The sequence below is a fragment of the Streptomyces aculeolatus genome (assembly GCF_020400605.1).
Classification (GTDB): Bacteria; Actinomycetota; Actinomycetes; order Streptomycetales; family Streptomycetaceae; genus Streptomyces; species Streptomyces aculeolatus.
Window position 1 is genome coordinate 1 of record NZ_JAINRD010000009.1, and the last position, 57,671, is coordinate 57,671.

At 74.5% G+C, this 57,671-nt stretch carries 44 protein-coding genes (1 of these 44 running past the window's edge); 23 read left to right on the forward strand and 21 right to left on the reverse strand.

Translation table 11 applies throughout. The features are described 5' to 3' along the window. Positions 1–111: 111 nt before the first annotated feature. Both LG396_RS17050 and LG396_RS17055 read right to left on the reverse strand, forming a co-directional pair. Positions 112–1,893, reverse strand: coding sequence for an ABC transporter ATP-binding protein (locus tag LG396_RS17050; protein WP_018836255.1), 1,782 nt, complete (start codon positions 1,891–1,893; stop codon positions 112–114). Next, the gene (locus tag LG396_RS17055) at positions 1,890–3,833 is read right to left on the reverse strand and encodes an ABC transporter transmembrane domain-containing protein (protein ID WP_225795393.1); all 1,944 of its coding nucleotides are present in this window, start codon (positions 3,831–3,833) and stop codon (positions 1,890–1,892) included. Before LG396_RS17055 ends, LG396_RS17050 begins: the two co-directional genes overlap by 4 nt. Before the next feature lie 160 nt (positions 3,834–3,993). On the opposite strand from LG396_RS17055, the gene LG396_RS17060 reads away from it, so the two are divergent. Beyond that, a complete protein-coding gene (locus LG396_RS17060; RefSeq protein ID WP_225795394.1) occupies positions 3,994–4,749 on the forward strand; it encodes a L,D-transpeptidase family protein in 756 nt (251 codons plus the stop codon). A gap of 70 nt (positions 4,750–4,819) precedes the next feature. Here LG396_RS17060 and LG396_RS17065 read toward each other — a convergent pair whose 3' ends face one another. The 3 genes from LG396_RS17065 to LG396_RS17075 all read right to left on the reverse strand — a co-directional run bounded on the left by LG396_RS17065 (position 4,820) and on the right by LG396_RS17075 (position 9,795). Then, positions 4,820–6,253: a Gfo/Idh/MocA family protein gene (locus LG396_RS17065; protein WP_225795395.1), complete on the reverse strand. Its 1,434-nt coding sequence runs from the start codon at positions 6,251–6,253 to the stop codon at positions 4,820–4,822. Positions 6,254–6,366: 113 nt separating this feature from the next. Continuing rightward, a complete protein-coding gene (locus LG396_RS17070) occupies positions 6,367–9,327 on the reverse strand; it encodes an FAD-binding and (Fe-S)-binding domain-containing protein (protein WP_225795396.1) in 2,961 nt (986 codons plus the stop codon). Between the two features lie 12 nt (positions 9,328–9,339). Then, positions 9,340–9,795 (reverse strand): MarR family winged helix-turn-helix transcriptional regulator, encoded by a 456-nt coding sequence (locus LG396_RS17075; RefSeq protein WP_018842973.1) that lies wholly within the window; start codon positions 9,793–9,795, stop codon positions 9,340–9,342. 89 nt (positions 9,796–9,884) lie between these two features. Here LG396_RS17075 and LG396_RS17080 point away from each other — a divergent pair, with 89 nt between their 5' ends. From LG396_RS17080 to LG396_RS17090, 3 genes are all read left to right on the forward strand, one after another. After that, complete coding sequence (locus LG396_RS17080; protein WP_225795397.1) at positions 9,885–11,747, forward strand: ABC transporter ATP-binding protein; 1,863 nt, start codon at positions 9,885–9,887, stop codon at positions 11,745–11,747. Positions 11,748–11,804: 57 nt separating this feature from the next. Then, positions 11,805–12,320 carry an O-acetyl-ADP-ribose deacetylase gene (locus tag LG396_RS17085; protein WP_225795398.1) on the forward strand — a complete coding sequence of 172 codons (516 nt, stop codon included), beginning with the start codon at positions 11,805–11,807 and terminating at the stop codon, positions 12,318–12,320. A 63-nt stretch (positions 12,321–12,383) separates the two neighbouring features. Continuing rightward, positions 12,384–13,136 (forward strand): YqjF family protein, encoded by a 753-nt coding sequence (locus LG396_RS17090; protein WP_225795399.1) that lies wholly within the window; start codon positions 12,384–12,386, stop codon positions 13,134–13,136. A gap of 34 nt (positions 13,137–13,170) precedes the next feature. Here the strand turns inward: LG396_RS17090 and LG396_RS17095 are convergent, their stop codons facing one another. Together LG396_RS17095 and LG396_RS17100 are read right to left on the reverse strand one after the other, a co-directional pair. Further along, complete coding sequence (locus LG396_RS17095; RefSeq protein WP_225795400.1) at positions 13,171–13,917, reverse strand: S1 family peptidase; 747 nt, start codon at positions 13,915–13,917, stop codon at positions 13,171–13,173. 261 nt (positions 13,918–14,178) lie between these two features. After that, a complete protein-coding gene (locus tag LG396_RS17100) occupies positions 14,179–15,153 on the reverse strand; it encodes a helix-turn-helix domain-containing protein (RefSeq protein ID WP_018836265.1) in 975 nt (324 codons plus the stop codon). A gap of 89 nt (positions 15,154–15,242) precedes the next feature. Between LG396_RS17100 and LG396_RS17105 the strand changes: the two genes are divergently transcribed. Both LG396_RS17105 and LG396_RS17110 read left to right on the forward strand, forming a co-directional pair. Beyond that, positions 15,243–18,674 carry a S8 family peptidase gene (locus LG396_RS17105; protein ID WP_225795401.1) on the forward strand — a complete coding sequence of 1,144 codons (3,432 nt, stop codon included), beginning with the start codon at positions 15,243–15,245 and terminating at the stop codon, positions 18,672–18,674. Positions 18,675–18,791: 117 nt separating this feature from the next. After that, positions 18,792–19,658: an alpha/beta hydrolase gene (locus LG396_RS17110; RefSeq protein ID WP_100298208.1), complete on the forward strand. Its 867-nt coding sequence runs from the start codon at positions 18,792–18,794 to the stop codon at positions 19,656–19,658. Here the strand turns inward: LG396_RS17110 and LG396_RS17115 are convergent. Then, positions 19,632–20,282: a TetR/AcrR family transcriptional regulator gene (locus LG396_RS17115; RefSeq protein WP_225795402.1), complete on the reverse strand. Its 651-nt coding sequence runs from the start codon at positions 20,280–20,282 to the stop codon at positions 19,632–19,634. The two genes, LG396_RS17110 and LG396_RS17115, sit on opposite strands and share 27 nt — an antisense overlap. A 174-nt stretch (positions 20,283–20,456) precedes the next feature. Between LG396_RS17115 and LG396_RS17120 the strand changes: the two genes are divergently transcribed. Further along, a complete protein-coding gene (locus tag LG396_RS17120; RefSeq protein WP_225795403.1) occupies positions 20,457–21,110 on the forward strand; it encodes a hypothetical protein in 654 nt (217 codons plus the stop codon). A gap of 17 nt (positions 21,111–21,127) precedes the next feature. On the opposite strand, the gene LG396_RS17125 is transcribed toward LG396_RS17120, so the two are convergent. From LG396_RS17125 to LG396_RS17135, 3 genes are all read right to left on the reverse strand, one after another. Further along, the gene (locus LG396_RS17125) at positions 21,128–21,940 is read right to left on the reverse strand and encodes an APH(3') family aminoglycoside O-phosphotransferase (protein WP_225795404.1); all 813 of its coding nucleotides are present in this window, start codon (positions 21,938–21,940) and stop codon (positions 21,128–21,130) included. Then, positions 21,937–22,290 carry a VOC family protein gene (locus tag LG396_RS17130; protein ID WP_100298205.1) on the reverse strand — a complete coding sequence of 118 codons (354 nt, stop codon included), beginning with the start codon at positions 22,288–22,290 and terminating at the stop codon, positions 21,937–21,939. The genes LG396_RS17125 and LG396_RS17130 overlap by 4 nt, the downstream gene beginning before the upstream one ends. Before the next feature lie 63 nt (positions 22,291–22,353). Then, the gene (locus tag LG396_RS17135; protein ID WP_225795405.1) at positions 22,354–23,655 is read right to left on the reverse strand and encodes an exo-beta-N-acetylmuramidase NamZ family protein; all 1,302 of its coding nucleotides are present in this window, start codon (positions 23,653–23,655) and stop codon (positions 22,354–22,356) included. 200 nt (positions 23,656–23,855) lie between these two features. On the opposite strand from LG396_RS17135, the gene LG396_RS17140 reads away from it, so the two are divergent. Both LG396_RS17140 and LG396_RS17145 read left to right on the forward strand, forming a co-directional pair. Beyond that, on the forward strand, positions 23,856–26,363 hold the full coding sequence (locus LG396_RS17140) for a DUF3376 domain-containing protein (protein ID WP_225795406.1): 2,508 nt from the start codon (positions 23,856–23,858) through the stop codon (positions 26,361–26,363). A gap of 293 nt (positions 26,364–26,656) precedes the next feature. After that, complete coding sequence (locus LG396_RS17145) at positions 26,657–27,007, forward strand: hypothetical protein (RefSeq protein WP_225795407.1); 351 nt, start codon at positions 26,657–26,659, stop codon at positions 27,005–27,007. A 44-nt stretch (positions 27,008–27,051) separates the two neighbouring features. Here LG396_RS17145 and LG396_RS17150 read toward each other — a convergent pair whose 3' ends face one another. The 7 genes from LG396_RS17150 to LG396_RS17180 form a co-directional block, all read right to left on the reverse strand. Then, positions 27,052–27,687, reverse strand: a complete 636-nt coding sequence (locus tag LG396_RS17150; RefSeq protein WP_225795408.1) for a LutC/YkgG family protein — start codon at positions 27,685–27,687, stop codon at positions 27,052–27,054. A gap of 67 nt (positions 27,688–27,754) precedes the next feature. After that, entirely contained in the window at positions 27,755–29,218 is a 1,464-nt protein-coding gene (locus tag LG396_RS17155; RefSeq protein WP_225795409.1) for a lactate utilization protein B, read from the reverse strand. 50 nt (positions 29,219–29,268) lie between these two features. Beyond that, positions 29,269–29,985, reverse strand: coding sequence for a (Fe-S)-binding protein (locus tag LG396_RS17160; RefSeq protein ID WP_225795410.1), 717 nt, complete (start codon positions 29,983–29,985; stop codon positions 29,269–29,271). Continuing rightward, positions 29,964–31,520 carry a rhamnulokinase gene (locus LG396_RS17165; protein WP_225795411.1) on the reverse strand — a complete coding sequence of 519 codons (1,557 nt, stop codon included), beginning with the start codon at positions 31,518–31,520 and terminating at the stop codon, positions 29,964–29,966. The genes LG396_RS17160 and LG396_RS17165 overlap by 22 nt, the downstream gene beginning before the upstream one ends. Then, positions 31,517–33,577 (reverse strand): bifunctional aldolase/short-chain dehydrogenase, encoded by a 2,061-nt coding sequence (locus LG396_RS17170; protein ID WP_225795412.1) that lies wholly within the window; start codon positions 33,575–33,577, stop codon positions 31,517–31,519. Before LG396_RS17170 ends, LG396_RS17165 begins: the two co-directional genes overlap by 4 nt. Beyond that, positions 33,565–34,722 carry an L-rhamnose isomerase gene (gene rhaI, locus LG396_RS17175; RefSeq protein WP_026276235.1) on the reverse strand — a complete coding sequence of 386 codons (1,158 nt, stop codon included), beginning with the start codon at positions 34,720–34,722 and terminating at the stop codon, positions 33,565–33,567. Before rhaI ends, LG396_RS17170 begins: the two co-directional genes overlap by 13 nt. A 45-nt stretch (positions 34,723–34,767) precedes the next feature. Continuing rightward, positions 34,768–37,953 carry an alpha-L-rhamnosidase gene (locus LG396_RS17180; RefSeq protein WP_225795413.1) on the reverse strand — a complete coding sequence of 1,062 codons (3,186 nt, stop codon included), beginning with the start codon at positions 37,951–37,953 and terminating at the stop codon, positions 34,768–34,770. 209 nt (positions 37,954–38,162) lie between these two features. Here LG396_RS17180 and LG396_RS17185 point away from each other — a divergent pair, with 209 nt between their 5' ends. From LG396_RS17185 to LG396_RS17220, 8 genes are all read left to right on the forward strand, one after another. Then, a complete protein-coding gene (locus LG396_RS17185) occupies positions 38,163–39,674 on the forward strand; it encodes a sugar ABC transporter ATP-binding protein (RefSeq protein WP_037729981.1) in 1,512 nt (503 codons plus the stop codon). Beyond that, positions 39,671–40,711, forward strand: a complete 1,041-nt coding sequence (locus LG396_RS17190) for an ABC transporter permease (RefSeq protein ID WP_225795414.1) — start codon at positions 39,671–39,673, stop codon at positions 40,709–40,711. Before LG396_RS17185 ends, LG396_RS17190 begins: the two co-directional genes overlap by 4 nt. Then, the gene (locus tag LG396_RS17195) at positions 40,708–41,691 is read left to right on the forward strand and encodes an ABC transporter permease (RefSeq protein WP_018836283.1); all 984 of its coding nucleotides are present in this window, start codon (positions 40,708–40,710) and stop codon (positions 41,689–41,691) included. Before LG396_RS17190 ends, LG396_RS17195 begins: the two co-directional genes overlap by 4 nt. Positions 41,692–41,767: 76 nt before the next feature. Continuing rightward, a complete protein-coding gene (rhaS, locus tag LG396_RS17200; protein ID WP_018836284.1) occupies positions 41,768–42,841 on the forward strand; it encodes a rhamnose ABC transporter substrate-binding protein in 1,074 nt (357 codons plus the stop codon). Then, entirely contained in the window at positions 42,841–43,176 is a 336-nt protein-coding gene (locus LG396_RS17205; protein ID WP_018836285.1) for an L-rhamnose mutarotase, read from the forward strand. The genes rhaS and LG396_RS17205 overlap by 1 nt, the downstream gene beginning before the upstream one ends. Before the next feature lie 10 nt (positions 43,177–43,186). Next, positions 43,187–44,653, forward strand: coding sequence for a BNR repeat-containing protein (locus LG396_RS17210; RefSeq protein ID WP_225795415.1), 1,467 nt, complete (start codon positions 43,187–43,189; stop codon positions 44,651–44,653). 22 nt (positions 44,654–44,675) lie between these two features. Beyond that, entirely contained in the window at positions 44,676–46,121 is a 1,446-nt protein-coding gene (locus LG396_RS17215) for an L-fucose/L-arabinose isomerase family protein (protein WP_225795416.1), read from the forward strand. A 76-nt stretch (positions 46,122–46,197) separates the two neighbouring features. Then, on the forward strand, positions 46,198–47,211 hold the full coding sequence (locus LG396_RS17220) for a LacI family DNA-binding transcriptional regulator (protein ID WP_225795548.1): 1,014 nt from the start codon (positions 46,198–46,200) through the stop codon (positions 47,209–47,211). Here the strand turns inward: LG396_RS17220 and LG396_RS17225 are convergent. After that, complete coding sequence (locus LG396_RS17225) at positions 47,195–48,307, reverse strand: FAD-dependent oxidoreductase (protein WP_225795417.1); 1,113 nt, start codon at positions 48,305–48,307, stop codon at positions 47,195–47,197. The genes LG396_RS17220 and LG396_RS17225 overlap by 17 nt on opposite strands. 55 nt (positions 48,308–48,362) lie before the next feature. Between LG396_RS17225 and LG396_RS17230 the strand changes: the two genes are divergently transcribed. The 5 genes from LG396_RS17230 (at position 48,363) to LG396_RS17255 (ending at position 55,147) form a co-directional block, all read left to right on the forward strand. Next, positions 48,363–48,785 (forward strand): secondary thiamine-phosphate synthase enzyme YjbQ, encoded by a 423-nt coding sequence (locus LG396_RS17230; RefSeq protein WP_037741717.1) that lies wholly within the window; start codon positions 48,363–48,365, stop codon positions 48,783–48,785. Between the two features lie 152 nt (positions 48,786–48,937). After that, complete coding sequence (locus tag LG396_RS17235; protein ID WP_225795418.1) at positions 48,938–49,990, forward strand: endonuclease/exonuclease/phosphatase family protein; 1,053 nt, start codon at positions 48,938–48,940, stop codon at positions 49,988–49,990. 227 nt (positions 49,991–50,217) lie between these two features. Continuing rightward, positions 50,218–52,449 carry a PEP/pyruvate-binding domain-containing protein gene (locus LG396_RS17245; RefSeq protein WP_263979250.1) on the forward strand — a complete coding sequence of 744 codons (2,232 nt, stop codon included), beginning with the start codon at positions 50,218–50,220 and terminating at the stop codon, positions 52,447–52,449. Next, positions 52,446–53,330 (forward strand): hypothetical protein, encoded by an 885-nt coding sequence (locus LG396_RS17250; RefSeq protein WP_225795419.1) that lies wholly within the window; start codon positions 52,446–52,448, stop codon positions 53,328–53,330. The genes LG396_RS17245 and LG396_RS17250 overlap by 4 nt, the downstream gene beginning before the upstream one ends. Before the next feature lie 308 nt (positions 53,331–53,638). Beyond that, complete coding sequence (locus LG396_RS17255) at positions 53,639–55,147, forward strand: DUF6851 domain-containing protein (RefSeq protein ID WP_225795550.1); 1,509 nt, start codon at positions 53,639–53,641, stop codon at positions 55,145–55,147. Between the two features lie 85 nt (positions 55,148–55,232). Here the strand turns inward: LG396_RS17255 and LG396_RS17260 are convergent, their stop codons facing one another. Together LG396_RS17260 and LG396_RS17265 are read right to left on the reverse strand one after the other, a co-directional pair. After that, complete coding sequence (locus LG396_RS17260) at positions 55,233–55,919, reverse strand: HAD family hydrolase (RefSeq protein ID WP_018852528.1); 687 nt, start codon at positions 55,917–55,919, stop codon at positions 55,233–55,235. Positions 55,920–55,981: 62 nt separating this feature from the next. Continuing rightward, the gene (locus LG396_RS17265) at positions 55,982–56,965 is read right to left on the reverse strand and encodes a right-handed parallel beta-helix repeat-containing protein (RefSeq protein WP_225795420.1); all 984 of its coding nucleotides are present in this window, start codon (positions 56,963–56,965) and stop codon (positions 55,982–55,984) included. Between the two features lie 214 nt (positions 56,966–57,179). On the opposite strand from LG396_RS17265, the gene LG396_RS17270 reads away from it, so the two are divergent. Further along, on the forward strand, positions 57,180–57,671 hold the beginning of the coding sequence (locus tag LG396_RS17270) for a lactonase family protein (protein WP_225795421.1). The gene runs 546 nt beyond the window's last position; only the first 492 of its 1,038 coding nucleotides appear in the window; its start codon is at positions 57,180–57,182; the stop codon falls past the right edge of the window.

The window sequence follows — 57,671 nt, forward strand, 5'->3', positions numbered from 1 at the left end:
TTTCCCCGCCGGGGTTGGTGGGGGTGGGGGGGGCGGGCCCCCCCCGGGGGGGGGCGGGGGGCCCCCCGGGGGGGGGGCCCCCCGGCGGGGGCCGGCCCCGCCGCGGACCCGTCAGCCGTGCCAGGACCGCCACAGCGCGGCGTACGCGCCGTCCGCCGCGACCAGTTCGTCGTGGCTGCCCAGCTCGCTGATGCGGCCGTCCTCGACCACCGCGATCACGTCCGCGTCGTGCGCGGTGTGCAGCCGGTGGGCGATCGCCACGACCGTGCGCCCGTCCAGCACCTTCGCCAGCGACCGCTCCAGGTGCCGCGCCGCCCTCGGGTCGAGCAGCGACGTCGCCTCGTCGAGGACCAGCGTGTGCGGGTCGGCGAGCACCAGCCGGGCCAGCGCGATCTGCTGCGCCTGCGCCGGGGTGAGCGCCGCGCCGCCCGAGCCGACCTCCGTGTCCAGGCCGTCGTCCAGCGCCCGCGCCCACTCGCCCGCGTCGACCGCGCCCAGCGCCGCCCACAGCTCCGCGTCGCCCGCCTCGGTACGTGCCAGCCGCAGGTTGTCGCGCAGGGAGCCGACGAACACGTGGTGCTCCTGGTTGACCAGTGCCACGTGCTCGCGTACCCGCTCGGCCGGCATCAGGGCCAGCTCCGCGCCGCCGAGCCGGATCTCGCCGCGCCGCGGCGAGTAGATGCCGGCCAGCAGCCGCCCCAGCGTCGACTTGCCCGCGCCGGAGGGACCGACCAGCGCCAGCCGGCTGCCCGGCTCCAACCGCAGCGAGACGCCGTGCAGCACGTCGGCCCCGGCGAGGTAGCCGAAGCGGACCTCGTCGGCGTGGACGTCCCGGCCGCCAGGCCGCACGGCCGCGTCGCCGGGCTCCTCCTCGATGTCCCGCACGCCGACCAGCCGGGCCAGCGACACCTGGGCCACCTGCAGCTCGTCGTACCAGCGCAGGATCATGCCCACCGGCTCGGTGAGCATCTGCGCCAGCAGCGCGCCCGTCGTCAGCTCGCCGACGCTCATCCAGCCCTGGAAGACGAACGCGCCGCCGAGCAGCAGCACCGAGCCGACGACCACGACGTGCGTGGCGTTGAAGACGGGGAAGAACATGCAGCGCAGGTAGAGCGTGTAACGCTCCCACGCCACCCACTCCTTGACCCGCCGGTCCGACAGCGCGATGCGGCGCGGGCCCAGCCGGTGTGCCTCCACCGTCCGGCCGGCGTCCACCGTCTCGGAGAGCGCGGCGGCCACGGCGGCGTACCCCGCGGCCTCCGAGCGGTAGGCACTCGGCGCCCGCCTGAAGTACCAGCGGCAGCCCGCGAGCAGCACCGGCGCGGCCAGCACCACCGCCACCGCCAGCGGCGGCGCCATCACCACCATGCCGCCCAGCACCAGCGCGACCCACACCACCGCGATCGTCAGCTGCGGCACGGCCTCGCGCATCGCGTTCGCCAGCCGGTCGATGTCGGTGGTGATACGGGACAGCAGGTCGCCGGTCCCCGCCCGCTCCAGCACGCCAGGAGGCAGGCCCACGGACCGTACGAGGAAGTCCTCGCGCAGGTCCGCGAGCATCCGCTCGCCGAGCATCGCGCCGCGCAGCCGCACCAGCCGGACGAAGACCGCCTGGAGCGCCAGCGCGATCGAGAACAGCACCACCGCGCGCGTCAGCTGCAGGTCCTCGACGCCCGCCGACAGGTCCTCGACCAGGCCGCCCAGCAGGTACGGACCGGCCATCGAGGCGATGACGGCGATCGCGTTCACGCCGATCAGCAGCAGGAACGCGGTGCGGTGCCGGCGCAGCAGCTCCGCCACGTAGCCGCGGACGGTCGCCGGCGCGCCCACCGGCAGGGTGGTCGCGGTGCGCGGCGCGGCCGGGTCGTACTCCGGCGGTCGCACGCCGATCATGCGGTCTCCTCCATCATCTGCGGCACGCCGCCCTCGTCGCGTACGCCTTCGTCGCCTGCGGCCTCGTCCCCTACGGCCCGGCCGTCGCCGGCGCCGCCGCCCGGCTCGGCGCCCGCGTCCCGGACGCCGCCGGCCTCCTGCTTCTCGTCCTCCGTCTCCCGGGTGACCACGGCGCGGTACGCGGGGTCGCCGTGGAGCAGCTCGCGGTGCGGGCCCTCGGCGGCCACCGCGCCGTCCTGCACGAACACGACCGTGTCGGCCCGGTCCAGCAGCAGCGGGCTGGAGGTGAACACCACCGTCGTGCGGCCCGCGCGGATCTCCCGCAGGCTCTCGGCGATGCGCGCCTCGGTGTGCGAGTCGACCGCCGAGGTCGGCTCGTCGAGCACCAGCACCTCCGGGTCGGCCACCAGCGAGCGGGCCAGCGCCAGGCGCTGGCGCTGGCCGCCGGAGAGCGACCGGCCCCGCTCGGTGATCGGCGCGCCCATCGGCGCCCCGTCGCCGTCCGGCGCCTCCGCGGCCGCCTGGGCGAGCGCTGTCAGCACGTCGCCGCACTGGGCGGCGGCCAGCGCGGCGGCGGGCTTCACCGATCCGGGCGCCGGTACGTCCAGCAGGTCGGCCAGCGTCCCGGACAGCAGCATCGGGTCCTTGTCCTGCACCAGCACCGCCGCCCGTGCGGCCACCAGGGGTACGCCGTCCAGCTCCACGCCGCCCAGCCGCACGGACGGCAGGTCGGCCGGCTCCGCCGGGTGCCCGCCGAGCCGGTCGGCGAGCCGCCCGGCGGCGTCGGGGTCGCCGCACACCACGGCGGTCAGCCGCCCGGTCGCGGCGCGCAGCCCCGTTGCCGGGTCGTGCAACTCGCCCTCCAGCCATCCGTGTTCGCCGCTGCCGCCGTCACCGCCGGCGCGGGGGCCGTTGCCGTTGCCGGTGTCGCCACCGCCCGCGGTGGCGCGGGTGAGCGCGAGCACGCGGGCGGCGCGCTTGGCGGACGGCCGGGAGAAGGAGTACGCCATCGCCAGCTCGGCGAAGTGGTGCATCGGGAAGAGCAGGAAGGTCACGGCCCCGTAGACCGTGACCAGCTCGCCGACAGTGATCGACCCGCTGCGTGCGAGCCCCACCCCGTGCCCGACGACGATCACCAGCAGCACCCCCGGCAGCGCCACCTGCACGGCGTGGATCAGCGCCCACATCCGCGCGCTGCGCACCGCCGCCGTCCGCACCTTCTGCGACGCCTCCCGGTAGCGGTCGAGGAACAGCTCCTCGCCGCCGATGCCGCGCAGCACCCGCAGCCCCGCCACGGTGTCCGCGGCCAGCTCCGTCGCCCGACCGGCCTTGGTCCGCTGGTCGTCGGCGCGGCGGGTGGCGTACGGCAGCAGGGGCAGCGGCGCGAGCGCCAGGACCGGCAGCGCGATCGCGACGACGATGCCCAGCTCCGGCGCGTAGACGACGAGGCCCGCGGTGACGGCGAGCGCGGTGACCAGCGCGGCGGTGAACCGCGAGAAGGACTCGACGAACCAGCCGATCTTCTCCACGTCGCCCGTGCTCACCGCGACCACCTCGCCGGCCGCCACCCGTCTGGTGAGCACCGAGCCCAGCTCGGCCGCCTTGCGGGCGAGCAGCTGCTGCACCCGCGAGGCGGCGGTGATCCAGTTGGTGACCGCCGCGCGGTGCAGCATGCTGTCGCCGAGCGCGATGAGCGCGCCGAACGCGATCAGCAGCGCGCCGGCCACCGCCAGCTTCCCGCCGTCGCGGTCCACGACCGCCTGCACGGCGGTGCCCACGGCCAGCGGCATCGCGCCGAGCGGCAGCATCCACACCAGGCCCCACAGCAGCGCGGCGACCTGCCCGCCGAGCTGCATGCGGCCGAGCCAGACGAGGAAGTGGCGGCCGGATCGGACGTCGGGTTCGCCGGGGTCCGTATGCGGCAGGTCGCGCAACTGCATGGCATCCCAAAAAGGTCGTCTCGGGTGTGGGTGAGCCGTGCAAGGCTGGCGGTTTGCGGGCGGGTTTTCAACCGGTTTTCACCGCGCGTGCGTGCCATCGCGCCACGGTCGCGGGGGGCCGCCCGGCGGGCCGCAGGGCGCGGCGTGTGACGATGGGTGTATGCGTGCGTACGGGACGAGCGGGCGGCTGCCGCGCCGGACGGCCGCCGCGGCGGTGGGGCTGATTCTGCTGGCGGGCTGCGGCGGTTCGGGCGACGGCGGCGGCACGGGCGGTGCGGGCGGCACGGGCAAGGGCGCGGACGGCGGCGGCGCGAGCGCGTCGCCGAGCACCCCGCCCGGCGACATCCCCGGCGTCGGCGCCCGGTGGAACGCGAAGGTGCCCGAGGACGCCCGCCAGGCCGTCGCCGTCTACGGCAGGGGCCCCGACTCCGCCGACGCCACCGTCGTCCTCTACGAGAAGCGCGGCGGCGACTGGCAGCGCCGGGAGAGCTGGCCCGGGCACAACGGCAAGAAGGGCTGGACCCCCGACCACCGCGAGGGCGACAAGCGCAGCCCCGTCGGGGTGTTCACGCTCTCCGACGCCGGCGGCGTCCTCGCCGACCCGGGCGCGAAGCTGCCGTACCTCCAGAGCCCGGCGTTCGCGGCGCCGCAGTACTGGCCGAAGACGCACTGGAACGACTTCGACCTCGTCATCGCCATCGACTACAACCGCGTCCGCGGCACCTCGCCGCTCGATCCCACCCGGCCGCAGGGGCAGGAGAAGGGCGGGTCGATCTGGTTCCACATGGACCACGGCAGCGGCACGTCCGGCTGCGTCAGCATCTCCAAGTCCGGGATGACCGAGCTGCTGCGGACGCTCGACCCGCGGAAGGACCCGGTCGCCGTGATGGGCGACCGGGCCTCCCTCGCCGGCTAGGGGGTCTGTGCCCTAGCGGCGCCGTGGCCGGGCTGACCGGCGCCGTGCGCCGGTCAGCGGGCGCCCGCGGTCACGCCTCGTCGGGCTTCTCCGAGTCCACCCCGGGGCGCTCGTCCTTCCACCCGCCGCGGGTGAAGTCCGGGATCTGCTGCGGCTTGCCGCCCGCCTTGATCGACAGGTGGCTCAGCGGCACGGGCGCCGTCCAGGTCACGGCGTCGTAGACGTCGAAGTCCGGGACCAGGCCGAGGCGCATGCACTGCATGAGCCGGAAGATCATGATGTAGTCCATGCCGCCGTGGCCGCCGGGCGGGTCGGAGTGCTCCTTCCACAGCCAGTGGTCGTACTCCGCGAAGTCCGCGAAGTCGTGCCACCGGTCGTCGGTGTGCATCGGCTCCAGGTAGATGCGCGGCTCGTAGTCCTCGAAGACGCCCTTCGTGCCGCCGAGGGAGTTGATCCGGCTGTACGGGTGCGGGGTGGAGACGTCGTGCTCCAGCCGGATGACGCGGCCCTTGGCGGTCTGCAGCATGCTGAAGGTGCGGTCGCTGCCGATGTACGTCTCCTTCCAGCTCGGGTCGCCGGAGGGCATGTGCTCCTCGCGGTACTCGGCCAGACCCAGGGCCGGCGTGCCGAAGCTGGAGATGTGGGTGACGCGGTCGCCGCGGTTGACGTCCATGTAGTTGGCCGTCGGGCCGAAGCCGTGGTTGGGGTAGAGGTCGCCGCGCAGCCGGGTGTGCCACAGCCGGCGCCAGGGGCCCTCGTAGTAGTCGGGGTCGAACATCAGCCCGCGCAGGTCGTGGTTGTACGCGCCGGCGGCGTGCAGCAGGTTGCCGAAGAGCCCGGCGTGCGCCATGCGCAGCACGCGCATCTCGTTCTTGCCGTAGGCGCAGTTCTCCAGCTGCATGCAGTGCCGGCGGGTGCGCTCGGACAGGTCGACGAGGTCCCACAGCTCCTTCACGGTCATCGCGATGGGGCACTCGACGCCGACGTGCTTGCCGTTGAGCATGGCCGTCTTCGCCATCTCGAAGTGCCAGTCCCAGGGCGTGGCGACGTAGACGAAGTCGATGTCGCCGCGCTCGCAGAGCTGCTCGAAGTCGTGGTCGCCCTTGGTGTACGTGGCGGGCGCCGGCTGGCCCGCGTCGACGACCTTCTTCGCGGCCCGCTCGACCTTGTCCACGACCGGGTCGCACAGCGCGGTCACCTGCACGCCCGGCTGCGCCAGGAACAGGTCGATCATGCTGCCGCCGCGGTTGCCCAGGCCCACGATCCCGACCCGTACGGTGCTGTGGGTCTCGAACGGCACGCCGATCATCGTCCTGCCGCGCCGCGGCGGCGCGGCGGCTTCCGCGGCCGCGGCCTCCCCGGCCTCCGCCGCCTGCGCCTGGGAGGCGCCGAACGCCCCCAGGCCGAGCCCTGCACCGGCGATGCCCGCCGTGCGCAGCACCGAGCGGCGGGAGTAGCCGTCGTCCGAATCGCCGGGTCTCGGGGTGGCGTTCTCCTCGCGCATGCGTCCTCCGGATGGTGTGCGGTAGGTTCGCCGCCACCCTCGCCGGACCCGGGCGCGCCGACAAGAGGTCTGCACCACTGAGGCGTTGGACTTACCGTCCGGGCCGGATGGACTTATCCGCGGCGGCCCCGCAGGCCCGCCGGGCGGGTGGCGCGCTCCAGCTCCAGCAGTACGGAGCGGTACGAGCGGCCGGTCGCCCGGTCCATCCCGATCTCGCACATCCGGTTCGCCGACAGGTGCGCATCGTAGTCGCGGGCGGTGACCTCGGCGGCCTCGCGCGCGGTCGCGGAGGCGGTCAGTTCCTTGTGCAGCATGCCGCGGTCGCCGGCGAAGGCGCAGCAGGCCGCGTCGTCCGGCACGACGACCTCCTCGGCGACGGCCTCGGCCAGCGCGGTGAGCCGGCCGGTGTTGCCCAGGTGGCGCATCGAGCAGGTCGGGTGGACCACCGCGGAGGACGTCCGCCGCTCGATCGTCAGCCGGGGCAGCAGCTCGTCGGCGGCCCAGTCGAGCGAGTCCAGGACGGTGAGCTGCGCGTGCAGTTTGCGGCTCGCCTCCGTCAGGTACGGCACCACCTCGTGCGCGAGGCCCAGCGTGCAGGACGAGGCGTCGACGACGACCGGCAGCCGGGCGCCGTCCGTCCACCGCCAGGCGGCCTCGACGATGCGGTTGGCCATCAGCCGGGTGCCGTCGTCGTAGCCCTTGGAGTGCCAGATGGTCGAGCAGCAGGTGCCGGTGACGTCGTCGGGGATCCACACGGGCCGCCCGGCGCGCGCCGAGACGGCGACGAGCGCCTCGGCCAGGTTCGGGCCGCGCGCGTCGTCGGGGCCGCCGAAGATGCGGTTGACGCACGCCGGGAAGTAGACGGCGGCGGCGCCCTCGCGGACGGTGCCGGGGAGCCGGCGCGCGGCCGGCCCCGGGATCTCCGGCAGCCACTCGGGCACGAGGTCGGGGCGCACGGCCCGGCGCGCGAGCCGGGTCGCGGCGCCCGGCACCCGGTCGCCGAGCCGGTGCGCCACGGCGACGGCCAGCCGCGCGGCGCGTTCCACCTGGCGGAAGCGGCGCGCGGTGCCGGCGGCGGCGCGCTCCTCGCGGGCGGAGTGCCGCGCGTGCCGGAAGTCCTTCATCATCTGCCCGGTGTCGATGCCGACGGGGCAGTCCAGGCTGCACGTCGAGTCGCCCGCGCAGGTGTCGACGGCGTCGTACCCGTACGCCGCCAGGAGGCTGCCGGTGACCGGCGCGTCCGGCGGCTGGCGCAGCATCTCCCGGCGCAGCACGATGCGCTGGCGCGGGGTGGTGGTCAGGTCGCGGCTGGGGCAGGTGGGTTCGCAGAAGCCGCACTCGATGCACGGGTCGGCGATGTCCTCGATCCGCGGGATGGTCTTGAGCCCGCGCAGGTGCGCCTTCGGGTCGCGGTCGAGCAGGACCCGGGGGGCGAGGATGCCGCGCGGATCGACCAGCTCCTTGATGCGCCACATCAGCTCGGTGGCGCGCTCGCCCCACTCCAGCGCGAGGAACGGGGCGATGTTGCGGCCGGTGGCGTGCTCGGCCTTGAGCGAGCCGTCGAAGCGCTCGACGGTCAGCCGGCAGAAGTCGTCCATGAACGCCGCGTACCGCTCGACGTCGGCGGGCTCCGCGGCGTCGAAGGCGAGCAGGAAGTGCAGGTTGCCGTGGGCGGCGTGGCCGGCGACGGCGGCGTCGAAGCCGTGCCGCGCCTGGAGTTCGAGCAGCGCCTCGCAGGCCTCGGCGAGCCTGCCGGGCGGGACGGCGAAGTCCTCGGTGATGAGGGTCGTACCGGCCGGGCGGGAGCCGCCGACGGCGGTGACGAACGCCTTGCGGGCCTTCCAGTAGCCGGAGATACGGCCGGGGTCGCGGGTGAACGCGTTGCCCTCGGCGGCGACGGAACCGACCGGTGCCACGAGGTCGAGCCCCGCCAGCACCCCGGCCGCCGCCTCCTCGTACGCCTCCCGCGCCGCCTCGTCCGGCGCCCGGAACTCCACCAGCAGCGCCGCCGTCTCCTTCGGCAGCTCCGCCCAGTCGGCGGGCACGCCGGCGACGCTGACCGACGCGCGCAGCGTGTTGCCGTCCATCAGCTCCACGGCCAGCGCCCCGGCGGCGCCCCACGCCGGCACCGCCGCCGCGGCGGCCTGGAGGGTGGGGAAGAACAGCAGCGCGGTGGAGGTGTGCCGGTCCAGCGGCAGGGTGTCGAAGACGGTGTCGGCGATGAAGCCGAGCGTGCCCTCGGAGCCGACCATCAGCCCGCGCAGGATCGCCACGGGGGTGGCGCCGTCGAGGAAGGCGTCCAGCCGGTAGCCGTTGGTGTTCTTGATCTCGTACTTGGCGCGGATCCGGGCCGTCAGCTCCGCGTCCGCCTCGATCTCCGCCTTGAGCGCGAGCAGCCCGCGGCACAGCTCCGGCTCGGCCGCGGCCAGCCGCTCGTCGGCGTCGGGCGCGGCGGTGTCCACGACGGTGCCGGAGGGCAGCACGAAGGTCAGCGAGGCCAGCGTGCGGTAGGAGTTGCGCGTGGTGCCCGCCGTCATGCCCGAGGCGTTGTTGGCGACGACGCCGCCGAGGGTGCAGGCGATGGCGCTGGCCGGGTCGGGGCCGAGGACGCGGCCGTGCCGGGCGAGGGTGGCGTTGGCCCGTACGACGGTGGTGCCCGGGCCTACGCGGGCGCGCGTCGCGGCGTCGTCGAGCACCTCGACGCGCGCCCAGTGCCTGCGGACGTCGACGAGGATGTCCTCGCCCTGCGCCTGGCCGTTGAGCGACGTGCCCGCCGCCCGGAAGACGAGCTGGCGGCCGTGCTCGTGGGCGAACCGGAAGAGCGCCGAGACGTCCGCGACCGTCTCGGCGACGGCCACGGCCCGCGGCACGAACCGGTACGGGCTGGCGTCCGAGGCGTACCGCACCAGGTCCGAGGCGCCCGTCAGCACCTTCTCCGCCCCCAGCAGCGCCGTCAGCCCGCCGCGCAGCGGCTCGGGCGTGCCCGCCGCGAGGTCGTCGGCGACCCGGTCCGGCGCGGGCGCCGCCCCGCGGCCGGGGCGCAGGGCCGAGGGCTTGGGCTGGAGCAGCGGCATGGAACGGACTCCTCAGCAGGGGTGGCCGTGCGGGTCGACCAGGGGGGCGATGAGCCCCAGCAGTTTTTCACGCTGCTTTTCGGACAGCGGCTCCAGCACGTCCGCGGCGGCGGCGAGCCGGGCCCGGTGCAGCTCGGCGAGCGCCGCACGCCCGGCCTCGGTGGTCTCGATACGGATCACGCGCCGGTTGGCCGGGTCGGGCACGCGCCGGACCAGGCCGCCCGCCTCCAGCGCGTCCACGTGCGTGGTGACCGCGCGGGGCACGACGCCCAGGCGCTCGGCGAGGTCCGCCATCCGCGGCGGCTCCTCGTGGCGCTCCAGGGTGCGCAGCAGCCGCGACTGGGCGGGCGTGATGCCCAGCGGCTTGAAGTGGTGCTTCTGCGCGTAGTGGATCCGGCGGGTGAGCAGCAGGAGCTGCTCCGCCAGCTGGCCGGTCACGTCTGCGGGGGGCGGGGGCGTCTGGGACACGCCCCGAGGGTATCAGGAGCATATTCATTGTGCATATAGGTAACAATGAGCTATCCTCCCTTGAGTCGTCACACTCTTCTAGGAGGCCCATGCCCCGCGATCCACTCGACGGGTGGACACCCCCGCCCACCGATCCTGAGCAGCCCGCCCAGGTGCGCCGGATCCTCGCGCTCTTCCGCCCGTACCGCGGCCGCCTCGCCGTGGTCGGGCTGCTGGTGGCCGCGTCCTCGCTGGTCTCGGTCGCCTCGCCGTTCCTGCTCCGCGAGGTCGTCGACACCGCCCTGCCCGAGGGCCGCACCGGGCTGCTCAGCCTGCTCGCGCTCGGCATGGTCGGCGTCGCCGTGCTCGGCGGCGTCTTCGGCGTGCTCCAGACCCTCATCTCCACCACCGTCGGCCAGCGCGTCATGCACGACCTGCGCACCGCCGTCTACGCCCAGCTGCAGCGCATGCCGCTGGCGTTCTTCACCCGCACCCGCACCGGCGAGGTGCAGTCCCGCATCGCCAACGACATCGGCGGCATGCAGGCGACGGTGACGACCACCGCCACCTCGCTGGTCTCCAACCTCACCAGCGTCGTCGCCACCGTCGTCGCCATGCTCGCGCTCGACTGGCGGCTGACCGTCGTCTCGCTGCTCCTGCTGCCGGTCTTCGTCTGGATCGCCCGCCGCGTCGGCCGCGAGCGCAAGAAGATCACCTCGCAGCGGCAGAAGCAGATGGCGGCCATGGCCGCGGGCGTGACCGAGTCGCTGTCGGTGAGCGGCATCATGCTCGGCCGCACCATGGGCCGCTCCGACAGCCTGACCCGCGGCTTCGCCGAGGAGTCCGAGAGCCTGGTGGACCTGGAGGTACGGGCCAACATGGCCGGCCGCTGGCGGATGGCCACCATCGGCGTCGTCATGGCCGCCATGCCCGCCGTCATCTACTGGACCGCCGGACTGGCCTCGGGCAGCGCGGGGCAGGCCGTGTCCATCGGCACCGTCGTCGCCTTCGTCTCACTGCAGCAGGGCCTCTTCCGGCCCACCGTCAGCCTGCTCTCCACCGGCGTGCAGATGCAGACCTCGCTCGCCCTCTTCCAGCGCATCTTCGAATACCTCGACCTGCCCGTCGACATCGCCGAGCCCGAGCGCCCGGTGCGGCTGGACAAGCCCCGCGGCGACGTGCGCTTCGAGAACGTCGACTTCGCGTACGAGCCCGGGCAGCCGACGCTGCGCGACGTCGCACTCACCGTGCCCGCGGGCAGCAGCCTGGCCATCGTCGGCCCCACCGGCGCCGGCAAGTCCACCCTGGGCTACCTGGTGCCGCGGCTGTATGACGTCACCGGCGGCCGGGTCACCATCGACGGCACCGACGTGCGCGACCTCGACTTCGACTCGCTCGCCCGCGCGGTCGGCGTCGTCGCCCAGGAGACGTACCTCTTCCACGCCTCCGTCGCCGACAACCTGCGCTTCGCCCGCCCGGACGCCACCGGCGCCGAGATCGAGGCCGCCGCCCGCGCCGCGCAGATCCACGACCACATCGCCGCCCTGCCCGACGGCTACGACACCCTCGTCGGCGAGCGCGGCTACCGCTTCTCCGGCGGCGAGAAGCAGCGCCTGGCGCTCGCCCGCACGATCCTGCGCGACCCGCCGGTGCTCATCCTCGACGAGGCCACCAGCGCCCTGGACACCCGCACCGAGCGCGCGGTGCAGGAGGCGGTCGACGCGCTGGCCGAGGGCCGTACGACCATCACCATCGCGCACCGGCTCTCCACCATCCGCGACGCCGACCAGATCGCCGTCCTGCACGACGGCCGGATCGCCGAACTCGGCACGCACGAGAAGCTGATGGCCGCCGGCGGCCGGTACGCGGCGCTGGTGCGCCGCGACCTCGACGCGAACCCGAGCGCGGACCCGGACCCGGACCCGGACCCGGACGCGGGCGCGGTGGCGGAGGGTGCCTCGGTGGCGGTCTGACCCGCGGCCCGGGCCGGGCGCCCGCCGCCGGCTCCGGGCCCGTACTAACGTGGCGCCATGGGTGTGCTGAAGGCCGTGCGCGGCGACATCACCGAGCAGCGGGTCGACGCGGTGGTCAACGCCGCCAACTCCTCGCTGCTGGGCGGCGGGGGCGTCGACGGCGCCATCCACCGCAGGGGCGGCAAGAGCATCGTGCGGGAGTGCCGCGAGCTGCGCGCCTCCGCCTACCCGGACGGCCTGCCCGCGGGCCGCGCCGTGGCCACCGCCGCCGGGCTGCTGCCGGCCCGCTGGGTGATCCACACGGTCGGCCCGGTGTGGTCGCCGACCGAGGACCGCTCGGCGCAACTGGCCTCCTGCTACCGCGAGTCGCTGGTCGTAGCCCGCGGACTGGGTGCCCGCACCGTCGCGTTCCCGGCCGTGTCCACCGGCGCGTTCGGCTGGCCGCTGGACGACGGGGCCCGGATCGCGGTGGCCGCGGTTCAGGCGGCCGTCGACAAGCGGGACTTCGACGAGGTGCGCTTCGTCCTCTTCGACGCGCTCGCCCAGGAGGCGTTCGCCCGGCACCTCGGCTGACGCGGGCGTCCGGCCGCGGGCCCCGGCAGGACCGGGCCGCGGCGGTACTGCGATCCTGGCAGCGTGCACCAGCCCGCGCCCGTCACGCCCGACGCCCCGCACGCCGTACGCTCCCCGCTGCTCACCCAGCAGTGGCTCGACCTGACGTTCGTGCACTGGGCCGTCGAGCCGGACGCCGTGGCGCGGCTGCTGCCCCCGGGGACGGCGCCGGACACGCACGAGGGGGCGGCGTACGTCGGGCTCATCGCGTTCCGGATGCACCGCGTCGGCTGGCTGCGGCTGCCCGCGGTGCCGTACCTCGGCTCCTTCCCGGAGACCAACGTGCGCTTGTACTCGGTCGACGCCCACGGGCGGCGTGGCGTGGTCTTCCGGTCGCTGGACGCCTCCCGGCTGATCCCCGTGGTGGCGGGCCGGCTCGGCTTCGGGCTGCCGTACGCGTGGTCGCGGATGTCCGTCCGAAGGGCCGCCGGCACCGTCGGCTACAGGAGCCGGCGCCGCTGGCCGGGGCCGCGCGGCGCGTACAGCCGCCTGACCGTGCGTCCCGGCGAGCGCGTCGAGGAGGCGAGCGGGCTGGAGCACTTCCTCACCGCGCGCTGGGGGCTGCACAGCGCCTTCCTCGGCTCGACGCGCTACCTGCCCAACGACCATCCGCGCTGGCCGCTGCACCGCGCCGAGCTGGTCGAGTGCGACGAGAACCTGGTCGCGGCGGCCGGCCTGCCCGCGCCCGCCGGCGACCCGGCCAGCGTCCTGTACTCGCCGGGCGTCCCGGTACGCCTCGGCCGCCCGCTGCGCCCCGCGGGCATCCCGGCTCCTTAGGGACTGGCGCCGGGGACCCGCGGGGCGCGGGCGGTCAGCGGGTGCCGCCGATGATCGCGTCGATGCGGGACTTCACGGACGTCACGTCGCCGTAGATGGCGGGCGAGACGGCGCAGGTGCCGGCCGTGCCGCGGCTGGTGGCGCCGACGAGCCGCCAGTCGCCGGGCCCGCCGACGACCGCCGGGCCGCCGGAGTCGCCGTAGCACGCGCCCCGGCCGCCGCCGCCGTTCACGCACAGCTCGTACGCGCCCTGGATGCCGGCGCAAGAGGAATCGGCCAGGACCGTGGTGTCGAGCTGCCGCAGCCCCACGGGCGGGGCGCCGCAGCCGCGGGTCGGGCAGGTCTGGCCCCAGCCGATCAGCCGGGTCGCCGAGCCGGCCGGTGCGCCGGCGGCGATGGGGACGGGGGTCTTCGTCGACGGGGTGCCGAGCCGCAGCAGGGTCATGTCGGCGGCGAGCTGGCGGCGTTCGACGACGCGGCGGACCTCGCCGCCCGCGGTGCGGTCGGTGGTGCCGATCCGCACCTGGTACGGGGTGCCGCAGTGCGCCGCGGTGACGATCCAGCTCGGGTCGACGAGACTGCCGCCGCAGGTGTGGCTGCCGGAGGCGCTCTGCAGCGAGGCCATGAAGGAGTACGTCTCGGAGGCCGGCTGGCCGCCGACGATCTGCGTCGTCGGCGGCGGCGTGGGCCCGGAGTCGCCGGCGGCCACCGCGGCGCCCGACATCGACAGGATTGCCGCGACGGCGGCAGATAACCCGCCGAGCCGCATAATGCTGCGCATTCGTCCGTTCATTCGCGTGTTCCTCCCATGGGGACATCGGCGCGTGCACGCCGATGGGGGATCGCCCGATCGTAAACACGAGCCCCGGGAAACGTAAACAGCGCACCGCGGTAGCGGGAATTCTCGGGACCCGAAATAACCTCCATGAGCAGGGAGTTCATCATCCGGAAATGACGATTCCGTGGCCCGGTCGCAGAAATCGCTTACATAACGCGGTGTTATGGCCATCGAATAATGGAAGGGTGTTGCGGGCAGCGGGAATTACTCCTTTCCGGGCTGTGGTGAGGGGTCCGGAAGCCAGCCGCGGCGCTGCGCCAGGATTCCCGCCTGGAAGCGGGTGCGGGCGCCCAGTTCGTCCAGCAGCTCCGCCACCCGCCGGGTGACGGTGCGCGGGCTCACGCCCAACTGCCGGGCGATCGCCTCGTCCTTGACCCCCGCCGCCAGCAGCGTCAGCAGCGCCAGGTCCGAGCACGACGGCCGGTCCCGAGCGGGCTGCGGCAGCAGCGGCGCGGCCTGTTGCCACAGCAGCTCGAAGAGGCCGACGAGGGCGTCCAGCAGCGCGCACGGGCGGATCACCAGCGCGCTGTCCACCTGGTCGTCGAGCGCGATCGGCAGCAGCGCCACCGCGCGGTCCGCGACCGCCAGCTTCATCGGCACCTGCGGGTGGACCCTCGACTGCTCGCCGTTGGCCGCCGCCCGCCTGGCCGCCGCCAGGGCGCCCGGGTACTCCAGCGACTCGGGGGCGTAGATGCCGCGTACCACCACCTGTTCGTGCAGCCGTGCCGTCACGCCCTCCTCCGAGGGCGTCGCGTCCGCGGCGTACGGCGGCCGGTCGAAGACCAGCAGCTCCCGCTCGCAGCCGCGGACGAGCCCGCCGAAGCGCTCCGCGATGGCCTGCCGGCCGGTGAGGATCTCCAGCAGCTCGTCGGGCTGCCGGCCCGCGCTCAGCGTGGCCGCCAGCGTCCGCGCGTTGCGCTGGAGTTCGCCCAGCTCCCGGCGGCGCCGCGCGACGAGCAGGTCGACGGCGGTGTCGGGGCGGGTGGCCAGCAGCCGCACCGGGCGCCCGGGCAGCCGGCTGACGAGGCCCACCTCCTCCAGCTCCGTCACGCTGCGGCGCGTGGCGCGCCCGGAGCGGCCCAGCTCGCCGGCGAGCTGGGCGACGGTACGGCCCGGCGCGGCCAGCAGCGCGCGGTAGACGGACTCGGCGTACGGCGGTATCCCCAGGGCCTCAAGCATCCGGCCATCGTGGCTACTTGTAGACGTGGCTACAAGACGCCACGAAGATTCGTTCCGCGGCGCGGGCCGCCCGGGGTAAGACCGGGATCATGTCCTCCAGACGGCTCCATCAGCACGTCCGCGCCACCCTGACAGCCCTCCTCCTCGGCGGGCTGACCCTCCCGGCCCTGTCGGCAGCGCCGGCCGCGGCCGGCCCCCCGCCCCCGCCCCCGCCCCCGGCCGCACCGTCCGCGAGCGGCGCCTCCGCCGCCGGCCCGGCGTCCCCTGCCGGCTCCGCCACGGTCACCCTCGTCACCGGCGACGAGGTCACCCTCGACGCCCCCGCCGCGGACGGCCCGCCCGCCGTCTCCGTCACGCCCCGGGCCGGCTCCGAGGGGACCCGCTCCTTCACCACCCTGCGCGACGGCGCGGACGTCTACGTCGTCCCCGACGACGCCGCCGGGCTCGTGCCCGAGGTGCTCGACCTCGAACTCTTCAACGTCACCGCCCTCGTCGAGATGGGCTACGACGACGCCTCGACCGGCGCGCTCCCGCTGATCGTGCAGGGTCCCAGGCCGCTTGCCGCGGCCGGCGAGGCGGCCCGCGGCCGGCGGTTGGAGGCCCTGCCGCTGCCGGCGATCGACGCCGTCGCCGTCGACCTGCCCAAGAAGAGCGCCGACACGTTCGCCGCGACGCTCGCCCGCCCGGCGGGTCCCGCCGCGGCCGGGGTGCGCAAGGTGTGGCTGGACCGCCGCCTCGAGGCCGCGGAACTCGACGGCAACCTGGGCCAGATCGGCGCCCCCGAGGTGTGGGAAGCCGGGCTGAGCGGAGCCGGCGTGGACGTCGCCGTGCTCGACTCCGGCGTCGACACCGACCACCCCGACCTGCGCGGAAAGGTCGCCGACGCCGCCGACTTCACCGGCGAGGGGACGACGGAGGACCGCAACGGCCACGGCACCCACGTCGCCTCCCTCGTCGCGGGCACCGGCGCCGCGTCCGGCGGCGCCCGCAAGGGCGTCGCGTACGACGCCCGGCTGCTGTCCGGCCGGGTCCTCGACGGGGAGGGCCAGGGCCGGGCGTCCTGGGTCATCGCCGGCATGCAGTGGGCCACCGACCGGGGGGCCGACGTCGTCAACCTCAGCCTCGGCGGCACCGCGCCCGAGTACCCCGGGAACGACCCCGTCGCCCGCGCGCTGGACGCCCTGGCCGCCGACACCGGCACCCTCTTCGTCGTCGCCGCGGGCAACTCCGGCCCGTACTCCGGCACCATCGGCACCCCCGGCGTCGCGGAGAGCGCGCTGACCGTGGGGGCCGCGCGCGCAGACGGCGGTGCGCCCCGGTTCACCAGCGTGGGGCCGACGACCGGCGCGTTCCTCGCCAAGCCCGACCTGAGCGCCCCCGGCGTCGCCATCACGGGTGCCCGCGCGGGCGGCGGCACGGCCGATCCGTACACGCAGCTGGACGGCACCTCCCAGGCCGCCCCGCACGTCGCGGGCGCCGCCGCGCTGCTGCTGCAGAAGCACCCCGACTGGGACTGGCGGCGGGTGAAGACGGCCCTCATGACCACCGCGGACGGCGACGCGGCCGAGCCCCGGCCGCACACGGCCGGCGCCGGGGTCCTCGACCTGCCGGGCGCCGCGAACGAGACGCTGCAACTCAACCGCGGCAACGTCGACTTCGGCTACCTGCGCCACCCGGACGGCGGCCGCCCGGCGTCGATCGAACTGACCCTGACCAACAACGGCACCGAGCCCCGCGACGTCTCCCTCACCGACCTCGCCGCCGAGCGCGCCGGCGCCCCCCTCGCCGACGACGCCGTGACCGTCACCCCCGCCGCGGTGACCGTCGCGCCCGGCGCCACGGAGCGCGTGACGGTGGCGCTGACGCCCGCGGACGTGGCACCCGGCGTCTACTCCGGCGCCGTCGTCCTCACCGAGAGCGGCCGCGACACCGTCACCCTGCCGCTCAGCTTCTACCGCGAACCGCCCCGCCACGACGTCGACCTGACCGTCCTGGACCGCAACGGCCGCCCCTGGGCGGGCGGCAGCCTGTGGCTGCTCAACATGGAGGAGCTGTACCCGGAGACCGGCGGCGGCTTCCGCACCGTCCACCTCGACGAGAACGGCCGCGCCACCGCCCGCATGCTGCCCGGGCCGCTCTCGATGCTGGCCAAGGTCGAGACGCCCGCCGCGGACGGCGAGCCGGCCACCGTCGCCTTCGCCGGCTCGCCCGAGGTCACGGTCGACGCCGACATGCCCTACACCATCGACGCGCGCAAGGCCCTGCCGCTGCGCCCCGCGACCGTCGAGGGCGCCGACACCGAGGTGCGGCACGCCTCCGTCCACTACGCCCGCCGCGACGCCGCCGGCACCGGCGGCATGGACGAGGGGATCTACGCCACCGGCGAGGAGATCGAGCAGGGCAGGGTCTTCCTCCAGCCGACCGAGCCGGTACGGCACGGCAGCGCGGCGTTCGCGACCCGCTGGCGCCTGGCGGCCGAAGGCGGTCCGCGCGGGCGGCAGGCCGACCTGTACGAGCTGGTGCTCGGCCAGGGCGGGACGATCCCCGACCCGCCCCGCTACCGCGTCACCCGCGCCGAGGCGCGCAAGCTGGCGCGCGTCGAGGCCGACTACCGCTCGCTGCTCGGCGGCAAGGACACGTACGCCGAGACCCGCGAGGCGCGCCCCGACGGCATCGAGACGGCGGTCGTCTTCGAGTACCCGCTCGCGGTGCCGCAGCGCCGCGTCGAGATGGTCACCGCGCGGCCGGACGTGAAGTGGCGCCACTGCGTCCTCGGCCCCGAGCCGGCGCTGCCGCGCCTGTGCGCGCCCACGCTGCCGTACGAGCCGGGGGAGAGCGCCGATCCGGTCTGGTACGGCGCCCCCGCCCCGGCGGTCATCTCCGGCGTGCACTACGGCGACCAGCTCGACCTGCCGGTGTCGCTGAGCGACGGCGAGCACCAGGGCCCGGTGCGGAACCTCCCGTCCGCCGGGAACGAGGGTCTGCGGCTCTTCCGCGACGGCACCGAGATCCCGGCCCGCCCCGGCACCAGCTACTTCCCCGTCACGCCCGAGCCCGCCACGTACCGGCTGGAGCACACCTCGCGCCCCGACCGCGAGGCGCTGCCCATCGGCAGTGAGACGCGCACGAGCTGGACGTTCCCCGCCCGCGGCCCGGCGGACCCGGCGGTGGGCCAGGAACGGGTCCGGCTGCTGGGCGTCGACTACGCGCCCCGCACCACCCGCGACGGCGGCGTCCCCGCGCACCGGCCGCTCACGGTCGGCCTGCGGCTGACGTCCACCGCGGGTCCCGAGGACGCGATCAGGACCGAGCGCGGCAGCGTGCGGTTCTGGGCCTCCACCGACGGCGGCGAGCGCTGGCACGAGGCGCTCGTGGTCCCCGGGCGCGGCGGTGAGCTGACCGCGCTGGTGCCGGGGCTGTGGCCGCGGCCGGGCCAGGAGGTGTCCGTACGTATCCGCGGCAGCGCCGCGGAGGGGCGGGCTATCGAGCAGACGATCCTCGACGCCTACCGCGCCGGCTGAGACGGCGCGCCGGCCCCGGCGGGACCGCCGGGGCCGGCGCCCGTACCGCCCCGCCACCGCACGCCCACCGTCCGCCGGGATCAGAAACTAAGCGAACGGTCGTGCTATCTTCTGTCCATGAAGCCTGTCGTCACCGCGCTCATAGGCAAGGTCCTCAACGCCACCGCCGCCGTCCTGCCCGGTCTCGCGGGCCGCGGCGCCCTCGTCCTCTACCGCCACCCGCGCGCCGACCGCTCCTTCCGGGACGACGAACGCCGGCTGCTCGCGGGCGCGTTCACCGGCAGCCTCACCGTTGCCGGCAAGAACGTGGTCACATACTGCTGGGGCGACGGCGAGCGGCCCGTGCTGCTCGTGCACGGCTGGCGTTCGCGGGCCGCCCACTTCGCGCCGTACATCGAAGCGCTGCGCGCCGCCGGCTACACGCCCGTCGCCTTCGACGCCCCCGCCCACGGCGCCTCCGAAGGGCGCCGCACGACCGTGCTGGAGTACCGCGAGATCATCGCGCGGCTGTACGAGGAGCACGGCAGGTTCGAGGCCGTCGTCGCGCACTCCCTCGGCGGCTCCGCCGCCTTCCTCGCGCTGCGCGGCGCCGCGGCGGCGGACCGCCTGGTGGTCGTCTCCGGCGTCGCCGACTTCGACCACGTCGTCGACGTCTTCTGCGCCGGCCTCGGCCTCGGGCCGCGGGTGAAGACCGCGCTGCGGCGGCGCATCGAGATCGACATGTTCCCCGGTGAGCACGACCTGTGGCGCCGCTTCGACGTCACGTACCGGCCGGACCGGATCACATTGCCGATCCTGCTCGTCCACGACGAGAAGGACCGCATGGTCGCCGCCGCGCAGGCGGACAAGACCGCGGCGGCCTACGGCGGCCAGGTCAGCATGCACCGCACCAGCGGCCTCGGGCACGTCCGGATCCTGGCGGACCCGGAGGTGGTGCGCACGGCGCTCGCGTTCGTCTCAGCCGGGGAGCGCGTCCGGGACTGAGCCCGGGTCCGCGGCCGCCGCGCGCAGCCGCGTCACGACGGCGGTGGCGGCCAGGTCGTACGCGTCCTGCGAGCCGTGCAGCAGCGACAGCAGGTTGGCGTGCTCCAGCAGCGCGATCAGCTCGAACGCGAGCCCCGCCGGGTCGGTCTCGGGCCGCAGCTCGCCCGTGCTCCTGGCCTCCTCGGCCGTCTGCTGCACGTACGCCGCCCAGTCGCGGTGCGCCGCTGCCACCGCGTCGTGCACGGGGCCGCTGCGGGAGGCGAACTCGGCCGCCGCGCCGTAGAAGAAGCAGCCGCCGGGGAAGACGCGCTCGCGCGAGTAGCGCAGCCAGTGGGCGCAGAGCGACAGCAGCCTGCCGACCCCCGGCGGCTGCTCCTGCACGGGCACCACCACGGTCTTGGCGAACACCGCGCCCGCGGCCCGCACCGTCGCAAGCTGCAGCTCCTCCTTGGAGCCGAAGAGCGCGAAGACCCCGCTCTTGCTCAGCCCCAGCTCGCCGGCGATCCGGCCCAGCGACAGGCCCTCCAGGCCCTCCACCGAGGCGATGTCCATCGTCCGCCGCAGCACGAGCCGGCGCGTCTGGTTGCCGCGCTCGACCCGCCCGTCCACCCGCGTACCGGCCACCCTGCTCGCCTCCTCTACGTGCCCGCCAGTCTACTGACCAGCGCCGTCCCCGCCCCCGGCCGCGCACCCGCTCCGTACGGCCGGGGCCGTCCGCCCGGGGTCGTTGCGGGCGGGCGGCGGCACACTGGTCGGTACGGGTGACACGCGAACCGCGACCGAGGAGCTGACGGGGTTGTGTTTCTCCACCGGCGACGGGAACGGGCCGACGGCGACGCGCACGAGCAGCCCCCGCGCGGGCGGACGCCGCGGGGCTCGCGGCTGATCGTGGCGGGCGCTGCCGTGGCCGGGCTGCTGCTGGTCAGCGGGGTGTGGGCGGTGCTGGGCGAGGACGAGCCGAGTCCGGGCGTGCCGGTGCCCGGTGCGGACCTGGTGCACTTCGCGTCCGGTCACGGATACGAGCCGGTGCGTACGGTGCTGCGCTCGCGTGCCGACGTCGCCGCCTTCGAGGAGCGCTTCCCGCCCGCCGCCGAGGTCGGCAAGGACGGCGGTGACGGCGGTGACGGCGGGGACGGCGGGGACGGCGAGGACCGGGGCGGGCCCGCCGGGCCGGTCGCACCCGCCGGGCGGGACTTCGGGACCGAGGCGCTGGTCGCCTTCGTCTGGAGCACCGGGTGCACCAGCGCGGACTCCGCCGACCTGCGCAGCTCCAAGGAACAGGGCCTGTTCGCGGTGCCCGCCGACACCACGGAGTACCGGAAGTGCGCGGAGCCCTGGGACGCGCTCGCGGTGTTCGCGGTGCCGCGGGAGTGGGCCCCGCACGGCGTCGAGCTGGCGGGCGGGCCGCCGGACCCGCCCGGGCCGCCCGCCGCGGCGGCGGACGAGTCCTGACGGGGTGTGACGGAGCGTCAGAAGAACTCGTCCAGCAGGGTGTAGAACGCCATCCGCGCCGGGTCGGCGGCGATGCGGCCCGCGCCGGCCGCGCCGTACGCGCGCAAAAACAGCTCGGCTGCCGCCGGGCCGTGCTGCGGGTTCAGGTCCTCGTCCGAGAAGCTGCGGACGGCCAGCGCGAGGTCCTGGTGCCGGTCGGCGACGCCGAGGCGGCCCAGGTCGATGACGCCGGACACCTCCATCGTCGCCGGGTCGACCAGCACGTTCGGCGCGCACAGGTCGCCGTGGCAGACGACCGGGTCCTCCGTCGCCGGCCTGGTGCGCTCCAGTTCGGCGAGGAGCCCGGCGGCGCTCTCGCCCCGCCGGCCGTCGTCGAAGTCCTCCTCGTCCACGAGGCCGGCGGCGACCGCCGCGCCCGCCAGCGGCACCGTCACCGCCAGGTCCCGGGCGAACGGGCAGCCGTCCACGGGCAGTTCGTGCAGCCGGCGGGTGAACCGGGCCAGTGCCCCGACGGCCCCGGCGCGCAGCTCACGCGGCCACGGCCCGGCGAGCGAGCGACCCGGCCGCGCCTTCGTCACCAGCCACGTCGTCCCGTCCGCGGCCCCGGCGTCGACCACCTCGGGCGCGGGCAGCCCCTGCGCGCGCAGCCAGCGGGTGCAGGCCGCCTCGTGCCGCAGATCGGCGCCGGGCTCGGGGTGCTGCCCCTCCGCGGCGGTCTTCACGAACAGGTCGCCGGGTCCGCTGAGCCGCCACACGCCCGCGCCCGACATGCCGTCGGTCACCGGCTTCCACTCGTACGCGGCGTACCGGGCGCGCAGTTCCGCCGTCAACGCTTCTCTTCGAAGACGCAGAACTCGTTGCCCTCGGGGTCGGCCATCACGTGCCAGTCGATCTCGTCGTCGCGGCGGCGGAGCAGCCGCGCGCCCAGCGCCTCGAACTCCGCCGGGTCACCCCACACGTCGAGGTGCATCCGGTTCTTGCCCGCCTTCTCCTCCGGGACGGGGTTGATCCAGATCAGCGGGCCGCGCCCGGCCGGGTCGTGGATGGGCACCGGCCACTCGGCGGGCCGCTGCCCGTCCGGGTCCTCCCGGCGGGCGTAGCCGATGGCGGTGCACCACCAGTCGGCGAGCGCCTGGTGGTCCCGGGCGTCCAGCGCGAGGTCCTTGAAGCGTGCGGGCATGCGGGTGATCCTAGCCCCGCGTCCCGCCTGCGGCACGTGAGCAACCCGCCCGCCCGGGTGCCCTCAGCGGTAGAGCAGATAGCGCCGCCGGCGGCGGGTGAAGGCGGCCAGTTCGTCCTTCCAGGCGGCCACCACCTCGGCCACGTCCCGGCCCTCGTCGATCATCGTGCGCATCCGCGGCGAGCCCGACAGCTTGTCGATCCAGAACGGCCGCTGCGGGTCCCAGCTGTCCTGCCGCCAGGCGAACTCCGGGTAGCGCGCGGCCTCGACGAGCATCGCCACCGCGGCTGTCACCGGCTCGTAGCGGCGCCGGTCCGTGACGTGCACCTGCACGCCCGCGCACGTCTCGCCCGGGTACTTGCCGAACGTCGGCACGAAGTACGCCTCGCGGAACTCCACCCCGGGCAGTTCGCGGGCGTTGAGCCGGTCGCTGTAGTGGTAGTCCAGGTAGGGCGCGCCGATCCACTCGAAAGGGCGCGTGGTGCCGCGGCCCTCGGAGAGGTTGGTGCCCTCGAAGAAGCAGGTGCCCGCGTACGCCAGCGCCGTGTCGGCGGTCGGCATGTTCGGGGACGGCGGCACCCAGGGCAGGTCGCCGTCCTGCGCGTACGACTCCGGGTCCCAGCCCCGTACCCGTACGACCTCCAGCTCCACCCGGCCGCCGGAGCCCTCGTCCGGCAGCAGTTCGCCGTTGAAGTAGCGGGCCAGCTCGCCGACCGTCATGCCGTGCTGCTGGACGATCGGCTTGAGGCCCACGCCCGACGTGAAGCCCGGGGTCATCATCGCGCCGTCGGCGCGGCGGCCGATCGGGTTGGGGCGGTCCAGGACGACGAAGGCGGCGCCGGTCTCCCGGGCGGCGACCATGGCGTTGTACATCGTCCAGATGTACGTGTAGAAGCGCGCGCCGACGTCCTGGATGTCGAAGACGACGGTGTCCGCGCCGGCCTTGGTGAACAGCTCCGCCATCTTCGCGGCGTTCGCGCCGTACGCGTCGTAGACGGTCAGGCCGGTGCGCGGGTCGATGGTCTCCGGCTCGGCCTCCCCGGCCTGCGCGCTGCCGCGGAAGCCGTGTTCCGGGCCGAAGACGCCGGCGATGTCGAGGGTGCCGGAGGCGTGCATGGAGTCGACGACGTGGCGGGTGTCGCGCAGGACGCCGGTCGGGTTGCTGACGATGCCCAGCCGGCGGCCGCGGAGCATGGACCAGTCCTGCGCGGCGGCGGCGTCGGCGCCGGTCAGCAGCGCGGCGGGGCGCCCGCCCGCGCGGGTGCGCGCGGCGGCGGGCGCGGCGCCGGCGAGCAGGGGGACGGCCGCGCCGGCGGCGGTGCCCGTCAGGAGCGTACGGCGGGACGGTGCGGAAGGTCTCGGCATGGCGCAGAAGCTAACCGACGGCGGGGGAGGGGAACAGGGGCGCGGCCGGTTGCCAGTGGTGTACATCTCTGATGGCCTCAGGCGACTGCGTCCCGGCACGGGCAGGCCCACCGCCCCCCGGGGGCCATCCGGGTGCCACGCGCCCCCGCCCGGCGCAGCACCGCGCGCCGGGCGCCGGTGGCCCGGCCTACGGTCGCCACATGGCGCCCGCAACGCCGCACAGCGAGCCGAGCCCTGCCCCGCCGACCACGCCGCCCGCGTCGAGCCCGTCGGGCGGCACTCAGACACGCGTCGCCCTGGTGATGAACGGCGGGGTCAGCCTCGCCGTGTGGATGGGCGGCGTCACCCACGAGTTGGACCTGCTGTGCCAGGCGTCGCGAGGGGACCGCAGGCGCGTGCCGACCGGCAGGGACGCCGGGGTCCTGGCGCTCTGGCGCGAGCTGACGGACCAGGCGAGGAGCGAGTTCCTGGTGGACATCGTCTCCGGCACCTCGGCGGGCGGCCTGAACGGCCTGATCCTGGCCACCGCGCTGGGCCGCCGGGCGGCGCTGCCGCGCCTGCGCGATGTCTGGGAGCGGTCCGCCGCCCTGGAACAGCTCCGGGGAAACCCCTCGGAGCCCAGCCTGCTCAGTGGCCACGCCTTCCGCAAGAAGATCGGGGACGAGGTGCGGCGGATCGGCGAGAGCGACGCGGGCGTGAGGCCGCCGCAGCCGGTCACGCTGTTCGTCACGGCCACCGCGCTGGACGGGCTTCCACGCTCCTACACGGACGGCTTCGGCAACCACTTCGACGTCCGCGACCACCGCCGCCTCTACCGCTTCGCATGCGAGAAGACCCTGCGCTACGTGAAAAGCGGCGACGGTGACCGCGACCGCGAGGAGCGATGCGACGAGCCCGGCGCGACCTGGCGATACACGCCCCACGAGGTGAACGACTTCAACCGGCACAGGACCGACCACCTGGTCACGGCCGCCCGGGCCACCGCAAGCTTCCCCGTCGCGTTCTCGCCCATCAGCGAGCAGTGCCTGATCGACAACCGGGAGATTCCCCGACTCCTCCGCAACGACCGGGCCAGTTGCGTCATCGACGGCGGCATCCTCAACAACGCCCCCTTCCTGCCGGTCCTTGAGACGATCACCCGGCGTCCGCTCGCGAACAAGCCCGTGCGGCGAGTGCTGGTGTTCGTCGTCCCGACGGCGGGGCGGCTCGGACGGGAGAAGGCCGGCGCCGAGCAATGCGAGGACACCCCGTGGTGGGAGGTCGGGATCAGCGGCATGAGCTACCGAAGCGAGGCGGATCTGCGATCCGGCACGGAGGAGGTCCACCGGCGCGTCGCGGGAGACGCGAAGGACACGCAGCTCGAGCTGTTCGAGCGGGCCCGCTTGGACACGCGCCTGGCCGGCACCCTCATGGACATGGCCGGCAGGGCGCTGCCCGAATACCGCCGCAACCGCGTCCGGGGCGTGCTGGCCGAGCTCCGCAGGGAACTCGCCGACGCACGGTCGGTCACCACGCTGGCGCGCGGTCCGGAGCCGGCCTCCGGCCCCATCGAGGCGATCCTGAACGGCGATCCCCTCTGGGTGCCGCGCAACTTGGCACAGGAGCTGTCCCAGCCCTGGGCCGATGGCTGGCGCTGGGGACTGGCCACCTGCGAGCGCGTCCTGCAGAGCCTCCAGGACAACCTGCGGGATCTGCCCCGCGCCCACATCGAGCTGAGCCATAAGCAGCGCAAGGCGCTGGCCCGCGGCGCCACGCAGGTCAGCGGGTGGCTGACGAAGGCGCTGGCCGTCAACGCCGCCGTCCGCGACGAGGTGCGGCGGCGCGTCCCGGCCGAGCGCGCCGACGCCCTGCCCGACGAGGAGGCGGCCGAACTCATCCAGCAGACCTTCACCCTGATGCGGATCCCCCAGGAACTCGGTGTCCTCGTAGCCGGGGCGGCGCGGGACTACACCGAAGCACTCCGGGCGGCGGGGCAGGGCGGCTGGCAGGACGCGACGGGCGCCGTGCAGGCGTGCCTGGCCGTCGACGTCCTCACCCGCGCCTTCGCCTCGCCGCAGGCCATGGTCGAATCCCTCGGCCCGGGCTTCGACTTCCTGCGGCTCGGGCCCGACGCCATGAGCCCGCTGTTCAACGAGGACAGGTTCGCCGACATCGGCGCCCGCAAGCTGTACGGGCTGCGCTTCGGGCACTTCGGCGCCTTCGTCCACGCCCCCTGGCGCGCCTCGGACTTCACCTGGGGACGCCTGGACGCCGCCCACCACCTGCTGCGCCTGTTCGGCCTGCCCCCCGCCGAGCGCCGGTCGTGGGAGGAACGCCTCCACGACGCGATCCTGCGCGCCGAGGCACCGGAGGGCGAGGACCACCGTGACTGGATGTACCGCCACCTGCACCAGTTGCGGGAGCCGACGGACAACGGACTGCTGCGGGAGCTCAAGAAGGACCGGAAGACCGCCGGCAGCGCCTGGCGGTCCCTGCGCCGGGTCACCAGGGAGTCGCTGCGCCTGCTCCCCCTGCGCCCCCGGGCCCTCCTGGCCGTCCGCGCCCTCACCAAGCCCATGCGGAACGCCGCGTGGCGCGCGTACCTGAGAGACCCGCGCACCGTGCGGAACCGCGTGAAACGGGCGGCGTACGCGACGATCACCACGCTGGCCCTGGTGGTGCTGCTGCTCGGCGGGGTGCTCGGCTGGGCCCTGGAGCGGATCACCTGAGAGCGCCAAGCCGTCTCGCCGGGATGCGGCGGAGGAAGAACTCGCCCGCCAGGTGATGCCGTCCCATAGTCGAGTTGCAGAAGATTCTTGTCGAGGGAGCCAGGAACGCCCTGGGGGAGAGGACGGAGAGAGCCGCGGAATTCTCGCTGAGCCTCACCTCGTGCGACCACCACAGCTGCGGTGGCGGAGGGCTCCCGAGGTAACGGCTCCGGCGGCTTCCGGTCGGATCCCTCCGGAGCCCGGCTCGCATGCCACCACCGGGGGGATCGTCCGACCGGAAGAAGACGGGAACGATGCACGACTGGGCACTCGTCAACGCCTACACCCGCTACCATCCCCGATGGTTCGAGAATTCTTCCCGGTATACGCCCACCGGCGAGTATCTCGACGTCTACCGCGCGGTGGTGCCACCCGACTGGGAGCTGGGGGAAGGGGCCGGTTTCCCGGGCGAGCAGGTCGTCAGGGAGAGCGCGGACTTCGCGACCGGCACGGCCGGTGTCGCCCTCTTCCTCGACCGCCTGCTCGGGAGCGGGACCGGCCGCCGTGACAACTTCAACTTCGTCGTGGACGAACTCCTGCCCGGCTACGGCACTGCACGGACGTGGAGATCGACCGGCAGCACACCGCGAGCGCTCCTCTGGTGACACTTCGCCGCAGCTTCGGGAGAACAGGGCCGACTGACGGGGTGTCAGACCGTGGCGAGCACGACCTCCAGTGTCCGCGGCCCGTGCACGCCCTCCACCCGGTCCAGCTCGATGTCGCTGGTCGCCGAGGGACCCGAGATCCACGTCAGCGGCCGGGCCGGGTCCAGCCGCTCCATCGCCTGCGGCAGCGAGTCCACCACCTGCTCCGGGACGCGCACCACGCACACGTGGTGGTCCGGGATCAGCGTGATCCGCCGCCGGCCCTGCCCGGGCCCGGCGTCCAGCACGAGCGTGCCGGTCTCCGCGACGGCCAGCGCGCAGCCCGTCAGCACGCTGTCCACGGCGTCCAGTTCCCGCGCAGTGCTCGCGGCCCGGTCGGGTACGCGGTCGGCGTCGACCGCCGCCGTCCAGGCGGGCGGCAGCCCGTCCGGTACCAGCAGGGTGCGCGTGCCGCGCTCGGCGAACAGCCGCGCCAGCAGCCCCGGCAGACCGCCCGTGTCCGTGCGGTGCACCAGGGCGCGGTAGTCGGCGAGGTTCTCCGCGAGCAGGTCCACGGACTCGGCGGGGGAGCGGTCGCCGTGCACGCGCAGGTAGTCGCGCGGCACCGCCGGCTCCGGGGTGCCCGCGGCGTCGCGGGTGGCGGCCCGTACCCGGGCGAGGATCGTCTCCCTGCTGCTCACCGCGTTCCCCTCACGTTCTGGCGCGCCGCGCTCCGCCGCGGGCCGGCGGCGCGTACCGGCCGATCCGTCACGATCCCGCTCCCCGGGTCCGCCGCCACCACGCGCGGAACGGCTCCTGCGGCACCGGCGGCAGGTCGCGCGTCGCCGACCACGCCTTCCCCGGCCCCGGCAGCCGGCGGGGGTGCAGCCTGCGGGTGCCCGTCGTGGCGCGCAGCGCCGCGCCGTAGGCGCGCGGGCGGTCCATCGTCCAGCGGGCCGCGCGCATCGCCGCCCGCTCCGCGGCGTGGCCCTTCGCCGGCTTGATCACGGCCTTCGTGCCGCGCACCGTGTACGTGCCGCCCTCCGCGACCCGCGTGCGCAGGTGCACCAGCACCTCGGGGATGTCGATCGCGACCGGGCACACCTCGTAGCACGCCCCGCACAGCGTCGAGGCGTACGGCAGCGAGGCGTCCAGCGCGCTTGCCGTGCCGCGCAGCTGGGGGGTGAGGATGGCCCCGATCGGACCCGGGTAGGCGGAGCCGTACGCGTGCCCGCCGGCGCGCTCGTAGACGGGGCAGACGTTGAGACACGCCGAGCACCTGATGCACCGCAGCGCCTGCCGTCCCACCTGGTCGGACAGCGTGTCGGTGCGTCCGTTGTCCAGCAGGACGAGGTGGAAGTCCCGCGGCCCGTCGTCCTCGGCCGGCCCGCTCCAGGTGCTCGTGTACGGGTTCATCCGCTCGGCGGTCGAGGAGCGCGGCAGCAGTTGGAGGAAGACCTCCAGGTCCCGCCAGGTCGGCACCACCTTCTCGATGCCGACGACGGAGATCAGCGTCTCCGGCAGCGTCAGGCACATCCGGCCGTTGCCCTCGGACTCCAGCACCACCATCGTGCCGCTCTCGGCGACCATGAAGTTCGCGCCGGAGACCGCCACTTTGGCGCCGAGGAACTTCTCGCGCAGGTGCAGCCGCGCCGCCTCGGCCAGTTCGGCGGGCCGATCGCCGAGCCCGGCGGGCGCGGGGCGGCCCCAGTCGGCCATGCGGTCGCGGAAGATGTCGCGGATCTCGCCGCGGTTCTTGTGGATGGCGGGGACCAGGATGTGCGACGGCAGGTCGTCGCCGAGCTGCACGATCAGCTCCGCGAGGTCCGTCTCGTACGCGCGGATGCCCGCCTCCGCCAGCGCCTCGTTCAGCCCGATCTCCTGCGTGGCCATCGACTTGACCTTGACGACCTCGTCGGCGCCGGTCTCCCGGACCAGCCGGGTGACGATCGCGTTGGCCTCCGCGGCGTCCACGGCCCAGTGCACGTGCCCGCCCGCGGCGGTCACCGCCGCCTCCAACTGCTCCAGATAGCGGTCCAGGTGGCGCAGCGTGTCGTCCTTGATGGCGGCGCCCGCGGCGCGCAACCGGTCCCAGTCGGGCAGTTCGGCGACGGCCGCGGCGCGCTTGCCGCGGATGGTGTGCGTCGCGTGGGTGAGGTTGCCGCGCAGGGTGGCGTCCTCGGTGGCCGCCACGGCGGCCTGCGGGAAGGCCGCCGGGCGGGTACGCGGCATGCCGAGGAACGTACGGGGGGCGCGGGCCCTCTCGCCTTCGCGGGCGCCGGTCACCGGACGTCCCCCTCCGTGCTCGCCAGGATCTCCGCTATGTGCACCGGCCGGACCGGCGAGCCGCGGCGCGCCAGCGTACCGCCGATGTGCATCAGGCAGGAGTTGTCCGCCGCGCACACGGCCTGCGCGCCCGACTCCTCCACGTGCCGCGCCTTGTCGGCGCCCATCGCCGCCGAGACCGCCGGGTTCTTCAGCGCGAACGTGCCGCCGAAGCCGCAGCACTCGTCCGCGCCCTCCAGCTCGCGCAGCGTCAGCCCCTTCACGTGCGTCAGCAGCTGGCGCGGCCGGTCGCCGAGCCCCAGCATCCGCAGTCCGTGACAGGTCGGATGATAGGTGACCGTATAGGGGTAATAAGCCCCGACGTCAGTCACTTTGAGCACATCGGTGAGGAACTCGGTCAGCTCGTACGTGCGCGGTGCGACGGCCGCCGCGGCGGGCTCGCCGAGCCGCGGGTAGTTGTCGCGGACCATCGCCGCGCACGAGCCGGACGGCGTCACGACGTACTCGTAGCCGGCGAAGACGTCCGCGTACCGGCGCGCGAGCGGCCGTGTCTCGCGCCGGTACCCGGTGTTGAACTGGACCTGCCCGCAGCAGGACTGCGCGAGCGGGAAGTCCACCGCGACCCCCAGCCGCTCCAGCAGGGTCACGACCGCGCGCCCGGTGTGCGGATAGAGCGTGTCGTTGACACACGTCACGAAGAGTGCAACGCGCATTCCGCTTCCTCCCAGACCGATCCGTCGCCGCTGGGTTCATACTCCCGCAGCGGCTGCGTTCTGTGAAGCAGAGATCGGAGGTCTGAAAGAGTGCCGTCGATCACGCCGGCCGCCCGCGCCTGGACGAGGACGTTGCCGAGCGCCGCCGCCTCGACCGGCCCCGCGACCACCGGCAGCCCGCAGGCGTCCGCCGTCAGCCGGCACAGCAGACCGTTGCGCGCGCCGCCGCCGACGACGTGCACCACGCTCACCGTACGGCCCGACAGCCGCTGGGCATCGGCCACGGCGCGGCGGTGCGCCAGGGCGAGCGAGTCCAGTACGCAGCGCACCGTCTCCGCCGCCGAGCGCGGCTCCGGCCGCCCCGCCCGCCGGCACGCCGCCGCGATCCGCTGCGGCATCCGGCCCGGTGCGAGGAACGCCGGGTCGGCGGCGTCCACGTACGAGCGCAGCGGTGGCGCGGTGGCGGCGCCGGCCAGCAGGGCGTCCAGCTCGTAGCCGTGCCCCTCGGCGTCCCAGGCGCGCAGGCACTCCTGGAGCAGCCACAGGCCCATGATGTTGCGCAGGTAGCGCACGGTGCCGTCCACGCCCAGCTCGTTGGTGAAGTTGGCGGCGCGGCTCTCCTCGGTGAGCACCGGCGCGGCCAGTTCGACGCCGGCCAGCGACCAGGTGCCGGTGGCGATGTACGCGAAGTCCTCGCCCCGCGCCGGCACGCCGACCACCGCCGAGGCGGTGTCGTGCGAGCCGACCGCGGTCACCGGCACGGGACCGGTCAGGCCCGTCTCCTCCAGCACCGCGGGCAGCAGCCCGCCCGCCGGGTCGCCGGGCCGGCGCAGCGGCGGAAAGAGCCCGAGGTCGACGCCCGCGGCCTCGGCGACGCGGCGCGAGAACGCGCCCGTGCGCGGGTCGACCAGCGCCGTGGTGGAGGCGTTGGTCAGCTCGGTGCCGGCCTCGCCCGTCAGCCAGTACGCGACGAGGTCGGGGACGAGAAGCAGTTGCCGGGCGGCGGCCAGCGCGGGGGTGCCGCGGGCGGCGAGGAGCTGGTAGACGGTGTTGAACGGCAGGTGCGCGAGGCCCGTCGCCCGGTACAGCTCGTCCGCCGGCAGCACCGCGGCCAGCTTCGCCGCCATCCCCTCGGTGCGCGTGTCGCGGTAGTGCACCGGGTTGCCGATCAGCGCGCCGGAGGCGTCGAGCAGGCCGTAGTCGACGGCCCAGGAGTCGATCCCGGCGCCGGCGAGCCGGCCCCCCGAGCGCCGGCCGGCCGCGCGCAGGCCGTCGAGCACGCCGCCGTAGAGCGCCAGGACGTCCCAGTGGAGCGTCCCGGCCAGCCGGACGGGGCGGTTGGGGAACCGGTGCACCTCCTCGATGTGCAGCTCGCCGCCGCCGGCGCGGCCGAGCATCACGCGCCCGCTGGCGGCGCCGAGGTCGACGGCCGCGAACGGCAGCGAGTCCCGGCCGCCGGCCGGGCCGCCGCTCCCGCCGCCCGTCGCGCCGCCGCCTTCGCCGCCGCCCGCCGCCGGCCCGTACGCCCCGCTCACCGCAGGAACGCTGCCGCCACGCCCGCGTCCACGGGGATGTGCAGCCCGGTCGTGTGGCTCAGCTCGCCGGCCGTCAGCGCGAACACCGCGTTCGCCACGTGCTCCGGCAGCACCTCCCGCTTCAGCAGCGTCCGCTGCGCGTAGAACTCGCCGAGCTTCTCCTCCGGCACGCCGTACACCGCCGCCCGCTTGGCGCCCCAGCCGCCGGCGAAGATGCCGGAGCCGCGCACGACGCCGTCGGGGTTGATGCCGTTGACGCGTACGCCCAGCTCGCCCAGCTCAGCGGCCAGCAGCCGCACCTGGTGCGCCTGGTCGGCCTTGGCCGCCCCGTAGGCGATGTTGTTCGGCCCGGCGAACACGCCGTTCTTCGACGCGATGTAGACGATGTCGCCGCCCATGCCCTGCGCGGCCAGCACCCGCGCCGCCTCGCGGGAGACGAGGAACGAGCCGCGCGCCATGATGGCGTGCTGGGTGTCCCAGTCCGCCGCCGTGGTCTCCGCCAGCGGCTTGGAGACCGAGATGCCGGCGTTGTTGACGACGAGGTCCACGCCGCCGTACGCGAGCGCCGCGGCCCGGAACGCCGCCGCGATCTGCTCCTCGTCGGTGACGTCCACCACCGCCGCGACGGCCCTGTCGGGCCCGCCCAGCTCCGCGGCGACGGCCTCGGCGCCGGCGGCGTCCCGGTCGGCGACGACGACGCACGCGCCCTCCGCCGCCAGCCGCCGGGCGATGGCCCGCCCGATGCCGGAGCCCGCGCCGGTGACCAGCGCCACCCGGGCCGCCAGCGGCTTGGGCGGCGGCATCCGGCGCAGCTTGGCCTCCTCCAGCTCCCAGTACTCGATGCGGAACTTCTCCGCCTCGGGGATGGGGGCGTACGACGAGACGGCCTCGGCGCCGCGCATCACGTTGACGGCGTTGACGTAGAACTCGCCGGCCACCCGGGCGGTCTGCTTGTCCTTGCCGAAGCTGAACATCCCGACGCCCGGCACGAGGACGATCGCCGGGTCCGCGCCGCGCATGGGCGGCGAGTCCGGGGCGGCGTGGCGCTCGTAGTAGGCGCGGTAGTCCTCGCGGTACGCGGCGTGCAGCTCCCCGAGCCGGGCGACGGCCTCGTCCAGCGGCGCGTCCGGCGGCAGGTCGAGGACCAGCGGGCGGACCTTGGTGCGCAGGAAGTGGTCGGGGCAGGAGGTGCCGAGGGCGGCCAGCCGCGGGTGGGCCTCGCGCGCCAGGAAGTCCAGCACCGCGTCGGAGTCGGTGAAGTGGCCGACCTGCGGCCGGTCGGCGGACGCCAGCCCGCGGACGGCCGGCGCCAGCGCGGCGGCCCGCGCCCGGCGTTCGGCCTCCGGCAGCGGCCCGTAGCCCTCGACGAGCGGGCCGAACGGCTCGGGCCGCCCCTGCTCGGCGAGGAACCGCTCGGCGGTGCGGATGATCTCCAGCGCGTTGCGCTCGCACTCGTCGGAGTCCGCGCCCCACGCCGTGATGCCGTGGCCGCCGAGCACCACCCCGATCGCCTCGGGGTGCGCCTCGTACACGGCTGCGATGTCCAGGCCCAGCTGGAAGCCGGGCCGCCGCCACGGCACCCACACCACCCGCTCGCCGAAGCACCGCCGGGTCAGCTCCTCGCCGTCCGCGGCGCAGGCCAGGGCGATGCCCGAGTCCGGGTGGAGGTGGTCGACGTGCGGGGCGCCGACCAGGGCGTGCATGGCGGTGTCGATCGAGGGCGCGGCACCGCCGCGGCCGTGCAGGCAGTAGTCGAACGCGCCCACCATCTCGTCCTCGCGACCCACCCCCGGGTACGTGCCCGTCAGCGCCCGCAGCCGGTCGAGGCGCAGCACCGCGAGGCCCGCGGCGGTCAGCGTGCCGAGGTCGCCGCCGGAGCCCTTGACCCACATCAGCTCCACGTCGCCCCCGGTCACCGGGTCGGTCGCGATGCCCTTCGCGGAGGCGTTGCCGCCCGCGTAGTTGGTGTTGCGCGGGTCCGCCCCCAGCCGGTGCGCCCGCGCGAGCAGGGCGGCCACCGGGTCGTACGCGCCGGGCCCCCCGCTCACGCGCCCCACCCGGCCTGCGTGCCGCCGACGCGCTCCGCGACGATCCGCTCGGCCCACCCCGAGCGCCGGTAGGCGGTCACCGGGTCCGGATCGAGGCCCATCTCCTGGCGCACCTCGGCCAGCAGCGGCCGCACGTCGGTGTTGTAGGCGTCCATCAGCACGGCGTTGGCGCCCAGCACGTCGCCCTCGCGCTGCGCGGCGGCCAGCGCGTCGCGGTCGACGAGCAGCGCCTTGGCGGTGGCCTCCTGGACGTTCATCACCGAGCGGATGATCGCGGGGATCTTCGGCTCGATGTTGTGGCACTGGTCGAGCATGAACGCCACGTCCGGGCCGAACCCCCCGCCCCGTACGACCTCGTACATGAGGCGGAAGAGCTGGAAGGGGTCGGCCGCGCCGACCATCAGGTCGTCGTCCGCGTAGAAGCGCGAGTTGAAGTCGAAGCCGCCGAGCTTCCCCTCCCGCAGCAGCACCGCGACGATGAACTCGATGTTCGTGCCCGGCGCGTGGTGCCCGGTGTCCACCACCACCTGCGCCCGGTCGCCCAGGCGCAGGCAGTGCGCGTACGCCGTGCCCCAGTCCGGCACGTCCATGTGGTAGAACGCCGGCTCGAAGAGCTTGTACTCCAGCAGCATCCGCTGCCCCTCGCCGAGGCGCTCGTACACCGCGGCGAGCGCCTCGGCCAGCCGGTCCTGGCGCTCGCGCACGTCGTCCTGGCCGGGGTAGTTGGTGCCGTCGGAGAACCAGAGCTTCAGGTCCCGCGAGCCCGTGGCGTCCATGATGTCGACGCACTCCATCAGGTGCGCCAGCGCCTTGCGCCGCACCGCCGGGTCCGGGTGGGTGACCGAGCCCAGCTTGTAGTCGTCGTCCTGGAAGACGTTGGCGTTGATCGCGCCGAGCCGAAGGCCCCGCTCCTTCGCGTAGGCCGCGAGCGCCGCGTAGCCCTCGGCGCCCTCGACCCGGTCCCAGGGGATGTGCAGCGCGACGACCGGCGCCACGCCGGTGTGCTCGTGCACCCGGGCGGCGTCGTCCAGCTTCTCCTGGGGCGTGCGCGGCACCCCCGGCTGCGCGAAGACCTTGAAGCGTGTGCCTGAGTTGCCGTACGCCCAGGAGGGTGTCTCTATTGCCTGGGACTTGAGAGCCGCTTTCACGGTCATCGCGAAGCCTTTCCGCGCGGGGTGTCGCTGTCGTGTGGGGTGTGGTCAGTTGGCGAAGCGGTGCGTGCCCGCACCCGCGGCGAAGACGGCGCAGCCGTCCTCCATCCGCAGGAAGCGGGCGCGGCCGTGGGAGACGTCCGCCGCGGACCGGGCCGGGACCCAGACCTCGGCGGTGGTGTTGAAGGGGAGCGTCACGTCCAGCCGCAGCCGGCCGTCGCTTTCCTGCCAGTCGGTGGTGACCGGGCCGTAGAGCGTGCTGAGCCTGCCGCGCGCCCGGTCGACCTCGCCGCCGGGGCGGGGCCGGATCAGCAGCTTGCGGAAGCCCGGCTCGGCGGGGGCGATGCCGGTGATGTGGCGGTACATCCACTCGCCGACGCAGCCGTAGGCGTAGTGGTTGAAGGAGTTCATGCCCGCGTCCTGGAAGGAGCCGTCGGGCTTGATGGAGTCCCAGCGCTCCCACATGGTGGTGGCGCCGTTGGCGATCTGGTAGCCCCAGCCGGGGAACGTGTTCTGGTGCAGCAGCCGGTACGCGACGTCGGTGTGGCCGGTGGCGGTCAGCACCGGCAGCAGCCGGGGGGTGCCGAGGAAGCCCGTCGACAGGTGCCAGTCGCGGGCCTCGACGAGCGCGACGAGGCGGTCGGCGGCCGGGCCCCGGGCGTCCTCGGGCAGCAGGTCCATGGAGAGCGCCAGGACGTACGCCGTCTGCGTGTCGCCCTTGATCCGGGCGCCGCCCTGGGAGACGTACGCGGCCGTGAACGCCTCGCGGACGGCGCCGAAGAGCGTGTCGTACGGGGCCGGGTCGCGGCCGAGGACGCGGGCGATGCGGGCGACGAGGTCGGCGCTGTGCGCGAAGTACGCGGTGCCGATGACGTCCTTGGGGGTCTCGTCCTGCGTGTTGAGCCAGTCGCCGTAGCCGGCGGCCGGGCGCAGGTAGCCGTTGCTGTTGCGCTTCAGGTACTCCAGCCACTCCAGCATCGAGTCCCACGACTGCTCCAGCACCCGGGTGTCGCCGTACGCCTGGTAGAGCGCCCACGGCACCGTGGTACCGGCGTCGCCCCAGCCGGCGACGCCCTTGCCCACGGGGCCGATCCACGGGGCGACGTCGGGGTACGCGCCGTCGGTGTCCTGGTCGTCGCGCAGGTCGTACAGCCACTTGGTGAGGAAGCGCGCGGACTCCATCGTGTACGAAGCGGTGGGCGCGAAGACGTTGATGTCGCCGGTCCAGCCGAGGCGTTCGTCGCGGGCCGGGGTGTCGGTGGGCACCGAGAGGAAGTTGCCGCGCTGGCCCCAGGTGATGTTGGAGTGCAGCTTGTTCAGCGTCGCCACGTTGGTCTCGAAGTCCATCGTGAACGGCGCGGCGGTGTGCATGACCCGGCCGGTGACCGCGCTCTTCTGCGGCGTGCCGGGGTAGCCGGTGACTTCGACGTAGCGGAAGCCGTGGAAGGTGAACCGCGGCTCGTAGACCTCGCCGCCGTCCGTGCCGCGCAGGGTGTACGTGTCGGTGGCGCGGGCGGTGCGCAGGTTGGCGGTGTAGAGGGTGCCGTCGGGGTTGAGGACCTCGGCGTGGCGCAGCGTGACGACCGTGCCGGCCTCGCCCTCCACCCGCAGCCGGACGGCGCCGACCATGTTCTGGCCGAGGTCGAAGACGAACACCCCGGGCGCGGGCTCGGTGACCTCCCGCGCCGGCAACTCGCTCTCCACCCGGGTCGGGGCGTCGACCTGCGCGACGACCATCGTGCCGCCGGAGTCGGCGGCCTCGGCGGGCCGCCAGCCGGAGTCGTCGAAGCCGGGCGCGGTCCAGCCGGGGGTCTCCAGGCGGGCGTCGTGGTCCTCGCCGGCCATCAGGTCCGCGGCCGTGACGGGGCCGCCGGCGCCGCGCCAGCCGGTGTCCGACAGCACCCGCTCGACGCTGCCGTCGGCGTACGTGACCTCCAACTGCGCCAGCAGCGCGGGGCGTTCGCCGTAGTGGTGCGGGCCGAACCAGCCGAGGTTGCCCGCGTACCAGCCGGCGGCCAGGTCGACGCCGATGGCGTTGGCGCCGGGCCGCAGCAGTCCGGTGACGTCGTACGTCTGGTACTGCACCCGCTTGTGGTAGTCGGTCCACCCGGGCGCGAGTACGTCCTCGCCGACCCGGCGGCCGTTGAGGTGCGCCTCGTACAGGCCGAGGGCGGTGGCGTACAGCCGCGCGCGGACGATGCGGCGCGTCGGCAGCCGGAACTCGTGCCGCAGCCGGGCGGCGGGCAGGGAGACGGGGACGGCGACCTCGCCCCACGGGCCCGCGCCCCAGGGGGCGAGGACCTTGGCGGCGGCCCAGGCGGCGTCGTCGAAGTCCGGGGCGGTCCAGCCGGCCGCCGGCTCGGCGTCGGCGGACTTCCAGCCGGCGTCGGTGACGAGGGTGGTCACGCCGTCGGCGGTGGTGAGTTCGAGGGCGCCCAGCAGCCCGGCGGGGCCGACGGCGCCGTTGGTGGCGGAGACGGCGACCACCGCGGTGCCGGCGGTGAGCAGGCCGGTGACGTCGACGACGTCGGGGCGGTTCCAGGCGGTGCCGGCGGCGACCTCGGTGCCGTCGACGTACGTGGTGTGGTTGTCGTCCGCGGCCACCACGAGCCGGGCCCGGGTGACGCCCTCGGGGATGTCGAGCCGGGCGCGGAACCAGCGGGTCTCGGCGGGGGCGCTGGAGGCGGGGTCGCCCTCGGGGAACCAGATCCACGAAGCGCCGGTGATGTCGGGCGCGTCGGTCGGCAGGTCGGGCGCGGCGATCCACTTCGCCGCCCACTCCTCGCCGCGCAGCCCGGTCTCCCACCAGGTGGGCTCGCTCCAGTCGGAGGCGGCGCCGTCCTGGTCCCAGACGCGGACCGTCCAGTGGTAGCGGGTACGGGGCTTCAGCTCCGGCCCGCCGTACGGCACGAGGACCGAGTCGGCGGAGGCGACCTTGCCGCTGTCCCACACGTCGGGGTCGCCCAGCTTGTTCGGGGCGGTGGCCACCCGCACCTGGTACGCGCTCTGCGTCCCGCCCGGCGCGCCGTCCGCCACCGGCCAGCTCAGCCGGGGGCGGTCGACGTCCAGGCCGAGGGGCCTGCTGACGTACTCGGCGGTCGGCAGGGTCACCTCCGCGTCCCGGACCGCACCACTCCCGGCGGCGGTGGCAGCGCGGGCGGCGGGTGCGGCGCCGGTGGCGGCGGCGGTGCCCAGGGCGGTGGCGGTGCCGAGGAGTGAACGTCTGCTGATCACGGGGTCCTCCGGGGGACGGCGCGAGCATGAATCGTTTCAGAGCACGAAGTTAGGGAGGCGGTGAAGCCATGTCAAGGGCCCGCGAAGAACGTGAGGTTGTCCGGAAACTTTCCATGTCCGACCCATTGACGGGCCTGTTGGGGGAGGTCTAGCTTCCGTGAAAACTCATTGAAACCTTTCACGAAATGCCGACCGCAACGGTGCTGACCATGACAGAAGTGCCCGTCCTGGCCGCGCGCGGCCTGAGCAAGTCCTTCGGGGCCGTACGCGCCCTGCAGGACGTCTCCCTCACGCTGCACGCCGGCGAGGCGCACGCCCTCGCCGGCGAGAACGGCGCGGGGAAGTCCACCCTCATCAAGATCCTCGCCGGCGTCCACCGCCCCGACGCGGGCCGACTGCTCCTCGACGACGCCCCGGTGAGCTTCCACGGCCCGGCCGACGCCCGCGACGCGGGCATCGCCGTGATCTACCAGGAGCCCACGCTCTTTCCCGACCTGTCCATCGCCGAGAACATCTTCATGGGCCGCCAGCCCCGCCGCACCCTGCGACGCATCGACCGCGCCTCGGTCCACGACGCGACCGCCGCGCTCATGCGCCGCCTCGGCGTCGACCTCGGCCCCGACCGCCCGGCGCGCGGCCTGTCCATCGCCGACCAGCAGATCGTGGAGATCGCCAAGGCGCTGTCGTTCGACGCCCGCGTCCTGATCATGGACGAGCCGACCGCCGCGCTCACCGGCAGCGAGACCGCCCGTCTCTTCGCCGTCGTCGAGGCGCTGCGCGCCGAGGGCGCCGCCGTGCTGTTCATCTCCCACCGGCTGGAGGAGGTCTTCCGGCTCTGCCGCCGCGTCACCACGCTGCGCGACGGCCGCTGGATCGCCACCGACGAGGTCGCCGCCCTCACCGAGGACGACCTCGTACGCCGTATGGTCGGCCGCGACCTGGACGAGCTGTACCCCAAGCAGGACGCCGAACTGGGCGAGACGGCCCTGTCCGTCAGGCGGCTCACCCGCGAAGGCGTCTTCCACGACGTCTCCTTCGACGTCCGCCGCGGCGAGATCGTCGCCCTCGCCGGACTCGTCGGCGCCGGCCGCAGCGAGGTCGTCCAGGCGGCGTTCGGCGTCGACACCCCCGACGCCGGCGAGGTGCACGTGGCCGGCCGCCCGCTGCGCCGCGGCTCGCCGACCGCCGCCATGGACGCGGGCGTCGCCCTCGTTCCCGAGGACCGGCGGCAGCGCGGCCTGGTCATGGAGATGTCCATCGAGCGCAACATCGGCCTCACCGGACTCGGCAGCCTCGGCTCCGCCGGGCTCGTCAAGCGGACGCTGGAGCGCGGCCGGGCCGCCGACTGGGCAGCAAAGCTGCGGTTGAAGTACGGACGCCTCACCGACGACGTGGGGGTGCTGTCCGGCGGCAACCAGCAGAAGGTCGTGCTCGCCAAGTGGCTGGCCACCGAGCCGTCGGTGCTCATCGTGGACGAGCCGACCCGCGGCATCGACGTCGGCACCAAGGCCGAGGTGCACCGGCTGCTCTCCGAACTGGCCGCGGGCGGGCTGGCCGTCCTCATGGTCTCCTCCGACCTGCCGGAGGTCCTCGGCATGGCCGACCGCGTCCTCGTGATGCACGAGGGCCGGCTCGTCGCCGAGATCCCGCGGGCCGAGGCCACCGAGGAGTCGGTGATGACGGCGGCGACCGGCCGCGGCGCCAAGGAGGCGGCGGCATGAGCGCGACCGTACAGAAGACCGACCCCGCCCCCGCCGCCGGCGACGAGCGCTCCGCACGCTCGTTTGTCGACCTGGTCTTCCGCGCCCGCGAACTCTCCATCGGCGGCGCCCTCGTCCTGCTGATCCTGTGCACCTGGATCGCCAACCCCGGCTTCCTCGACGACCAGGGCGTCGAGGACCTGCTGCTCAACTCCTCGATCCTGGTGCTGCTCGCCGTCGGCCAGTCCGTCGTCGTCATCACCCGCAACATCGACCTGTCGGTCGGCTCCGTCGTCGGCCTGACCGCCTTCGCCTGCGGCGACTTCGTCTCCGGCACCGACCACAGCGCGTTCGTCGTCGTCCTCCTGGGCATCGCGCTGGGCACCGCGTGCGGACTGGTCAGCGGGCTGCTGGTGAGCTTCGGCAAGGTGCCGGCGCTGGTCGTGACCCTCGGCATGCTCTACGTCATCCAGGGCCTGGACTACTGGTGGGCGGGCGGCGAGCAGATCAACGCCGCCAACCTCCCCGACGACGTCCTCTCGCTGGGCACCGGCGACGTCCTCGGCATCCCGTACCTGCCGCTGATCACCGCCGCCGTCCTCGCCGGCACCGCGTACTACCTGCGCTCCTACACCGGCGGCCGGGAGCTGTACGCCATCGGCTCCAACCCCGAGGCCGCGCGGCTGGCCGGCATCCCCATCCGCCGCCGCGTACTCGGCGCGTACGCCTTCTCCGGCGCCATCGCCGGCTTCGCCGGCGCGCTGTGGCTGGCCCGCTTCGGCACCGTCGTCGCGGACGCCGCCAACGGCTGGGAGCTGACCGTCGTCAGCGCCGTCGTCGTCGGCGGCGTCGCCATCACCGGCGGCGTCGGCTCCGTCTGGGGCGCCGCGCTCGGCGCCGCACTGCTCACCACCATCGGCAGCGCGCTGGTCGTGCTCAAGGTCAGCTCCTTCTGGCAGCAGGCCATCACCGGCGTGCTGCTGCTCGCCGCCATCACCACCGACCGCATCGTGCAGCGGCGCACCACCAGCGCGCTGCGGAAGAGGAGGCGGCCGTGAAGTCGCTCGGCACCTACCTGCGGTGGGACACCGCCGTCGGCATCCTGCTGATCGCGGTGTTCCTGGCCGGCACCTCGTCCACCGACGGCTTCGCCTCCACCGGCAACATGTCCGCCGCGCTCAACGACACCGCCGAGATCGCCCTCATCGCGCTGCCGATGACGCTGCTCGTCGTCGCCGGCCAGGTCGACCTGTCCGTCGCCTCCATGCTCGGCCTGTCCAGCGCGCTCGCGGGCTCCCTGTGGGACGCGGGGTACGCCTTCGAGCTGATCGTGCCGGTCTGCCTGCTCGCCGGCGCCGCCGGCGGGCTGCTCAACGGCTGGCTCGTCACCCGCGTCGGGCTGCCGCCGCTGGCCGTCACCATCGGCACCCTCACCCTCTACCGGGGCCTGGCCTCGGTGGTCCTCGGCGACAAGGCCGTCGCGGGCTTCCCCGACACCTACTCCCGGTGGGCCTCCTCCACCGAGACCGTGCCGGGCACCTTCGTGCCGTACCCCATCGCGCTCTTCGCGGTCCTCGCCGTCCTCGCCGCCGTGCTGCTGCACATGACCGGCTTCGGCCGCTCGCTGTACGCCATCGGCGCCCAGGAGGACGCCGCGTGGTTCGCCGGCATCCGCGTCAAGCGCATCAAGCTCGCGCTCTTCGTCGTCTCCGGCCTGATGGCGTCCTTCGCCGGCATCGTCTACACGCTGCGCTACGGCAGCGCCCGCGCCGACAACGGCCTCGGCCTCGAACTCGTCGTCATCGCCTCCGTCCTCCTCGGCGGCGTCGACTTCAACGGCGGCAAGGGCACCCTCGGCGGCGCCGTCGCCGGCGTGCTCCTCATCGGCCTGCTCAACAACCTGCTCACCCTCAACGACGTGGCGAACGAGATCCGCGTGATCGTCACCGGGCTGCTGCTCATCGCCTCCGTACTCGCCCCGCGCGCCGTCTCCGCGCTCGCGGAGCGCCGCAGCCGCCGCCTCGCGGCGGCCCCCTGACCCCCGTCCCCACGGCACCGACCCTCCGACCCCCGCTCCGCGGACCCGCGGAACCGAACGCGAAAGGTTCACCCGCATGCGTAACAAGAGCCGCACCCTCGCCGCGACAGCCGCGCTGTGCGCCCTCACCCTGGCGGTCGGCGCCTGCTCCGGCACCACCAAGGACGACGCGGAGAGCGACGCCAAGGAACAGGTCTCCGACGCCACCGCGAACCCGGACGCGCCGCTGGAGAAGGGCCTGAAGATCGCGTTCCTGCCCAAGCAGATCAACAACCCGTACGAGCAGATCGTCGACGAGGCGGGCATCGAGGCGAGCGCGGAGTTCGACGCCGAGGCCAAGGAGGTCGGGCCCTCCGACGCCAAGGCGTCCTCGCAGGTCTCGTACATCAACACCCTCGTCCAGCAGCGCCAGGACGCCATCCTCATCGCCGCCAACGACCCCAACGCGGTCTGCGGCCCGCTGAAGACGGCCATGCAGCAGGACATCAAGGTGGTCGCCTACGACTCCGACACCGCCAAGGACTGCCGCCAGCTCTTCATCAACCAGGCCAGCTCGGAGGAGATCGGCCGCAGCCAGGTGCAGCGCATCGCGGAACAGCTCGACCACAAGGGCCAGATCGCCATCCTGTCGGCGACCCAGAACGCGACGAACCAGAACACCTGGATCGACTTCATGAAGGACGAGCTGAAGAAGCCCGAGTACAAGGACATGGAGCTGGTCAAGGTCGCCTACGGCGACGACGACGACCAGAAGTCCTTCCAGGAGACCCAGGGGCTGCTCAAGGCGTACCCGGAGCTGAAGGGCATCATCTCGCCCACCACCGTCGGCATCGCCGCCGCCGCCCGCTACATCAGCTCCTCCGACTACAAGGGCGAGGTCGTCCTCAACGGCCTCGGCACGCCGAACCAGATGCGCAAGTTCATCAAGGACGGCACCGTCGAGGAGTTCTCCCTCTGGGACCCCAAGGACCTCGGCTACCTCGGCGCCTACGCCGCCGCCGCGCTGGCCTCCGGCCAGATCACCGGCAAGGAGGGCGAGACGTTCGAGGCCGGCCGGCTCGGCGAGTACACCGTCGGCAAGGACGGCGAGGTCATCCTCGGCCCGCCGACCGTGTTCGACGAGAAGAACATCGACGAGTACGACTTCTGATGGCCGGCGCAGGACCGCGCCGCGTCTGCTTCCTGCTGAAGGTGCGCGCCGACCGGCTGGCGGAGTACCGCGAGCGGCACGCGGCCGTCTGGCCGGACATGCTCGCCGCGCTCTCCGCCGCCGGCTGGCGCAACTACTCGCTCTTCCTGCGCGACGACGGCCTCCTCGTCGGTTACCTGGAGACGCCGGACTTCGCCGCCGCGCAGGCGGCGATGGCCGCGAGCGACGTCAACGCGCGCTGGCAGGCCGAGATGGCCCCGTTCTTCGAGGCGCTCGACGGCGCCGCGCCGGACGCGGCCCTGCGCCCCCTGACAGAGGTCTTCCACCTCGACTGAGGACCCCCACATGAGACTGCTCTCCCGCCCCCTCGTGAAGCCCGCGCTCCTGGCCGCCGCCCTGCTGCTGACGGCGACCGTCGTTCCTGCCGCCGCGGCGGACCCCGGCCCCGCCGCGGCGGCGGGTCCGCCGCCGGCACCCGGCCCGTCGCTGACCCGGATCGCCGACACCGAACTCGACCCGGAGGCGGTCTTCTTCGTCTCGTACGACGGCCTGGTCAACAACAGCTCCTTCACGAAGAGCGGCATCCTCACGCACGAGCGCCACCAGTACGCGGCCTGGTACACCGCGGACCGCAGCGCCGTCGTCGCCCGCCGGGCGCTCGGCGAGCGGGAGTGGGAGACCGTCACCCTGGACCACCGGCTGAAGTACGACGACTCCCACAACGTCATTTCACTCGGCGTGTCCGCCGCCGACGGCCGGCTGCACGTCAACATGGACTCCCACTCCGACGGCTTCTTCTACCTCAAGTCCGCGCCGGGCCTGATGAGCCGGCCGAAGGCGCACGAGTGGAACGCGGACGCCTTCGGGCCCGTGCAGACCTCCCTCGACGGGCTCGCGCTCACCGACCGCTTCACCTACCCCCAGTTCGTCGCCACCCCCGCAGGCGGGCTGCTGCTCAGCTACCGCGACGGCGTCTCCGGCAACGGGCGCAACGCCCTGGCCGCGTACGACGGGAAGCGGTGGCGGGCGCTCGGCCAGTGGTCCGGCAGCACCGGCACGTACACCACCGCCCACGGCAGCAGCACCGCCCGCAACATGTACCTGCACGGCATCGACTACGGCCCCGACGGCACCCTGCACGCCTTCTACACCTGGCGCGAGCAGAACACCGCCGTCATGTGCGCCCCCGGCGGCCTCAGCAACCACGACACCGGCTACGTCCGCTCCACCGACGACGGCCGCACCTGGACCAACGCCGCGGGCGAGGCCGTCGGCACCACCGGCGGCACCGACCTCGTGTCGTTCGACGACCCCGGCACCGTCGCCGACCCGCTGAACGCCGACCACGCGCTGATGAACCAGGAGCACCAGGCCACCGACTCCGCCGGCCGCCCGCACGCGCTCATCAGCTACGTCCCCGGCCGCTTCGGCCAGTGCGCCACGGACTACGTCGCCGACCGCAGGGCGAACGCCCGCGCCTTCCACGTCCGCCGCGACGACGCGGGCCGCTGGCACAAGACCGAGATCCCGGTGCCGCTGGAGTCCACCCAGCGCTCCAAGCTCGCCTTCGACCGCTACGACAACGCCTACGCCGTGCTGCCCTACGGCCGCGTCGCCGCCGCCTCCGCCGCCTCCGGCTGGACCGACTGGAAGGTCCTCTTCGACGGCGCGGGCCTCGACGCCTTCGGCGAGGTGATCCTGGACGAGACCCGGCTCGCCCAGGACGGCGTCCTGTCCTTCATGTACCAGCAGAAGTCCACCGGTACCACGCCCTCGCCGCTGCGCACCGTGGACTTCGCCCTGCCCCGCTAGGCGCAACCGCAAGGAGCCACCCATGACGACCGCACGCACCCCCGCCACCGCCCGCCGGCCCCGCATCGGCCTGGTCGCGGGCGGACTCGGCGCGTACTGGCCGCAGTTCCCCGACCTGCTGCCGCAGCTCGAGCGCTCCGCCGCGCGGGTCGCCGAGCGGATGGCCGGCTTCGACGCCGAGGTCGTCGACGTCGGCTTCATCTCCGACGCCCCCGAGGGCGCCGCCGCGGCGGAGAAGCTGCGCGCCGCGGACTGCGACCTGATCGTCGGCTTCCTCACCACGTACATGACCGCGACGATGCTCGTGCCGGTCGCGCAGCGCAGCGGTGCGCCCGTCCTGCTGATCAACCTGCAGCCCACCGAGGCGATGGACCACGCCGACTTCGACACCGGCCAGTGGCTCGCCTACTGCGGCGCCTGCCCGCTGCCCGAGATGGCCAACGCCTTCGAGCGCTGCGGCGTCCCCTTCCGCTCCGTCTCCGGGCATCTGGAGGACGAGCGGGCCTGGGCCCGGATCGGCCGCTGGATCCGGGCGGCGGGGGTACGCGCCGTGCTGCGCGGCGGCCGGCACGGGCTGATGGGCCACCTCTACCCGGGCATGTACGACGTCTCCACCGACCTCACCATGGTCACCGCGAACCTCGGCGGCCACGTCGAGGTGCTGGAGTTCGACGACCTGCGGGTACGGGCCGAGAAGGCCGGCGACGCCGAGGTGGCGGCCAAGCTCGCCGAGACCCGCGAGGTCTTCGACCTCGACGCGACCGTCGACCCGGACGACCTCGCCTGGGCGGCGCGGGTGTCGGTCGGCCTCGACCGGCTCGTCGCCGACTTCGACCTCGACTCCCTCGCGTACTACCACCGCGGCCTGGACGGCGAGACGCACGAGCGGCTGGGCGCCGGCATGATCCTCGGCGCCTCGCTGCTCACCGCCCGCGGCATCCCCGCCGCCGGCGAGTACGAACTGCGCACGTCGCTCGCCATGCTCGTCGCCGACCGGTTGGGCGCCGGCGGCTCGTTCACCGAGATGCAGGCGCTGAACTTCCGCGACGGCGTGGTGGAGATGGGCCACGACGGGCCCGGGCACCTGGCGATCAGCGAGGGCCGGCCGCTGCTGCGCGGCCTCGGCGTCTACCACGGCAAGCGCGGCTGGGGGGTGTCCGTGGAGTTCGACGTACGGCACGGGCCGGTCACCGCCGTCGGCCTCGGCCAGACCCGCGACGGCCGCTACCGGCTCATCACGTCCGCCGGCACCGTCACCCCGGGGCCGCTGCTGGCCATCGGCAACACCACCTCGCGCGTCGACTTCGGCCGCGATCCCGGGGAGTGGTGCGACGAGTGGAGCGCGAGCGGCGTCGGCCACCACTGGGCGCTGGCGACCGGGGACCTGCGGCCCGAGCTGCGGGCGCTCGCGGACCTCGCAGGACTGGACCTGGTGGAGGTCGCCGGGACCGGCGAAGGCCATGCGTAGCATGAGCGACGGGCCGCGGCCGGGGCGCGCCGCGAACGACCGGCTGGACGGCTGAAGGGGAACGCGCGTGGGGCGCATGGTGGGCATCAAGGACGTCGCGCGGCACGCGGGCGTCTCCGTCGGCACCGTGTCGAACGTCATCAACCGGCCCGACAGCGTGGCCGCCGCCACCCGCGAACGGGTGCAGGCGGCCATCGACCGGCTCGGCTACGTACGCAGCGAGTCGGCGCGGCAGCTGCGCGCCGGGCGCAGCCGCATCATCGCGCTGCTCGTGCTCGACATGACCAACCCGTTCTTCGTCGACGTCGCGACCGGGGCCGAGCGCGCCGCCCGCGAGGCCGGCCTCGGCGTGATGCTCTGCAACAGCGCGCAGAGCCCCGCCGAGGAGGCCGAGTACCTGGGCCTCTTCGCCGAGCAGCGGGTGCGCGGCGTGCTCGTCACCCCGGCGGACACCAGCGGGCGCACCCTGGAGTCCTTCGGCCGGCACGGCATCCCGTACGTCTTCGTCGACCGCACCGTCGCCAGCGCGGACGCCTGCTCGGTCTCGCTGGACGACGTCCAGGGCGGCGTGCTCGCCGCCCGTCACCTGATCGGCGCAGGACACTCCTCCCTGGCCTACGTCAGCGGCCCCATGCAGCTCCCGCAGTGCCAGGACCGCCACACCGGCGCCCTGGCGGCCCTCGCCGAGGAGGGGCTGGGGCCGGACGCGCTGGTGCACGTCGAGACGGAGCAGATGGACGTCGCCGCGGGCCGGGACGCCGGGGCCCGGCTGCTGGGCATGTCACCGCGCCCGTCGGCGGTGTTCTGCGCCAACGACCTCCTCGCGCTCGGCGTGCTCCAGACCCTCTTCGCGGCCGGCGTCTCGGTGCCGGGCGACATCGCGCTCGTCGGCTACGACGACATCGAGTTCGCCGCCGCGGCGGCGGTCCCGCTGACCTCGGTCCGCCAGCCGGCGCACCGGATGGGGCGGGAGGCGGCGGAGCTGCTGATCGAGGAGACGGAACAGGGCGTCGAGCACCACGACCACCAGCGGATCGTCCTCCAGCCGGAGCTGGTCGTACGCAGCTCCAGCCTCAGACAGCAGCGCTGACAGCGCCGGGCTCCGCGGGCAGCGGACCGGGCGCCTCCGCCAGCAGGCGGGTCAGCTCGCGGACCGCCGCCCGGCCGGCGCGGTTGGCGCCGATCGTGCTCGCCGACGGGCCGTAGCCCACGAGGTGGATCCGCGGGTCGCGGGCCGCGCGGGTGCCCTCCATCCGGATCCCGCCGCCCGGCTCGCGGAGCTTCAGGGGCGCCAGGTGGTCGACGGCCGCGCGGAAGCCCGTCGCCCACAGGATCGCGTCCGCCCGGAACACCGTGCCGTCCGCCCAGGCCACGCCCTCCGGCGTGATCCGCTCGAACATCGGCCGGCGCACCAGCACGCCCGCCGCCATTGCGGCGCGCATCTCGTCCGTCAGCGGGAGTCCGGTCACGCCGACCACGCTCTTCGGCGGCAGCCCGGCCCGTACCCGCTCCTCGACCCTGGCCACGACCGCGCGGCCCCAGTCCTCGTCGAACGGGCCCTCCCGCCACACCGGCGGCCTGCGCGTCACCCAGGCGGTCTCCGCCGCCGTCCCGGCCAGCTCCAGCAGGTGCTGTGTGCCCGAGGCGCCGCCGCCGACGACCACGACGCGCTGCCCGGCGAACTCCTGGGGGCCGCGGTACTGCGCCGTGTGGAGCTGCCGGCCGGCGAACGCCTCCTGGCCCGGGTAGCGCGGCCAGAACGGCCGGTCCCAGGTGCCGGTGGCGTTGACCAGGGCGCGCGCCGACCACGTGCCCGCGTCGGTGGCCACCAGCAGCCGCCCGGCCTCGCCCCCGGAGCCCTCGCGCACCTCCGTCACGTTCACCGGCCGGCGCACCGGCAGCGCGAAGGCGCGCTCGTACGCGCCGAAGTACGCGCCGACGACGTCCGCGGCCGGCCGGCCCGTATCCGCGTCGGCGGCGGCCAGCGGCATGCCCGGCAGGTCGTGCACGCGGTGCGCCTTGCCGTACGTCAGCGTCGGCCAGCGGAACTGCCACGCGCCGCCCGGGCCGGGGGAGTGGTCCAGGACCACGAAGTCCAGGCCCGCGCGGCGCAGGAAGTACGCGGCCGAAAGACCGGCCTGGCCGGCGCCGATCACCACCACCTGCGTCCGTACGATGCCGCTCATGTGTGCGCCAACGCCTGTGGCGGCACGGATCTTCCCCATGCGCGATGCTGGCCCCATGACCGACGGCTTTACGACATACGTGCTCCGGATCACCACCGGGGCCGGCGAGACCGTGCACGACCTCACCGCGGACTGCGACGCCTTCCTGCGCGAGGCCGCCGACGGCCGCGACGGGCTCCTCAACGTCTTCGTCCCGCACGCCACCGCGGGTATCGCGATCATCGAGACGGGCGCCGGCAGCGACGACGACCTCCTGGCCGCGCTGCACGACCTGCTGCCCGCCGACGACCGCTGGAGCCACCGGCACGGCAGCCCCGGCCACGGCCGCGACCACGTGCTGCCCGCGCTGGTGCCGCCGCACGCCACGCTGCCGGTGATCGGCGGCCGGCTGGAGCTGGGCACCTGGCAGTCGGTGGTGCTGGTCGACACCAACCGCGACAACCCGCAGCGCAGCGTGCGGCTGTCGTTCCTCGGCTGAGCACGGCGGTCGGCCCGCCGGGGCGTGGCGCGGAGGTCGTCTGGTGCTGATCCACTTCGGATGACACCATTCCCAGCGATCACCTGCGCAACATCTCCCCCATCTGCCGTGCAGCGCAAGGCTGTTCGCGGCCGAGAAGGAAGGACGCTCCCATGCTGAGACGCAGGGCTTACGCCGTCTTGCCGGCACTGCTGCTCACCGCGGCCGCCGCCGCGCCGGCCACCGCCGGGACGGCACCGGAACAGCCGGTGGCCGCGGCCGCCTCCGACGCACCGGTCAGGTTCCTGACGTACAACATCTGCGGCAACAGCCCCAACACCGAGGACTGCTCCGCGACCCGCGAGGTGGAGAAGAGGCGCGACGCGGTGGTCGGGCTGGCCCGCGCGGGGAAGAGCGACTTCGTCTTCCTCCAGGAGGTCTGTTCGCAGCAGTTCGAGACGATAGGCCGGGCCCTGGAGGGCGACGGCTACGGCGGGCACTTCGTCGAGACCTTCCAGCGGCCGGGCGTGTGCGACGTGACGGGCCCCGACGGCACGGTCACCAAGGGCGTGTACGGCATCGCCGTCTACGCCAAGGGGCGCCTCACCCCCGGCGAGTCGGTCACGATCGACCCCGACGACGACTACACCCGCGCGTACTCCGGACCGGAAGCCTGGCACGCCGCGTGCGTCGAAGCGGAGATCCGCGGCCGGAAGACCCGCGGCTGCTCCGTCCACCTCTACCCGCAGTACGACGGCAAGCCGCCGGACATCAACGCCAGGCAGGCCGAGAACCTCGCCGCCGACCCGTGGCTCAACTCCGGCACCCCGGTCGTCCTCGGCGGCGACTTCAACCCGCTGCACCGCACGGACACGATCCCCGACCGCAACACCACCCCGCGCTCCACCGACCTCGACCCGTTCTACCGGCCCGCGCTCGGCGGCCACGGACGGCTCATGGAGGTCGACGAGACCGACGCGGCCCGCTTCGACGCCGACTGCAGGGCCGCGACGCCGCGGCCCCGCGCCTGCCGGTCGGGAGAGCCCACGCACGTCCGCCCCTCGGCGGAGGTGAAGGAGGCGAAGCTCGACTACGTCTTCGTGGACGAGGACCACTTCAAGAATGTCCGGGGCGACGCGCTGCCGCGCGACAGCGAGATCTCGGACCACTACCCGCTCGTCGGCTCCGCGACCGTCGCGCACGGCGGCGACGACGAACAGCGGTAGCCGGCCGCGCGGCCGGGGGCATTCGGGGACATCCCTGAGGAATACCTCCGGCCCCTCGCGGCATACTGATTCGTAAGCAACCCGGTCGAACCCGCCGGGCCGCCGCGGCGGTTCCCCGTTGACTGCCCCGCGTCGGCCCGGCCGGCTCCCTCCGCTACCCGGGACCGAGTCGGGCGTGGCAGCCCCCGCGAGGGGCGCGCGCACGAGGGTCGGAGGTGGAGCCGCTGATGGCGACCGAAGCGGAGCGGACGGCGGGCGCGGCGGGGGCGGAGCCCACGGAACGGGCAGCGCCCGCGGCGCGTACGGAACGGGCGGCGCGCGGGGCGTGGCCGGCGGTGCTGCCGCTGCACTCGGGCCCCGCCCGCGACCCGGACCGCGCCGGGGCCAAGGCCGCCAACCTGGCCCGTGCGGCCGCCGCGGGGCTGCCCGTGCTCCCGGGCTTCGTGCTCACCGACCCCGCCCTCGCGCCCGGCACCCCCGCAGGACCCGATGCGCTGCGCGCCGCCTGGCGGGACCTGAGCGAGAACGGCCGGCGGCCGCTGATCGTCCGGTCCTCCTCCGCGCACGAGGACGCCGCCGACTCCTCGATGGCCGGCTGGTACGAGACCGTGCCGGACGTCCGCGGCTGGGAGGACTTCGCCGCGGCGGTGCGCCGGGTGCTCGACTCCGCCGCCCGCGCGCTGGTCGGCCCCGCAGCGGCGCCGCGCGAGGCGCCGCTGCGGGCCGGGGCGCACGGGCACATGGCGGTCCTCGTGCAGCCGATGCTGCGGGCCGCGGCCGGCGGCGTCATGTTCGGCGCCGACCCCGTCGCGGGCCGCCACGACCGGCTGCTGGTCAGCGCCGTCGGCGGCGGCCCCGACACCCTCGTCGACGGCACCGCGCAGGGCGTCCGCTACCAGCTCACCCGGCGCGGCCGGCGCGTCGCCGCCGACCCCGCGGAGCCGCCGGGCACCGGGCTACTCGGCCGCGCCCGGCTGGCCCGGCTCGCGTCCCTGGCCCGGCGCACGGAACGGGTCTTCGGCGGGCCGCAGGACGTCGAGTTCGGCTTCGACGCCGACGGGCGGCTGTGGCTCTTCCAGTCCCGGCCGATCACGGCGATGCCGCCGCGCCCGCCGCGTACGGCACGGCTGCTGGGCCCGGGGCCGGTCGCCGAGACGTTCCCCGCGGTGCTCCAGCCGCTGGAGGAGGACCTGTGGGTGGCGCCCATGTCGCACGGCCTGACCGTGGCCCTCGACGTGGCCGGCACCGCGCCCCGCCGCAGGCTGCGCGCGCTGCCCGTCGTCACCACCGTCGACGGCCGGGCCGCGGCCGACCTGCGGCTGCTCGGCGCGGGCGGATCCGCCCACCCGGTACGGGACTTCCTCAACCCGCTGCGCGGCGCCCGGCTGCTCGGCGCGGCCTGGCGCATGGGGCGGCTGCGCACCGCGCTGCCCGCGCTCGCCCTCGACCTCATGGCCGAGGTCGACGAGCAGCTCGCCGGGCTCCCCGAGCCGGCGTCGATGGTCGGCGGGCGGCTGCTCGACGCCGCGGACTGGGGCCGCAGCGTGCTCTCCGCGCTGCACGCCCAGGAGTCGCTCGCCGGCGCGCTGCCCGGCGCGGGTGCCGGGGGCACCGCGGCGGGGGAGGCGCTGGCCGTGCTGGCGGAGGTGTCGCGCGAGGGCGGGCGGCACCCCGCCGCCGACGACGCCGAGTTGATAGCCCGGCATCCGGTGCTGCTGGCGCTGCTGCCCCCGTCGCTCGGCACGGCGCCGGCGCTGCCGGCACGCACCCGGTGGAGCGGAGTGCCGCGCGGGGTGGGCGCGCTGCCGGTACGGGAAGGGCTGCGGCTGCGGATCCGGTGGGTGCAGGAGATGCAGAGCCGGGTCGTCGCGGAGCTGGCGGAGCGGCTGGCGGCGGCGGGGGTGCTGGACGGGGCGGCGCGGGTGGCGCTGCTGCGGTGGCCCGAGCTGGTCGCGCTCGCGGCCGGCGGGGGGCTGCCGCGGGACTTCGCGGAGCGGCTGCCGCGGCCGGAGCGGCTGGTGCTGCCCGCGGCGTTCCGGCTGGCCGGCGGGCGGCCGGTGGCGGAGCCGCAGGACCCGGTGGGCGCCGGGGCGGCGGGCGGCGGGCAGGGCGCGGGGGGAGGCAGCGGCGCGGGGGTGGCGTGGGACGGCACGGGGGAGCGGCCGGACGCCGCGGTGCTGGTCGTGCCGGTGCTCGACCCGGGGCTCGCGCCGCAGCTCGCCGGGCTCGCCGGGCTGGTCGCGGAGACCGGCAGCGCGCTGTCGCACCTGGCGGTGCTGGCCCGGGAGTTCGGGGTGCCGACGGCCGTGGGCGTACCGGGCGCGGTGGTCCGCTTCCCGCCGGGCACGGCGCTGGCGGTGGACGGCACGACGGGCGCGGTGACGGCTTCCGGGGGCGCGGCCCGTAGCGGCGGGGACGGCGGCGCGGCCCGCGGGGACAGCCGCGAGGCGGCGGCGTGAAGTATGCGGGCTACGTCTTCGGCGCGCTCTCCGGCGCCGCCGCGGGCGGCTACTTCGTCGTCTACCTCTACCGCTGGGAGTGGCAGCGCGCGCTCATCTCGGGCGTGCTGCTGCTGGCCGTGGAGGTGCTGCTCGTCGGCATCGTGCTCCACGCCCGCGTCTCCCGGCTCCGGCGTGAGGTCGCCGAGGGCCGCGACCGTACCGAGGAGATCCTGCGCGGCCTGGAGCGCACCCGGTCGGAGCCGCCGCGGTTCCGCTGGCTGGAGGGTCGGCGGCCGGACGGCACGCACCGCACGTACGTCTTCGTGCCCGTGCTGATGGCCGCCGGGGCGGTGATGTCGGCCGCCGCCTGGGCGGTGCAGAAGGTGGCCGCCGCCACCGGCCGCCCCGCCGACCGCCGCACAGCCGCGCGCCTCGCCGGCCTCGCGGCGCCGCCCGGCGGTGTGGGGGGCGCGGAGCCGCTGGAGGCGCGCCCCGCGGTCCGGCGCCCGCCCCGGATCCGTACCCTCGTCGTCGCCGTACTGGCCCTGGCCGCCCTGGTCCTCGGGCTCGTCCTGCTCGCGGACGCCACCAGGACCCGGCCCCAGCAGCGCCCCGACGCGGCGGCCACCGCCGTCGTCTTCGAGGTCGCCGTGCGCGGCTCCGCCGACGCGGCGGGGGGCCGGATGGCCGCGCGCGACCTGTGGGAGAGCTGCCGCCGCGCGACCCGCGTCCCGGCGCGCCACGCCCCGCTGAGCCGGCTGGAGGGCGACATCTGGGTGGGCAGCGTCCGCCCGGCGCTCGGCGACCACGACCGCATGCGGCTGCGCGGCTGCCTCGACGACGCCACCGCGGAGCGGACGACGGCGAAGGTCCTGGGCGACGGACAGATCGGCCGCTGACCGCACCCCGGCAATACGCGGTAACCGCCCGGTAGCCCCCGCCCTTTTCCGTTCCTGAATCCCCGGAAAAGGCCGCGGGTCAACTCCCGTGACGGCTCCAATCCGGGTAGTGCGGACTACTCGTTCACGCGATGGACCGGGCGGCCCGGCTCAGTAGCCTTTTTCCCGGGGATTCGCGCTGCCCTTATGCGCTTCGCATTTTCCCTCGAATTGGCCGAGATTTTAAAGAAACTTGAGAGAGGGAGATGCGTGCCATGACGATACGAAGACAGCCTCCGGCCGCCGGATCCGCGCCCCGCCGCAGGTCGGTGCTGCTCGGCGGGATCGCCGGTGCTTCGGCCGCCGCCCTGGCAGGGCTGGGCCACAGCGGCTCCGCCGCCGCGGAGCCGGTCGGTCAAGCGGGGGCAGCGGCCGCGGACTTCGACTTCGACACGGGCAACTTCGTACGGGATCTGATCGCCACGTTCCGTCCCGCGGAGGACGTCTACGGTCCCATGGATGTGACCGTACTCCACCGGTTCATCCATTTGTCGACGGCCGCCTGGTTCGACGCTCTGGCGCCCTATCACCCGACGGCCGTGGGCGTTTTCTCACGTATCCGCCGCCGTCCTTCGAGCGAGTCCACGACCAACCGGAACAAGAACATAGCCGCCCTCTACGCCAATTACCGGGTGATCAAGGGCGTGGAGCCGGGCCGGGGCACGGCTTTCCGCGACCTGATGGTCACCATCGGCCTGGACCCCGACGACGAGTCGGAGAACCCGACCAGCCCCGTCGGCATCGGCAACCTGGCGGGAAAGGCCGTCCTGGCCCGTACGGCACACGACGGCATGAACCAGCTCGGCGACGCAGGCCGCACGTACAACGGCCGCCCGTACGAGGACTACACCGGCTACCGGCCGGTCAACTCCGCGTACGAGCTGAGGAACCCCTCGCGCTGGCAGCCGAAGCACGGCACCCACAACCGCCGCCTCGCCGGGAACGCGGGCGACAAGGGCATCTTCACCGTCCAGGCGTTCGTCACCCCGCAGCAGCGCCTGGTCAGGGCCCACACCTTCCGCGACCCGGGCGGCTTCGGGCTCGCGCCGCCCGAGTTCAGCGACCACACCCGGCCGCGGGACTACAAGCGCTCCGTGGACGAGATCCTCCAGGCGTCGGCCGCGCTGACCGACGAGCAGAAGGTGAAGGCGGAGATCTTCGACAACAAGTTCCTCGGCGTGGGCATCTCCGTCGGCGCCGCGGCGCAGGCGCACGGTGAGATGGACCTGGACGACCTGGTCCACCTGCTCTTCGGCAGCACCGTCGCGATCTACGACTCGCTCGTGGCGATCTGGCACTACAAGGCCAAGTACGACTCCGTCCGGCCGTTCAGCGCCGTCCGGCACGTCTACGGCAGCCGCCGGGTCACCTCCTGGGGCGGGGTGGGCAAGGGCACGGTGCGCGACATGCCGGGCGACGAGTGGACGAGCTACCTCAACGTCGGCGACCACCCCGAGTACCCGTCCGGCTCCGGCGGCGTGTGCGCGGCCCAGGCGCAGGCGACGCGGCGGTTCTTCGACGACGACGTGCTGGACTGGACGTTCCGGGCACCGGCCGGCTCGACGATGGTCGAGCCGGGGCTCACCCCCGGCACCGACATCGCGCTGCACTGGGACACCTGGACGGAGTTCGTCCGGGACTGCGCGTACAGCCGGATGTGGGGCGGCGTGCACTTCTCGAAGACCGCGGAGCGGTCCATCCCGTTCGGCGAGCAGTTCGGCGATCTGGCCTACGAGTTCGTGCAGCGGCACGTCAGGGGCGAGGTCGCGGACGACTGACCGGGCCACCGGGCGCGGGGAGAGCGGGGCGGTGCGGACCGGCGGCACCGTCCCGCGTCCGCGCGGCCCCGCCGGCCCGTACGCGTCAACCCTCGCCCGTCACCCACGCGAACGCCCGCTCCGCCGAGAACTCCCGCTGCCCGCCCGGGAACACCAGCCCCGCGCCCGCACCGGCCGCCTCGTCCGCCTGCTCCGGCAGGTACGGCACCGCCACGCACCGCATCCCCGCCCGGCGCGCGGCCTCCCACCCCGGCGGTGCGTCCTCCACCACCGCGCAGTCCGCCGGCCGTACGCCCAGCCGCCGGGCCGCCTCCAGGAACACGTCCGGCTCCGGCTTGCCCCGCGGGACCTCCTCCGCCGAGACCAGCGTCGTGAACAGCCCGTCGAGCCCGGCCGCCGGCAGCACCGCCTCGATGGCGGCGCGCGAGGAGCCGGACGCGACGGCGATCGGGCAGCCGGCCGCGAGCAGCTTCTCGGCGAACGTCCGCATCTGCGGGTACGCCTGCGTCGACGCCCGCGCCAGCTCCAGGTACGCGGCGTTCTTCTCCGTCAGCAACTCCGCCACCGGCGCCGCGAGCCCGTACCGCTCGCGCAGCGTGAGCAGCGTCTCCCGGGTGCCCACCCCCAGGAACCCGGCGTGCTCCTCCCAGGTGAAGCCCGTGACGCCGTGCGCTTCGAGCACACGGCGCCCGGCCTCGTAGTAGTTCGGTTCGCTGTCGACGAGTGTGCCGTCGAGGTCGAAGACGACGGCGGTGGTACCGGTGGCGCTCATACGGCAAGCATGCCAAGCCGGGCGCGAAGCGGACTGCCCGGGTCCGGCGGCCGGGGGAGGGGTCAGTCCGTGACCGGGGTCCCGGGGTTGACCAGGCCGCGGCCGCCGGTGACCGTGTTGCTGCCGGAGACGGTCACGGGGCAGTCCTGCGCGTCGTAGTTGGTGACGTTGACGGCGTACCGGTCGGGGCCCGTCGCGCCGCCGAGGTCGGACATGTTGCCGCGGAAGGTGGCGTTGCAGCCCCAGCCGTCCTGCACCTCGTGGGTCTGGTAGCCGTCGTTGGTCGTGCCGCGGCCGGTGTTGTCCGCCACGAGCACGTCGTTCCCCTTGATGTCGACCCACGAGTCGTCGTAGTTCGCGCCGGTCAGGCCGCTGCCGTCGAAGGTGTTGCCGATGATGCGGGCGCCGGTGGTGCCCTCCTTGACGTCGACGTTCTCGCCGCCCACGCCGGGGCCGATCGTGTTGCCCTCGATGAGGATGCGGTCGCTGCGGTCGCCGGTGCCGCCCGCGCTGCCGACGTAGACGCCCTCGCCCATGCCGCGGCCGTCCTGGCCGGTGTCGTGGATCCGCGAGTCGGTGATCGAGCCGTCGGAGCTGGAGTTGCGGAAGTGCACCGCCTCCATGTCCAGGTCGTGCACGGTGACGGAGGCGATGTCCACGTGGTCGGCGTCGTCCAGCACGATGCCCTTCTGCCCGCCGGTGACCGTGAACCCCGTCAGGTTCCAGTACGCGGCGCCGTCCAGGTGCAGCCCGTAGCCGCCGCCGGTGACGAGCACGGCGGCGGCGGAGCCCGTGAGGGTCGCGGGTGCGGAGGCGCTGCCCGAGGCGGTGATGTCGAAGTTGCCGCGGTACGTGCCGTCGGCCAGGCGGATCGTGTCGCCGGGGCCGGCGGCGGCGAGGGCCGCCTCCAACTCGTCGGCGGTGGACACGTCGATCACGTCGGCGGCGTCCGCGGGGCGCGCGGCGGCCGTCGTCTGGATGCCGCCCAGCAGGGCGGCGGCGGACAACAGGGCGCCCGCGATCCGGGTGGTGTGCGCTCCGTGCATGCTGAATCTCCTCGCGTCCGGTGGTCTCACGGTGCGCGGCCCCTGCGCGTACGGCATTGTCCTGCACACCCGCGGATCGCGGTACGTGGCGTGCGCGCCGCCGACGCGCGGCCGTCCGGGGCGACGGCGCGGCGTGGGGAGTTGGCCGGACGGGCGGGAGATCGTCCGGTAGGGTCGCCCGGACCGGTCCGGACCTGCTGGAAGGAGAAAGCGCATGGGTGAATCGGTTCTGCGGGCTTGTGTCGGCTCGTTCTCCAGCGGCGGCGGCGCCGGGATCACCGTCGCCGACGTCGACCCCGGCACGGGCGCCCTCACCCCGCGGCACTCGACCGACGCCCTGCGCGACGCCTCGTTCCTCGCCGTCGCCGACGGCGGTCTGCTGTACGCCGTGAGCGAGACCGAGGGCGGCAGCGTGGCCGCGTTCCGGCTCACCGACGACAAGCCCGAGCCCGCCGGCGACCCCGTGCCCGTGAGCGGCGACCACCCCACTCACCTGGCGATCGCCGGCGGCCACGTCATCACCGCCAACTACGCCTCCGGCAGCTTCAGCACCGTTCCCGTCACCGCCGACGGCACGCTCGCGGGACCCGCCGCCCTGCTCCAGCACGAGGGCAGCGGGCCGGTCGCGGAACGCCAGGAGGGCCCGCACGCCCACCAGGTGGTCCCCGATCCGACCGGCCGCTGGATCCTCGGCGTCGACCTCGGC

Bases quoted from the DNA above. Each gene is read 5' to 3' on its own strand.
- LG396_RS17050 (WP_018836255.1), bottom strand. From the start codon at position 1,893: ATGATCGGCGTGCGACCGCCGGAGTACGACCCGGCCGCGCCGCGCACC.
- LG396_RS17055 (WP_225795393.1), bottom strand. From the start codon at position 3,833: ATGCAGTTGCGCGACCTGCCGCATACGGACCCCGGCGAACCCGACGTC.
- LG396_RS17060 (WP_225795394.1), top strand. From the start codon at position 3,994: ATGCGTGCGTACGGGACGAGCGGGCGGCTGCCGCGCCGGACGGCCGCC.
- LG396_RS17065 (WP_225795395.1), bottom strand. From the start codon at position 6,253: ATGCGCGAGGAGAACGCCACCCCGAGACCCGGCGATTCGGACGACGGC.
- LG396_RS17070 (WP_225795396.1), bottom strand. From the start codon at position 9,327: ATGCCGCTGCTCCAGCCCAAGCCCTCGGCCCTGCGCCCCGGCCGCGGG.
- LG396_RS17080 (WP_225795397.1), top strand. From the start codon at position 9,885: ATGCCCCGCGATCCACTCGACGGGTGGACACCCCCGCCCACCGATCCT.
- LG396_RS17085 (WP_225795398.1), top strand. From the start codon at position 11,805: ATGGGTGTGCTGAAGGCCGTGCGCGGCGACATCACCGAGCAGCGGGTC.
- LG396_RS17095 (WP_225795400.1), bottom strand. From the start codon at position 13,917: ATGCGCAGCATTATGCGGCTCGGCGGGTTATCTGCCGCCGTCGCGGCA.
- LG396_RS17100 (WP_018836265.1), bottom strand. From the start codon at position 15,153: ATGCTTGAGGCCCTGGGGATACCGCCGTACGCCGAGTCCGTCTACCGC.
- LG396_RS17105 (WP_225795401.1), top strand. From the start codon at position 15,243: ATGTCCTCCAGACGGCTCCATCAGCACGTCCGCGCCACCCTGACAGCC.
- LG396_RS17110 (WP_100298208.1), top strand. From the start codon at position 18,792: ATGAAGCCTGTCGTCACCGCGCTCATAGGCAAGGTCCTCAACGCCACC.
- LG396_RS17130 (WP_100298205.1), bottom strand. From the start codon at position 22,290: ATGCCCGCACGCTTCAAGGACCTCGCGCTGGACGCCCGGGACCACCAG.
- LG396_RS17135 (WP_225795405.1), bottom strand. From the start codon at position 23,655: ATGCCGAGACCTTCCGCACCGTCCCGCCGTACGCTCCTGACGGGCACC.
- LG396_RS17140 (WP_225795406.1), top strand. From the start codon at position 23,856: ATGGCGCCCGCAACGCCGCACAGCGAGCCGAGCCCTGCCCCGCCGACC.
- LG396_RS17145 (WP_225795407.1), top strand. From the start codon at position 26,657: ATGCACGACTGGGCACTCGTCAACGCCTACACCCGCTACCATCCCCGA.
- LG396_RS17155 (WP_225795409.1), bottom strand. From the start codon at position 29,218: ATGCCGCGTACCCGCCCGGCGGCCTTCCCGCAGGCCGCCGTGGCGGCC.
- LG396_RS17160 (WP_225795410.1), bottom strand. From the start codon at position 29,985: ATGCGCGTTGCACTCTTCGTGACGTGTGTCAACGACACGCTCTATCCG.
- rhaI (WP_026276235.1), bottom strand. From the start codon at position 34,722: ATGACCGTGAAAGCGGCTCTCAAGTCCCAGGCAATAGAGACACCCTCC.
- LG396_RS17185 (WP_037729981.1), top strand. From the start codon at position 38,163: ATGACAGAAGTGCCCGTCCTGGCCGCGCGCGGCCTGAGCAAGTCCTTC.
- LG396_RS17190 (WP_225795414.1), top strand. From the start codon at position 39,671: ATGAGCGCGACCGTACAGAAGACCGACCCCGCCCCCGCCGCCGGCGAC.
- rhaS (WP_018836284.1), top strand. From the start codon at position 41,768: ATGCGTAACAAGAGCCGCACCCTCGCCGCGACAGCCGCGCTGTGCGCC.
- LG396_RS17205 (WP_018836285.1), top strand. From the start codon at position 42,841: ATGGCCGGCGCAGGACCGCGCCGCGTCTGCTTCCTGCTGAAGGTGCGC.
- LG396_RS17210 (WP_225795415.1), top strand. From the start codon at position 43,187: ATGAGACTGCTCTCCCGCCCCCTCGTGAAGCCCGCGCTCCTGGCCGCC.
- LG396_RS17215 (WP_225795416.1), top strand. From the start codon at position 44,676: ATGACGACCGCACGCACCCCCGCCACCGCCCGCCGGCCCCGCATCGGC.
- LG396_RS17220 (WP_225795548.1), top strand. From the start codon at position 46,198: ATGGTGGGCATCAAGGACGTCGCGCGGCACGCGGGCGTCTCCGTCGGC.
- LG396_RS17225 (WP_225795417.1), bottom strand. From the start codon at position 48,307: ATGAGCGGCATCGTACGGACGCAGGTGGTGGTGATCGGCGCCGGCCAG.
- LG396_RS17230 (WP_037741717.1), top strand. From the start codon at position 48,363: ATGACCGACGGCTTTACGACATACGTGCTCCGGATCACCACCGGGGCC.
- LG396_RS17235 (WP_225795418.1), top strand. From the start codon at position 48,938: ATGCTGAGACGCAGGGCTTACGCCGTCTTGCCGGCACTGCTGCTCACC.
- LG396_RS17245 (WP_263979250.1), top strand. From the start codon at position 50,218: ATGGCGACCGAAGCGGAGCGGACGGCGGGCGCGGCGGGGGCGGAGCCC.
- LG396_RS17260 (WP_018852528.1), bottom strand. From the start codon at position 55,919: ATGAGCGCCACCGGTACCACCGCCGTCGTCTTCGACCTCGACGGCACA.
- LG396_RS17265 (WP_225795420.1), bottom strand. From the start codon at position 56,965: ATGCACGGAGCGCACACCACCCGGATCGCGGGCGCCCTGTTGTCCGCC.